Below are 40,917 nucleotides of genomic sequence, written 5' to 3'. Positions count from 1 at the left end.
AATGAATCTTATCGATTTAAACATCGTAATTAAGAAATAATAAAAGTGGAACACTTTTAAAGGATCTTTGTGGTTCAATTTTGGAAGATCATTGACAATTGATAAAAAAGACGAGAAATTTATAGAAATCTCTCGTTTTTTCGGCACGTTTTTAGCGGTTCGAGCCTTTTGGTTGCTCACTTTTGCTAATTTTGCAAAATTATTTGAACGCAACAAAGATGAGTTTACCTCATCAATGACGGCACCGGCGCAGAGATTGTCAAAGTCTCGGCATTTGGCAATGATGTGAAAATTGAAAGAGGGAAAGACGGCACAACAGCCAAAACCTTTCCTACAGGTGCGTGCGTGAAATGGGAGTTTACAGAGGGGGCATTCAAAGACATCGGCTGCCCGACAGAAGATAATAGCGAGAAATGTTGTTGTCAGAAAGATAATTAATCTATTTCCGATTGGTAAGAGGATGTGAAAAGATGGGTAGTGTGTCAGTTTTGTGCCAGTGATACGCTATAATTTATTGCATTACCCTGCTATAGACTTTACATAAGTATTGAACAAGAGATGTAAGACATTGTTTAATAAAGGTTTTATTGTTTGTTTACAAATATGGCATTCAAGAGGTCGTCAGTTCGATCCTGATTATCTCCACCAAATTCATAAATCAGTGTGATTTAACTTAACGCTGAAAGCTTTTAGAAGCCTTGTACTGCAAGGCTTTTTTCATATCTGATAACTCTACTTGCGTTCGCTTGCGTCATATTGAGCGTGAAAAATAGTACCCAAGTGGCAAAGTACCCAAAATTTTGGGTACTTTTGAGGATTTTATCGCGAGAACGCAGAACAGGCTTACCAATACACGAGTAGAGCGTTTGAAGTATGTTAAGGACGGAAAGAATGAACACCCTGACGGCAACGGGTTATTTTTTGAAATATACCCGACGGGCGTAAAGTCGTGGCGTTTTCGTTATAACGTACCGTACACGGGAAAAAGAACCAAATTCACTATCGGCAACTATCCAGCCGTCAGTATTGCTCAAGCAAGGGCAACACTGTATAACGAAGTTGTGCAGTCTGCCCTATTGGTTAAAAGCGAGTGAGGTAAGTTTTGTGAAAAAAGTGAGATAATTTGCTTTTTGACTTGCCACATATTGCAAAAGCTTTACATTTTTATAATGCCGATGTTTGATAAATTCGGCATTTTTATCCCCAGCCCACAATATCGCCTACCACTTCTATTCGCCCTATATAAGACTTGCGATCCTGTTTCACGAGAGTAACTATCAACTCGACAGCGTCAGCCCTGACTTTTTGCCCTAGGCGACGGTGATTCCCTCGCCAGAGAATTTGTCGCCTTTTATATTGAATGGCTCAAATAAGCAAGCGGTGGATTTGCAAAAATTTCCTGCAAACTCGCCGCTTGTCAAACCGAAACCAATGTTATGCCTTCGCTGCACAAACTAACTATCTGCACACAATGTAGGGACGCAATGCTTGCGTCCGTTTCATAAAATATTAATATTGTGCGATTGTATAATGGACGCCAGCGTGGCGTCCCTACAATTATATTGATCTATTTTACGTTATTAGCTTGCAAAGATCTCCTTCAAACCTACTGCTTGTTATAAATGTAGAAAAAGGCTACTGTTTAGCTCCAAAAGCACCACCCCAAGAATGGGTTGCTTTCTCTTCAAATAAACCGCCGAGCTCTTGCGCTTTAGGGCCGTAGAATTTACCTTCTAACTGCGCATTTTTCGCCGAGAAATCAGGTGAGGTTGCCGTACCGTTAAACCTATTTCCCTCAATTTTGGCCTTAACGGTAATCGGAGCTAATCCCTCTACATTAAAGTTACCGGTGAGCTGTTTGGCATCAAAATCGGCATTAAACGTTGATTTACCTTTTTTCCAATCATCATCTTCAAATACAGGGTGCTCTGCGCTAATTGCGACATCGCCCTCGTAACTTGCCTTACCCTTTGGCATATCCTTTGTCGGCGAACCGTTATAGAAGAAATAAGAATCTAACCCTTGATAATTTACCGTACCACCTTCCATCATACCAAAACGCACATACTGGTATTTACCGCAACATACCTCAAATTGCCCCTCATTCAAGGTTGCCCAATTGGAAGTATTGATATTCGGCAATACGGTTGGGATTTTTTTGCCTTCTACCTCAATTTCAGCCATTGAACCGTTTGTTTGTGGGGCATAATCCACCTTAACATCTTCATCTTGTAATTTACGCACTATCACATTACCTGTCGTATTAGATAATTGTGTTTCCTCGCTTTTTTCCGGTTGTGATTTCTCGGTTTTACCGTCAAGGGAGCTTAGCGTTTTATTTGTTTTCGGATCTTTTGCCGTGATTTCAGTATCATTGCTGCCACCGCCACTGCTTCCGCAGGCTGCCAACATTAAACAGGCAAGTGCCGTTAAACCGAATTTTGTTACATTTTTCATATTGCGTTCTCCATTAGGAATCACATTGATAAAACTTACTCCGCAACGCCCTGATCCCAACTTGGCGCTTCATCAGGTGTTTTACGTTGTAAGCGGAATCGGCGGTTAGGTTCGGCTTGCGGCTGAACCACTCTGCCGGACGGTGTAGAGAAAGTAATGCCTCCGTTCAACAGTTGCGACATTGTGCCGGAGTTAATACTCGCCCCACTCAAACTGATGTCCATAGTATAGCCGGACGATGCCCAAAATTCACTATTTTTACGCACCAAATGCTTATATTGATTCGCAATCCGCAGGTGAATAAGCACCCGATCGCCTAGCTCGCTCAAGCTTAAACGCTGCACACTGCCCACCTGCATTCCGCGGTACATTACCGGCGCTTGCGGGGTAATGCCGTTGGCATCGCTGGTTTCTATGATAATCGGAAAACCGTTGCCATATAAGGTTTTTGCCGTATCTGTGTCGGCAATTTGAAACTGGGTTTTACGCTCACCGCCGCCCACCTCAACGTTCAGGTAATTTTGTACAACCGCATCGAGATTTTTCACGCCGGTTGTGTCAATTTCAGGGGAAACCGCATTGAATCGGCTGCCCGATTTAGCAATCAGCGGGTAGTACTGTCCTTCAATGTAAGCGGTCGCTTTAATCTGTTTTTTTGCATTGTCCAGTTGTAACCTTTCGATCGTGCCGACCGTCAGCCCCATATATTTAATCGGCATACCTTTGCTTAATTTCGAGCCGTCTTTGGCAAACAGGGTCAAATAGGTATTGCCGGAAGTCGCTTTCGCATAACTGGCGTAAAGGGTTTTATTGCCTTTACTGCCGTGATTATCGACGCTAATCGCCCCTTTTAAACTGCGCATTAACGGCGAGGCTTGCACTGTTAAACCGTTGCCGGAGAGATCGACCTGCACCGCCGGCTCAATCCAAAATCGGCTGGTATCGCCCACCAAATGTCGATGTTTCGGATCAATATAGAGATCAACACTAAATTGATTTTTGTGCGGGCGGATATTTAATACTTCACCGATTTGGAACTGGCGGAACAGCACCAGTGAGCCTTTATCAATCCCAGATAACTCTGTGGCAGTTAGCGTAAGCGTCGGGCGTTTATCATCGTTTACAATGCCGGCTTCGGCATTCTCGGCATTTTTATAAAGCGGATAACGGGTTTTCGGCTCGCCGCTCGGCTTATGCGGCAGAATACGGATACCGCCCTTGAGCCATTCACTCGGTGAACCGGAATGGACACGCAAACCGTCTAACCCAACGGATACATCTACATTGGAGATGGCGATAAATTGGGTATTCCCTGCGATTAAATGTCGGTAATTCGGGAAGATAATCGCCTCAAAGGTAACATTTTCAAGACTTAATCGACGTTTTAAAATCTCCCCGACCTGCACATCATTGTAGTAAATGCCCTGCCCTTTCTCCACGCCATAGGCTTTCGGCGCAGTCAAGGTCAGTGCCAGCACATTCGGCAGGTTAAGCAAATAATCCGATTCGCGTTCTACGGTAAAATGGCGTTGCGGCTCACCTTTGCCTGCTTTAATATCAAAATAAATGCCACGGAACAACTCGCCGATTTTGCTGATTTGCTCTTTGTTTAAATCGAAGCGGGGTTCACGCAACAAAATATGCGAGCCGCTACGCAGCAGATCGAGATGATTCGGGTCGATCAACAATGTCCCCTGTAACATTCCTTTCGGCGTACTTTCAACTTCAGGGTTTTCTGTGGCACTCGCCGTTGGCATTTCAAGTTGCGACAGCACCCCGATTTGCAAATTTTGATAATAGACGGGCGTTTCGTTCACTTTTAAATTAGGGGCAATCGGAATATTCACTTTCACTTCCGTGCCACGCAACGCTGCCTTTAAATTTTCAAATAAGGCAAATTTTTGCCCTTGTGCCGCCGCCGGTGAATCGTCCGGTGAGTCAAAGGCAACTGCCCCTTGCACCACAGAAGCCAAGCTATCGACCTCAACATTCAGCCCTGCCAAGCCGGCATTGATATTCACCCCGCTGATGTTCCAGAAATGGCTCGCTTTTTTGACTAAGTTGGCATATTTTTTGTCGATCACAACGTCAATTTCAACTTTCTTTTGATCGTGGGTGAAGCGGTAATCGGCAATGTTGCCGACCGGCACTTTGCGGAAGTAAACACTTGCCCCAACCGTAATCGAGCCGAGATCGTCCGATACAAGTCTCACCAGCAAATCGCCGTCCGTTACCGTAATCGCCGGCGGTTCTTCCTCTGCAATGAAATCATAGCGGTTCTTTGCCTCACTCTCGTCAGTCGGGAGCAAGGTGATGTAATTCCCCGATACTAACGCATCTAACCCCGACACCCCTGCTAACGAAGCGCTGGGTTTAACCAGCCAGAATTTCGTGCCTTCTTTCAAGACCGATTTCGCTTCAGGGTTGATCTCCGCCTCAATCTGCACTTCTTTCAGATCGTTAACAAAATAGACTTTCTTCACCTGCCCGATCTGCAAGCCTTGATAGCGGATCATCGTTTTTCCGGCGGTAATCCCGTCTCCCTCTTTAAAACGAATGGTGATTTTCTCGCCCTGCTCTTTGAGAATTTGGAAAAACAGTAAAGCGCCGATCGCAAAAGCGACGATCGGCAGCAGCCAAAACGGTGAAATTTTTCTCGGTTGGCGGACTCTTGCCGCAACAGGTTGTGAAGTGGTTTCTGTCATTGTATTTCAATCTGTTTAATAGACGTAAGCGGTGAGATTTTACACAAAATTGGCAAAATCTCACCGCTTGTTAGAAAGAAAAACGAAAAGAGGTTAAGCTATTTTTTCTCTTTTTCATCACATTTTTGAATATTGCTACATTTGCCGTACAAATACAAACTGTGATTTGCCAGTTCAATACCGTGCTGTTGGCTAATTTCACGCTGGCGGCGTTCGATTTCGGAATCTTTAAACTCAAACACTTTACCGCAGTCCATACAGATAATATGGTCGTGTTGGTGATTGTAGTTTAATTCATAGACCGCTTTGTTCGCATCAAAATTGTGGCGGGTCAAAATACCCACTTCCTCAAATTGATTTAACACACGGTAAACAGTTGCCAAGCCAATTTCGGATTTTTGCTCTAACAGTAATTTATAAATATCCTCAGCCGCAAAATGTTGAAGGGTTTCTCGGGTGTTTTGCATCAATTCAAGAATAGTCAAGCGTGGTTCGGTTACCTTCAGCCCGACGCTTTTTAATAATTTTGTATTTTCTTCAGACATTTTTGCCTCCTGCTGGTTTACGCTAATTCGGCTAAATACATTTCATCAAAAATTTGTTTACACCAACGACTTACACGCTCTTCGGTTAATTCCGGTTGGCGATCTTCGTCAATACAGAGACCGACAAAGGTATTTTCATCAACTAAGGCTTGCGAGACTTCAAAGGTGTAGCCTTCTGTCGGCCATAATCCGACCAAAGTTGCACCGTTTGGTTCGACAATATCTCGGATTGTCCCCATTGCATCGCAAAAATATTCGGCGTAATCTTCTTGGTCGCCGCAACCGAAAATACCGACAATTTTGCCGGTAAAATCAATTTCTTTCAGGGTTGGCATAAAATCGTCCCAATCCGCTTGAGATTCACCATAATACCAAGTCGGAATACCGAAAAGCAGAAAATCATAGGCTTCAATATCTTCTTGGGTGCTTTTTGCAATATCACGAACATCGACTAAATTTTCGCCCAATTTCTTTTGGATCATTTTTGCGATATTTTCTGTGTTTCCGGTATCGCTACCGTAAAATAAACCGACAACAGCCATTTAAGTTACCTATTTATATTAAAAATCAATGGGTTAATCATTGATGTAATTCGTTAAAATCATTTCGATCAATTGTCCACGAGACAGCCCTTTTAAACGAGCCTCCTGTGCCAATGCATTCACCAAATCCGAGTGTAGTTTAAGCTCAACACGCCTTAATCCCGAAGAACGATCTCGTTTTAGTTGATTACGTTTGTTGATGCGGACTTGTTGCTCTCGACTAAGGGGATTGGTGCGTGGTCGCCCAACTTTTGGCATTGATGCGAACAGATCAAGCGTAATACAATCTGAATCTTGTTTTGCCATTTTGATTTATGGGCTAAGCGCCCCTCAACAAATGAGAATGAGAAGCCAATTACTAAAGTGCGAACTATACCATAATCTCAAATGATTGAAAATGGGCTTTCTTTGCCCTTTGGCTATCCTTTAAATTGCTTAATCTACTCACTAATCTCCGCAAAAATAGCGTCCGTCAGTACGGCTAAATCTTGGGCATTCAGCTCTATATCCAGCCCCCGCTTACCGCCGGAAACAAACACGCTTGCAAACTGCTGCGCCGATTGGTCGATCACTGTCGTCAAACGCTTTTTTTGCCCAAGCGGGCTGATGCCGCCTAGCAAATAGCCGGTGATTTTCTGAGCAATCGTTTTCTCCGCCATTTCCACCTTTTTCACGCCTAACACTTGGGCTGCCCGTTTCAGATTTAACATTTTTGACACCGGAACAACCATCACCGCTAATTTTTTCTGATCGCCGTTTTCTGCAACCAACAAGGTCTTAAACACTTGATCGGCATTTAAGCCGAGCTTCTCGACCACCTCTTGCCCGAAATTCGTATTGTTCGGGTCGTGATCGTAGGGGTGAAGTTGAAATGCAATTTTTTGTTTTTTAAGTAAATTAATCGCAGGTGTCACGGTTTTTCCTTTCGCAATCATTGTTAAAACAGAGTAAAATCCGTTTTTATTTTGACAAGAGATCGAAAAAATGGCAAATCTCCATTTAGCAATCGCAGCCGATTTTTTATTGGCTGAAAAACTCCTCGAAGCCTTAGAAAACAGCACGCTCAATATTGCGCAAATTTCCGCCGTTGAACTGGAACATTTTGGGGAAGAACACTCCCTGCGTTTCGGTGCAAAAGCCGTTGCCCAAATTCCGTTGGACGATGTGGATTGGTCGCAATTCAGCCACGTTCTATTTGCCGGCAAAATGGCGCAAGCGGAAGTGCTGGCAAATGCCGTGAAAGCCGGCTGCATTATTTTAGATTTATACGGTATCAGTGCCTTAATCGGCGATGTGCCGGTCATTGTGCCAAGTGTGAATAACGAAGCGATCGAGAATATGCGGGAACGCAATATCGTAGCCCTTGCCAATCCGCAAGTCAGCCAACTTGCCTTAGCGTTAAAGCCGTTACTGGATCAGCCGTTGGCACATATTTTTGTCAGCTCGTTATTGCCGTCCGCCTATTTTGGTGATGAAAAAGTGCGTGAGCTGGCAGGACAAACCGCTCAACTCTTAAACGGTATTCCCCTTGATGCAGACACCGCCCGTGTTGCATTCGATACTGTGCCAGCAAATGTGCAAGGTGAAGAAGCGAAGCTGCCGTTTTCCCGTGAGTTTGAATTGCAATTTGCAAAAGTCTTGCCGCAACTGACCGCTTGTCTGACCTTTCATTCGGTACAAGTGCCGGTCTTTTACGGCATATCGCAAATGGTAACGGTACAATCAAACTACCCGATAGACAGCCATACATTGAGCGAGCAGTGGCAGCAACAGGCGTGGTTAAACGTTAACCTTGAGCAAATTATCACGCCGGTTAAAAACGGTGAAAATGACGATGACTGCCAAAATGCGTTACAAATCAGCCAGTTACTTGAGAAAAACGATGCCACCGTGCAATTTTGGACGGTAGCGGACGAGCAACGTTTCAGCTTGGCGTTCCTTGCCGTAGAGCTTTTAAAAATCGTGTTAGATAACTAAAGGAAAAAGAATGTTAGACAAACTCTTTCAACTCAAACAAAAGCAAACCAGTGTGAAAACCGAAGTGGTTGCCGGTATTACCACCTTTTTCACAATGGTGTATATCGTGTTCGTCAATCCGTCTATTTTAGGCGTGGCGGGAATGGACAGCCAAGTGGTGTTTGTTACCACCTGTCTTATCGCCGCATTCGGTACAATCGCAATGGGACTCTTCAGCAATTTGCCGATTGCCCTTGCGCCAGCAATGGGGTTAAACGCCTTTTTCGCCTTTGTGGTGGTGCAAAAACTCGGTTACTCTTGGCAGATCGGAATGGGCGCGATTTTTTGGGGCTCAGTAGGGCTTTTTCTACTCACCTTACTGCAAGTGCGTTACTGGTTTATGTCCGCCATTCCTCTCGGCTTGCGTGTGGGAATCGGGGCAGGTATCGGCTTGTTTATCGCCTTGATCGGCTTTAAAAATATGGGCTTGGTAGTCGCTAATCCGGCAACGTTGGTCGCCTTGGGCGAGTTGCACGATCCGAAAGTGCTAATGGGGATTTTAGGCTTCTTTATCATTGTGGTTTTAAGCGCCAAAGGCATTCATTCTGGTGTGTTAGTGTCTATTGTCGTCATCACCGGCTTGGCGTTAATCTTTGACCCGAGCGTAACCTTTAACGGTGTTCTTTCAACGCCGCCAAGTCTGGAAGCGGTTGTCGGGCAAGTCGATATTGCCGGCGCATTGGATACCGCCTTACTCGGCATTATCTTCTCCTTTATGTTGGTGAACCTATTCGACTCCTCCGGCACACTGATTGCCGTGACCAACAAAGCAGGCATCGCCGATAAAACGGGTCGTTTCCCGAAAATGAAACAAGCCTTGTATGTGGATAGCGTCAGTGCAATGGCAGGGTCGTATATGGGCACATCGGCAATCAGTACCTACATAGAAAGCGGCTCCGGTGTTTCGGTCGGCGGACGTACCGGCTTAACCGCCATCGTAGTCGGTCTCCTCTTTTTACTCACCATTTTCTTCTCGCCGCTTGCTGCGGTTGTACCGCCTTATGCCACCGCCGGTGCGTTGGTGTTTGTTGGCATTTTAATGGCGTCCAGTTTAATTGAAGTCAAATGGGACGATCTCACCGAAGCTACACCGGCATTTATTACCACCGCAATGATGCCGTTTACCTATTCGATTACCGAAGGGATCGCATTCGGCTTTATCAGCTACTGTGTAATGAAACTCTGTACCGGCAGACTAAAGGAGATCAACGCACCTGTGGCGGTGGTATCGCTACTGTTTATCGCTAAATTTATCTGGGTCGGCTGATTTTGCTAAAAAAGCATACCATCTAACCGCTTGTTATTTGCCACAAAGCAACATAACCCATAGACTAGGAGAAACTATGAGCACAAAATTAACGCCCGATGAAGCTATCGACATCGCTTACGACACTTTTTTGGAAATGGCGGGCGAACATCTCGACCCTGCTGATATTCTGCTGTTCAACTTACAGTTTGAGGCGCGTGGCGCAGTCGAAATGGTCGAAACCAGAGATAACTGGGACGAAGAAATCGGCGTGTTGATCGACCCCGATGCCTTTGCAGAGGTGTGGGTCGGCTTAGTGAATGAGAACGACGAAATGGACGATATTTTCGCCCGCTTCCTGATTTCTCACGACGCCGAAGACCGCCAATGCCACGTCATTTGGAAACTATAAGGATAAATTATGGCTGACATTTCCCCCTTTTCCCATCAATTCCGCGAGGCAATGGCACATCTGTGCGCTGCCGTCAGTATTGTTACCAGCAACGGCAGCGCCGGTAAAGTCGGCATCACCATATCGTCCGTCTGTTCGGTAACCGATACACCGCCTACGCTATTGTTTTGCGTCAATCAAAGCAGTACCCTGCACGACATTATCAAGCAAAACGGCAAAGTATGTATCAACGTACTGAACCCGCAACACGAAGCGTTAGCAAAACATTTCGCCGGAATGTTAGACAGCACAATGGACGAGCGGTTTGAATGGGATATTTGGCAAGAGAGCGACAGCCGCCAACCTATCCTCAAAGATGCCGTGTCCGCATTGCAAGGCTATATTATTGACAGCCATAGCGTCGGCACGCATTCGGTCTTTTTTGTCAAACTGACCGATATTCAAGTGAAAACGGACGATGCGTTAGTCTATTTCGCCCGCCAATTTAAAACGCTTTCCCTTTGATATATATCAAAGCAAATAAAAAGACCGACTATTTTAGTCGGTTTTTTATTGTGAGCCGATCAGAAAAGGGTAAAATCGCCCTATGCTTTCCCCTTATCACAGGATAATACAATGCAGGATTTAATTTGCTATAAGCAGTTGCCGGTTTGGCACGCCTATACGTTACCCCAAATGTTTCAAGAAAAGCACAATACGAAAGTCGGTACTTGGGCAAAATTAACCGTCCTAAAAGGTGCATTGAAGTATGACGAACTCAATGAATCCGGCGAGATCATCAGCGAAACGGTGTTTGATGCCAACCATCAGCCCCCCTTTGTCGCCCCGCAAGGGTGGCATAAAATAACGGCGCTTACTGATGATCTGCAATGCCAGTTAGCCTTTTATTGCCGCGCGGAAGATTACTTTGCGAAAAAATATCACCTCACGTCCGCCCACTCGGAAGTGCTGAACGCAATGCCGTATCTTCAGCAGGGGCACGCCCTCGATCTCGGCTGCGGGCGGGGACGCAACGCACTCTATTTAAACCTAAAAGGCTTTGAGGTAACGGCACTCGATCACAACCTAGACAGCATTCAATTTTTAAATTGCATTATTGAACAAGAGCAGGCGCAGCGGCTTCACACCGGCATTTATGACATCAACCAAGCTGCTCTGACAGGTGAATTTGATCTGATTATCTCTACCGTTGTAATGATGTTTCTTCAACGTGAGCGTATTCCGCACATTATTGCCGATATGCAACAACATACCAAAAGTGGCGGCTATAATTTGATTGTGTGTGCAATGGACACGGCGGAATACCCCTGCCCAATGCCGTTTTCGTTTACCTTTAAAAGCGGTGAATTAAAACAGTATTATCAGGGCTGGGAACTGATTAAATATAACGAAAATGTCGGTGAATTACACAAAACCGATGCACAGGGCAATCGGATCAAACTGCAATTTGCCACGATGTTGGCAAGAAAGCCTTAAACTTAAACAAGCGGTCGGTTTGCAAACAACATCTGCAAATTGACCGCTTGTACTCTTATCGTGCAGCTAAATATGCCTTGAGTAGAAACAGCGCCGCTAAGTTGCGGGACTCGGCAAAATCGGGATCGGCTAGTAATCGGTCAATCTCCGACAGGGGAAAACGCACCACTTCCAACGGTTCGGGCTCATCGCCCGATGCCAGCGGTGAAGGGTACAAATCTTCTGCCACAAACACGTGCATCAACCCAAACATATGGCTGGGGCTGGAATAGAGGGAGCGTAGTAATGTCAGTTTACCCGCAGCAAACCCAACTTCCTCGCGTAACTCTCGGTTTGCACTTTGCTCGGGGCTTTCTCCTTCATCAACCTTGCCTTTAGGAAAAGTAAGTTCGTAGCGTTCCGGCCCGACTGCATATTCTTTAATCATCACCAATTCATTTTGATGAATCGGGACAATCATCACGGAAGGCAATTTGCCGGGCTTGAGGCGTTCGTAAGTGCGTTGTTCACCATTAGAAAAACGCAAATCAACGGATTGAATATGAAAAACATTGCCCTTCGCTAAGGTGGAAACAGAAAGAATTTTTGGAAGCGATTTTGACATTGCAGCTCCTTTATGAAGTCAAACGGCTAATCAGCCTGATAAAATAGGGATAAGCGTACTTCCAAAAAATAATGATCATCACCCCGCTTGTCATCACCACTGCCCCAAAACTGATACTTTTCACCGACTGGTAGTAATGGATCACCGCAAGCACTAACGCCACATAGGCAAGTTGATGCACTCTCCCCCAATGTTTACCCAGTTTTTGTTTTAAACGAGGTAACGATGTGAGTGCCATTATACTTAAAATTACAAACGCGAGAAATCCCATTAGTAAATAAGGGCGGCGAGTAATTTCGTGGCTAAAAAGAGCAATATCCAACCCCAAATCCAACCAAAGATAACAGCCGATATGCAGCCCTGCCCACGCAAACGCCCACAAACCTAGCGGACGGCGTAAAATTTGATAGTGGTTTTTCCCAAGCAGTTGCAGCAAAATCCCCAGCCCAAACATCACAAAAAAGATAATCAATGCCGTATAGCCTAGAAAATGTTCGATCTCTTTCACCGGATCGCTGCCAAAAATATAGGCATTTTCAGTGAGAATGCCATACCCCAACCAACCGAACGGCATTGCACAGCCAAGATGAATCAACAGTCGCCAATACGCTAACATTAGAAATGTACCCTTAAATCCAAACCTTTATAAAGATGCGCTACCTCTTTTTCATAGCCGTTGAACATTAAGGTCGGTTGGCGTTTCACCGACAGTAATCCGCCGCTGCCGATAATACGTTCCGAAGCCTGCGACCAACGGGGGTGATCCACATTCGGATTAACATTGGCGTAAAAACCATACTCCTGCGGTGCTAATTTTTCCCAAGTTGTATGCGGGCGGGTATCGGTCAAACTGATTTTGACAATCGACTTAATGCTTTTAAAGCCGTATTTCCACGGCACAGCTAACCGAATCGGCGCACCGTTTTGCGGCGGCAACGGCTTGCCGTATAAACCGACTGTAAGTAAAGTTAAAGGGTGCAATGCTTCATCTAAGCGTAATGCCTCGACATAAGGATAATCAATGCCACCACCGAAAAAGTAATTTTTCTGCCCCGGCATCTGCTCAGGATCAAACAGCGTGTGAAACACCACATATTTCGCTTTGCTTGTCGGCTTCGCTCGTTCAATTAAGCGGGCAAGCTCAAAGCCGACCCAAGGGATTACCATTGACCACGCCTCTACACAGCGAAAACGGTAGATCCGTTCTTCAAGGGGAAAGGTAGTAGTGAGCTGGCGATAATCCAAGCTGAACGGATTTTCGACTTCACCCTCAATCGTTAATTGCCACGGATCCGTTTTGAAATTTTTGGCATATTGTGCCGGCGAGCCTTTATCCACACCAAATTCGTAGAAATTATTGTAGCCCGTTACCTTATTTTCAGGGGTTAATACCAAGCCGTTTTCACTCGCTGTTTGAAAGGCAAGCGGGGAGTTCTCCGCCATTTCTGCCAAACTTATTTTCGGCAACATTGATCCGGCAATCCCTAAACCGAGAGCTTGGATAATTTTACGGCGTTGGTTGAAAATATGTTCAGGGGTAATGTCATTTGCAGGCAATCTTAGCATTTTATCCTCAAGGGTTTAGTAAAAAATATTTTCCTTTTGACAGGAATAATTTAGAATCCTTACAAAATTTAAGGAGAAAATAATGCATACATTATCCAATTCAGAAATCACTGACATTCGATTGCAAATGATAAAATTTGCGACCTTACAACTTTCCGATCCTGATCTTGCGGAAGATATTGTACAAGAAGCTCTAGCGTCCGCCTATAAACACGCCGGCACATTTCGTGGGCAATCAGCACTGAAAACGTGGATCTTCGCCATTCTCAAAAATAAAATTATTGATGCGTTGAAAATCCGCAAACGTACGGTTGTGCTATCGGATATCACCGAAAGCGACAATACCGAGCAATTTTTTGACCAACACGGGCATTGGGGTGAAAAAGATTTAGTTTCGGAATGGCGTAACATTCAATCTGCTGTCTATCAAAAAGAATTTTGGGCGATTTTCAATATCTGTTTGGATCACCTGCCCGCACGGCAAGCAAAGATTTTTATGATGCGAACGCATTTGGAACTGACGAGTGAGGAAATTTGTCAGGAATGTAACATTTCTGTTAATAATTTAAACGTGATACTATATAGAGCAAGAGTCCAACTCCAACGCTGCTTATCTAAAAATTGGTTCGATGAGGAAACCTAAATGCAATGTAAACAAGCCACTGAGCTGATCTCCCTTGCCTATGAGCAATCGCTTTCGGCTCAACAACAATTTCGTCTCAAACTTCATTTGGTTATCTGCCCTTATTGCCGAGCATTCCGTCGCAATAACCACAAACTCCACCAACTGATTAAGCAGTATTGTCGGCAGGATCACCCATAATCACGGGATAACAAGCGGTCGCTTAGGCGACCTTTTTTGCAAAATCGCTGCAACAACCGCCCGCTTGCTATGCCGTTTTCAAACGTTGTAGGAAACGCTTCGTCCGCTCGTGTTGTGGGTTGGAAAAAAGGGCTTGCGGCGATCCCTGCTCCACAATTTCCCCGCCGTCCATCACCACCACAATATCGGCAACATCAAGGGCAAATTTAATTTCGTGCGTAACGACCACCATTGTCCAGCCTTCATTTGCCAACGATTTCATTGTATTTAGCACATCTTGTACCAATTCCGGATCGAGGGCTGAAGTCGGCTCGTCAAACAACATCAATTCCGGCTGAATGGCTAAGGCTCTGGCAATCCCTACCCGCTGTTGCTGACCGCCCGATAACTGAAAGGGGTAATGATCACGTTTATCCGCCAGCCCGACTTTCTCTAACAGCGTCAAGGCTTCCGTTTTTACCTGTTCAAGCGGTCTGTTCTGCACAAAAACCGGCCCTTCCATCACATTTTCCAACGCCGTTTTGTGCGGAAACAGATTGTAATTTTGGAATACCATTCCGGAACGGCGTCTCAACGCTAAAATGGCTTTTTTGCTTGGGCGGGCGGCAAAATCTACCGACAAAGGTTCTGCATTTTCAAACTGAATCGTGCCTTGCTCCGGCATTTCCAACGCATTCAGGCAACGTAAAAAAGTGGTTTTACCCGAACCGGACGGGCCTAAAATCACCACCACTTGCCCTTTTTGAATATCAAGGTCAATCCCCCGCAAAATGGGGTTCTGACCAAAGGTTTTATGAATATTTCGGATTTTAATCATCGTTATTTCGCTACATAGCGGTCAAAGCGTTTTTCGAGCCGCGCTTGAATAATAAATAATACCCAACAATAGCCCCAATAAATCAAGCCGGCTTCGATATACACCGGCAAAAAATCGTAGGACATATTCGCCACCTGCTGCGCGACTCGAAACATTTCCGTAACCGTTACCACTGAAGCAAGGGAGGTATCTTTAAATAAGCCGATAAAGGTATTGCTGAGCGGCGGTACGGCAACCCGAAAGGCTTGCGGCGCAATAATGCGGCGAAACGTCTGCATATAGGTCATACCGATGGTATAACCGGCTTCCCACTGCCCTTTTGGTACAGATAAAATCGCCGCGCGAATGGTTTCCGAGCCATAGGCGCCGATATTCAACGAAAAGCCGATAATCGCCGCCGGAATCGGATCGATAAACACGCCGATCGCCGGCAAACCGTAAAACACAATGCAGATTTGCACCAACATCGGCGTGCCACGGATAATTGAAATATAGACTTTCACCCAAAACAGCAACAGGCGGTGCAAAATATGTTGTGAAGGACTCACCCGCACTAATGCGACCGCCACGGCAATCACCATTCCGATCACAAAAGAGGCGATCGCTAACGGAATAGAAACTAAAATCGCCGCTTTTACCATCGGCCAAAAACCGTTTATGACCAATTCCGCTCGGGCATCGGTCATAAACGGGAGGGCGGCTAACAGATCATTTAACACTGATATCTTTTCCAAAGAATTGCTCGCCCAATGCTTTCAGCGTGCCGTCTTGCTGTAATTCAACTACCGCCGCACTGATTTTAGCTAAGGCTTCATCATTGCCTTTATTGGCAATAAAGCCTGCCCCGACTTTATCCGCCGACTCCCACACGCTTTTCAAACCGGCATTTGGGTTTTTCTTTAAATAATCCAACAATGCGAGGGAATCGTTAAAGGTAACGTCTGCCCGTTTTTGTTGAATTAACAATAAGCCCTGCGCCATACCGTCAATCGGCACAATCTCCGCCTGATATTTGCGGGCTAATTCACCGTAGTTTGAGCTGAGGGTTTGCGCGGCTTTCAGCCCTTTTACATCTTCCGGTTGTTTAATCCGGCTTTCATCTTGGCGGGCGACCAACGTCGCCCCCGACCAACTGTATGGTTCGGATTTATCAAATGTCGCTTGACGCTCCGGCGTGGTGAGTGCCACTTGGTTTGCCACCAAATCAAAACGCTCGCCTTTTAGCCCCGCCAACATTGCGTCCCATTGGGTTTCCTTAAACTCAACCGTTACCCCTAATTTTTCCGCTACCGCACGGGTAACTTCCACATCGTAACCGGTCAATTTACCGCTGGCATCGTGGTAAGTAAACGGGGCGTAAGTCCCTTCTGTGCCGACCGTGATCGTGCCTTTATCATTGATACGTTCCAATAAACTCTGCTTGGCAAAAGCCGTGGTCGAGCTTGCCAAAACAGCCACAGATAACACCATTGTTGATAATTTTTTAAACATAAAATGCCCCTTTTAATAGGTAATCTCAATTTTTGCCAATTTAAGCGAAAATCCGACCGCTTGCCAAATAACTAAATCGCATATTATCAAACGAAAGGTTTGATCTGCTTTTTGCCTAACAAGCGGTCATTTCACACAAAAAATTTGCAAAAACGGCGATTTTGCGTTATTCTTCGCCACCTCAATTCAAGTAACTCAATTCTGAATTAATCTTTACATCCAATCTTATTAACAAAATACATATCTATTATGCATCTTACAGAATTAAAAAATACGCCCGTGTCGGAGCTTGTCCGCATCGGTGAAACACAGATGGGTTTGGAAAATTTAGCCCGTTTACGCAAACAAGACATTATCTTTGCCATTCTAAAACAACACGCCAAAAGCGGTGAAGATATTTTCGGTCAAGGCGTGTTGGAAATTTTACCGGACGGTTTCGGCTTTTTACGCTCTGCCGACAGTTCTTACTTAGCGGGGCCGGACGATATTTACGTTTCGCCGAGCCAAATCCGCCGTTTCAACCTACAAACCGGCGATTCGATTGAAGGCAAAATCCGCCCGCCGAAAGAGGGAGAACGCTACTTCGCTTTGTTAAAGGTCGATCGTGTCAATGACGACAAACCCGAAGTGTCCCGCAGCAAAATCCTGTTTGAAAACTTAACCCCTCTCCACGCCAATTCCCGTTTAAGAATGGAACGTGGCAACGGTTCAACCGAAGATTTGACCGCCCGTATTTTAGATTTAGCCTCGCCAATCGGGAAAGGGCAGCGTGGCTTGATTGTTGCGCCGCCAAAAGCGGGTAAAACAGTGCTACTACAAAACATTGCTCAAAGTATTACCCATAATTATCCGGAATGTGAGCTGATCGTCCTCTTGATTGACGAACGCCCGGAAGAAGTTACGGAAATGCAGCGTTCGGTAAAAGGGGAAGTGATTGCCTCCACCTTTGACGAACCGGCAGCCCGCCACGTTCAAGTAGCGGAAATGGTGATTGAAAAAGCCAAACGCTTGGTCGAACATAAAAAAGACGTGGTTATTCTACTCGACTCCATCACCCGCTTAGCGCGTGCCTACAATACCGTAACACCGGCTTCGGGGAAAATTCTATCCGGTGGGGTCGATGCTAACGCCCTACACCGCCCGAAACGTTTCTTTGGTGCAGCCCGTAACGTGGAAGAAGGCGGTAGCCTAACCATTATTGCCACGGCGTTAGTTGATACCGGCTCAAAAATGGACGAGGTGATTTTTGAAGAGTTTAAAGGGACGGGGAATATGGAATTACATCTCTCCCGTAAAATTGCGGAAAAACGGGTCTTCCCGGCAATTGACTTTAACCGCTCCGGTACGCGTAAAGAAGATCTGCTCACAACGCCGGACGAGCTACAAAAAATGTGGATCTTGCGTAAAATTCTTAACCCAATGGGCGAAGTGGAAGCAATGGAGTTCCTCATTGATAAATTAGTGGTGGCAAAAACTAACGATGAATTTTTTGAAATAATGAAACGTTCGTAGTCCAATGAAAAAAGAAAACGCCTCAACCGAGGCGTTTTTTATCGCTAAAGCAGCATTTTGACAATTTTATCCAATTTCACCCGCCCGAATTTTTTCAGTAATTTTTGCACTTTATCCGGATAATCCTTCAATTTTTCCAAATCACTGTAATGGGTAAGCACATTGGTGTGGGTGCGAATCTGCGCCAATTCTTGATCGGCTTTGGTCGTTAATTGTGCCAGCGGGTCGGAAATCAGCACGGCATTTTCCGCATCTAGTCCCCACGCGCGCGGATTGAGATTATTTCCGGTCAATAAAATATAACGGCTGTCAATCCAAACGCCTTTGAGGTGGTAGCTGTTATTCTCGTGCCGCCACAAGCGGATAGTTAATTGCCCGTTCTGAATAAAAGCATCGAAGCGTTTGGCAAATGCCCGCAGATTTTTTTCGTACAGATAAGGCAGTGCGGACGCCATTGTAAAAGGCTCGTCCGGCGGTGTGTAGAAATCGTTGGCTGTTTTATCGCCGACCACAATTTCAATCTGTTTGCCCGTCTCCAACAACCACGCAATGCGGTTACGCAATGAACGGGGGAAATTAAAATAAGGGGTGCAGATCGTCAGCTTTTCACTGACTTGATAAAACAGCGCCTCAATCGTTTTATTCAGTCGGTTTTTACGTCCTAAGCCGATCAATAACGCCAGCATTAGCTGTTGATCGTCAAGCGTTTGCCCCTGATATTGATACTGCTGTTGGCTCAACTGCTTGCGGAAGGCTCTTACAAGCGGGCGGATCGCCGCCGTTTTTTGCCGTTCGCTCACATCCAAACGGCTGACCGCCGGATTGTCTAAAATCTGCTGTTGAATAAAAGCGACTATTGCATCGGCAAGCTGTGGATTTTCGATCTGGTGATAGCGGTCGTAGCGGTAACGTTCGAATTGTTGCAAATAGACATTGTTGATGCTTGCCCCGCTGTACAGTAAGGTATCATCAAACACAAAGCCCTTTAGGTGCAACACACCGAAAATTTCACGGCTGTTGATCGGCACGCCGAAAAACGCAATGTCGTTCTCTTGCGGCAAAGCGTATTTTTCACGCATTTTGAGATACCAATCGGCATTGCTGCTTTGGTCTTCCGCTCCAATCAAGCCCCGCTGCGCCCGATGCCAATCGACCAGCACTTTAATTTCCAACGCCGGATTGGCGATTTTCGCTTGATAAAGCGCCTCTAAAATCTCTTGCCCGGCTTCATCTTTCTGCCAATACAGTGCCGTGATATAAATGCGGTTTTTGGCTTGGCTGATCAGCTGTAAAATGCGTGTTTTGAACGCACGGCTATCAGTCAAAAAATCAATCTGTTCTGCCTGCTGAGGCATAAACGGCAGATTGTCGATCCATTTTTTCGCCCGATTTTGTTTGTTTAAAATTAGCATTTTGCCCTCTTAAAACTCATTGCAAGCGGTCGGATTTTGCCTTTTTCTTCAATATTATATAGCAGTTGCACAAAGTCATTTTTTGTTCGCTTGTAGGGACACACTGCGTGTGTCCGGATTTGAACCTATTGAAATAATTTGATTTTTATAAAGACACACGCAGTGTGTCCCTACATTCTGTTAAAATTTCTACTTTTGTGTATTTGCTACGTAATACCGTTTTTCTTGCCATAACCCACCGCTTGCGACCGATAATTGCAATCGGCGTTATGCGAATTGACGCACTTCGCCGTTGCCTGCCACATTTTCAACACAACGTGGGCAGAGTGTCGGGTGTTGCGGATTTACGCCGATTTTGTCGGAATAGTGCCAGCAACGTGGGCATTTCTCGCCCGCCGCCCGCTCGACTTTTACCGCTAAACCGGCAAGCTCACCTTCTGCGACATCGGCATCCGCCAATGGTTTCACTTCCGCTTGCGAGGTAATTAACACAAAGCGCAGTTCATTGCCTAATTGTGCTAAAAGCGGACGAATATCCTCATCGGCATATACGGTAACTTTCGCTTCCAGTGCCGCACCAATCAATTTATCATTACGGGCTTGCTCTAATACACGATTGACTTCCGCCCGCACTTTCAACAGTTTTTGCCAGTAGCTGTCGTCCAAGGTTTCATTTTCACCTAAGCCGAACAAGCCTTGATAAAATTCCTCGGTAAACACAAATTCCGCCCGATTATCCACTTTCGGCAGATAACCCCAAATTTCATCGGCGGTGAACGATAAGATCGGCGCAATCCAACGGACCAGTGCTTCGCTGATGTGCCACAATGCCGTTTGGCAGCTACGGCGGGCAAGACTGTCCGCTTTGGTGGTATATTGGCGATCTTTGATGATGTCTAAATAGAACGACCCCATTTCAATGGAGCAGAAACGCATTAAACGCTGCACAACAGTGTGGAATTGGTAGTTATCGTACGCCTCTTTGATGTCGTTTTGCGCCTCTAATGCACAACTTACCGCCCAGCGATCAAGGCTGATCATCGCTTCCGGTTCGACTAAATCCCGTTTCGGATCAAAGCCGTTCAAGTTTGCCAGTAAGAAACGTGCTGTGTTACGAATCCGGCGATACGAATCTGCCGCACGATTTAAAATGTTGTGCGACACAGAAATTTCACCGGTGTAATCCGTTGATGCCACCCATAACCGTAAAATATCCGCTCCGTTTTTGTTCCATACTTCGCTTGGTACGATGACATTACCAAGGGATTTGGACATCTTGCGTCCTTTTTCGTCCACCGTGAAGCCGTGGGTTAATACTTGGCGGTACGGCGCTTTGCCGCTGGTGGCAGTGGAAAGCATTAACGAAGACATAAACCAACCACGGTGCTGATCCGAGCCTTCCAAATACATATCCGCCGATTTGCCGTTAAATTCAGGGCGTTGTTCAACCACCGAGGCATAGGTCGATCCGGAATCGAACCACACATCTAAGGTATCCGGTACTTTACGGTAAAGCTCCGCTTCTGTGCCTAATAACTCGGCAGGGTCAAGATCCCACCACGCTTGAATACCCTGTTGTTCGACCCGTTTTGCCACCTCTTCCAGTAATTCTAACGTGCGTGGGTGAAGTTCTTCCGTCTCTTTGTGGACGAACATTGCCATTGGCACGCCCCAAGTACGTTGGCGGGAGATACACCAATCCGGACGGTTCGCCACCATTGTATCAATACGGGCTTCGCCCCAGCTCGGAATCCAACGCACGCCTTTAATTTCGCCTAGGGCTTGGCGGCGTAAGCCTTGGGTTTCCATTCCGATAAACCATTGCGGTGTGGCACGGAAAATAATCGGCGTTTTGTGCCGCCAGCAGTGCGGGTAGCTGTGTTTGATGCGGGTTAATTTCAGCAAGGTGCCGGTTTCTTTTAATTTTTCGATGACTAAATCGTTGGACTCAAACACGCCCTTGCCGCCAAAAAACGGCACGTCCGCTTTAAATAAGCCGTCATTTGCGATTAGCCCTGCCATTTCCAATTGGTATTTTTGAGAGACGATAAAGTCGTCCTGACCGTGATCCGGTGCAGTGTGAACTAAGCCTGTACCGCCGTCGGTGGTAACGTGATCGCCCAAAATAAACGGCACGCTAAACGCATAGAACGGGTGATTAAAGCGTAACAACTCCAGATCCTGCCCTTTCGCTTCGCCTAAAACGGTTACCTGTTCAACGCCGACCGCCTTCGCCACGTCTTCGACCAGTGCCGCCGCTAAAATAAAGCGTTCATCGCCAAATTGCACTAACTGATAATCTAATGCGGCATTGAGGGAAATTGCACGGTTAGACGGCAATGTCCACGGAGTTGTCGTCCAAATCACCGCCGAAATCTGCCCGTGGCCTTTGCCTTCACTGCCAAATTTCGCCTCGATCTCACCGCTTACAACCGCCGGAAAACGTACATAAATAGACGGCGAGACTTTATCTTCGTATTCCACTTCCGCTTCCGCCAAAGAAGAACCGCAATCCAAGCACCAATGCACCGGTTTCGAGCCTTTATAGAGATGCCCGTTGGCAATCACTTTGCCGAGGGTACGGATAATATTGGCTTCGGTATTGAAATTCATTGTGAGATACGGGTTATCCCAATCGCCCAAAATCCCCATTCGGATAAAATCGGCTTTCTGCCCCTCTACCTGCTCTTTCGCATAATCACGGCAGGCTTGGCGGAACTCGGCAGCGGAAATGTTTTGATTCGGTTTCCCCACCAACCCTTCTACTTTCAGTTCAATCGGCAAGCCGTGGCAATCCCAACCCGGTACATAAGGGGTGTCAAAGCCAAGGGCGGTTTTGGACTTCATAATAATATCTTTCAAAATTTTATTCACTGCGTGCCCTAAGTGAATATTTCCGTTTGCATAGGGCGGACCGTCGTGCAGAATAAAGGTTTTCTTGCCCTTTGAAGCCGCACGAATTTTTTGGTAGAGCTGCTTTTCGTACCAATTTTTCAACATATCGGGTTCACGCTTGGCGAGATCCCCACGCATAGGAAAGCCTGTTTCAGGCAAATTCAGAGTGTTTTTGTAGTCTGTCATATTATGATGTCCCAATAAATAGAAATGACTCAAACGCCGCAAGCGGTCGGACGAGGCGGATTATTTGCAAAAAATATCGGATATTAGACCGCTTGATCGGCAAAAAATGTCTCAACCGTTTTTACATCTTGCTCAATTTGATGCTTTAACGCTTCAAAATCGGCAAATTTAATTTCTGCTCTCACTTTCTTCAAAAAACGCACCGCAATGGTTTGCCCGTAAAGATTGCCGGCAAAACGGAAAATATGCACTTCCAACAGAGGCTTTGTACCGTTAATGGTCGGGCGGTTGCCGACATTGGCAATCCCTTGAAATACACCTTGTGCGGTCTCTACTTCCACCGCATACACCCCTTGGATTGGCGTTACCAAACGGTGCAGAAAAAGATTAGCGGTCGGAAAACCGATAGTGCGCCCCAATTTATTGCCGTGTGCCACCCGTCCCCGAATAGTATAAGGTTTACCGAGCAGTTGCGCAGCCAACGTTAAATCGTCCGCTTGCAAAGCCTCCCGAATACGAGAGCTGCTGATACGTGTCTGTTCAAAACAATGGCTGTGGCTGTTTTCCACCTCAAATCCAAACTGCCTGCCGGCATTCAATAAGGTCGTAAAATTACCCTGTCGGTTTGCACCGAACTGAAAATCGTCCCCCACGCTTAAATAGCGCACCTTTAGCGTCTCCACTAAAAATTGCCGAATAAAGCCATCGGCGGATTGTGCGGCAAAACGGGCATCAAAACGCACGCATAGCACATAATCCACCCCTGCCTGTGTTAAATAATGCCATTTATCCCGTAGCCGCATTAGGCGGGCGGGGGCAGTGTGAGGTTGGTACTGTTGTGCGAAAAATTCCCGTGGCTGAGGTTCAAAAATCATCACCACCGAAGGCAAGCCAAGTTCAGCCGCTTTTTGTAATAGACGTTGCAAAATCTGCTGATGCCCTAAATGCACCCCGTCAAAATTACCGATGGTCAGTACACAACCGTTGGCTAACTCGGCGTGGCGGGTGAAATGGTGAATACCTCGAATTAACTGCATTGAATGATGATCGGCTTTTTAAGCAAAAATAAAGGTCGATTATACAGACAAGCCGACAAAAAATACAGTTAAACCCAATAATGCCGCTTTTTGTCGGTTCTCAACCTAGAAGGACAAAAAAGGCGTATCCGATGATACGCCTTTTTATTGAGAAAAAACGAAAGGTAAAAGAAGATTATTGTGCCAAGCACTGACTAAATTGGTCGGCAAGCGATTGCAAAAATTCAGGATACGCAGTTTTGCTTAACGTAATCTGTGCGCCGAGGGGGTCAAGCTGCCCGATTTTTGCGTCAGTGTGTTGGGCTAAACTGGCGATCACTTTCGGGGTAAATTGCGGTTCGGCAAACAGACACTTCGCTTGGTTTTTCGCAATATGCTGCTTAATTTTGGTGAGCGTTTTCGCACCGGGGGCGACTGCCGGGTTGATCGTAAACGCTCCGAGCGAATTTAAGCCGTAAGCACGCTCAAAATAGCCGTAGGCATCGTGAAAAGTGTAATATCCCTTAGCTTTAAGCGGCGAAAGTTGAGCCTCAATCTGTTGGTGTTTTTCCGTGAGGGCTTGCTTGAATTGTGCTAAATTTTGGGCAATTTTAGCCGCTTGCTCCGGCATTTTTTGACTTAATCGATCGGCAATTTGTTCGGCAATCTGTTGGCTGATTTGCGGTGAAAGCCAGATGTGCCAATCTTTATCGTGATCGTGGTGATGATCGTGATGCGAATGTGCGTGCGTTTCGTGGTCGTGGTCGGAAGATACCACTAATTTTTCAATTTCAGCGATTTTTTCCAACGTCAAAACCTTCTCTTGCGGTAATTTTGCTACGCTTTTCGCCAAAAAGCCTTCCATTTCGTCCCCAATCCATACCACCAGTTGCGCAGACTGTAACGCCGCCATATCGGACGGTTTCAAGCTGTAATCGTGAGGCGAAGCCGTTACCGGCAATAATACGGTGGTGTCTGTTACGCCGTCTGTAATCGCATTGGCAATAAAACCGAGAGGCTTAATGCTGGTTAGCACGTCGGCGTGCGCGACTGTTCCCTCTAATAATAAGGCAAGGCTAAGTGCTGTTTTCTTAAACATTATTTGTCTCCTATTCTGTCGTGGGCGAGCATAGTAGCAGAATTGTAAAATAAATCCATAATTTTTTTATTGTTATTTAATTTGCAAGATTTTCCCAGCAACCGACCGCTTGCAAGCGGTCAGATCCCGTCAAATTTTTGCTATACTGCACTAAATGAGTGATAGGACAACATCAGATGAAATACAAAAATTTACGGGATTTTTTAGCCCTGCTTGAACAGCAAGGCGAGCTAAAACGGATCAGCCAAGAGATCGATCCCTATTTAGAGATGACTGAAATTGCCGACCGCACCTTACGCAAAGGCGGGCCGGCACTGCTTTTTGAAAATCCGAAAGGGCATAGCGTACCTGTGTTGTGTAACTTATTCGGCACACCGAAACGGGTGGCAATGGGAATGGGACAGCCCGATGTGTCGGCATTGCGGGAACTGGGCAAATTATTAGCTTTTCTGAAAGAACCCGAACCGCCAAAGGGGATCAAAGCCTTGTTCGGTCAGCTCCCTCAATGGAAACAAGTGCTCAATATGCCAACCAAAACGGTGAGTAAGCCAGATTGCCAGCAGGTTGTGTTAAGCAGCAATGAGGTCGATCTCTATCGGCTACCGATTATGCACTGTTGGCCGGGCGATGTTGCTCCCTTAGTAACTTGGGGGCTGACCATCACGCAAGGGCCGCACAAAAAACGGCTCAATCTCGGCATTTACCGCCAGCAGCTCATCGCTAAAAATAAGCTGATTATGCGTTGGCTCTCCCACCGTGGCGGTGCGTTGGATTTTCAAGAGTGGAAAGCTGCCAATCCGGACAAACCTTTTCCGGTGTCCGTGGCATTGGGCGCTGATCCCGCGACGATCTTAGCCGCAGTAACGCCGATCCCCGACAGCCTTTCCGAATATGCCTTTGCCGGTTTACTGCGCGGACATAAAACAGAGGTGGCAAAATCAATCAGCAATGAGTTGGACATTCCTGCCAGTGCCGAAATTGTGCTGGAAGGCTACATCGACCCAAACGAAACGGCGTTGGAAGGCCCTTACGGCGATCATACCGGCTACTATAACGAGCAGGAATATTTTCCGGTGTTTACCGTTACTCACATTACAATGCGCAAAGATCCGATTTACCACTCCACTTATACGGGGCGACCGCCCGATGAACCGGCGGTGTTGGGTGAGGCATTAAATGAAGTGTTTATCCCGATTTTACAAAAGCAATTTCCCGAAATTGTGGATTTCTACTTGCCACCGGAGGGGTGTTCCTATCGATTGGCAGTCGTAACCATTAAGAAGCAATACGCCGGACACGCCAAGCGGGTGATGATGGGGGTGTGGTCGTTTCTGCGTCAGTTTATGTACACCAAGTTTGTGATTGTGTGCGATGACGATGTGAATGCACGGGATTGGAAAGATGTGATCTGGGCAATCACCACTCGCTGCGATCCCGCCCGTGATACGACAATGATTGAACACACTCCGATCGATTATTTGGATTTTGCCTCACCGGTAGCGGGGCTTGGCTCAAAAATGGGGATTGACGCCACAAATAAGTGGGCGGGCGAAACACAACGGGAATGGGGAACGCCGATCCAAAAATCGGCGGAGGTCGTCAATAAAATCGATCAAATTTGGGCTTCACTGGGGATCGATTAGATAACTTTCTTCTATCAAATTTAGGGCAATTTGCCCTAAATTTTTCCAAACCTTTTACCTATTTTAGTAATTCTATTTTCTCTCTTGAAAAATTTGATTTAGTTCAAACAACTTCCACAATTTCCTAGTAAAGCATAAGGTTTTTGATTACTCTCACTGTTGTCATACTCTGTATCTTGTTGTTTTTAAATAAGAAACATTCTCATTTATTTTGATATCTTGTGGGAGGCACTCGTGAAACGGGTCAGCAAAACAATTCAAAGCAGCCTAGCGATTGGCTTAATGGCGTTATTCGGCTTTGCGCAATCTTCTTTTGCCGGCGAAGCAAAAGAGTTTGAAGGGCCGAAGCCGGATTTAAAAATTGAATCTGCAAACCATACCTTTGCGGAAAAATACCCTTTGCAATACAACTCTTGGAAAGCCACGTCTGAATCGACCGAGGTGATTTCAGCCTTAGAGGAAGATCCACGTTTAGTCGTACTTTGGGGCGGCTATTCTTTCTCCAAAGATTACAATAAACCTCGTGGGCATTTTTATGCGGTTACCGATGTGCGTGAAATTTTGCGTACTGGTGCGCCGACAGATGAAAACAGCGGCCCTCAGCCGATGGCGTGCTGGACTTGTAAAGGCCCTGATGTCGCCCGTTTAATCGCTGAAAAGGGTGAAGTCGGCTACTTTGATGCCAAATGGGCGAAATACGGCTCGGAAATTGCCAATTCTATCGGTTGTGCCGACTGCCACGATACCACCTCACAAGAGTTTAAAGACGGCAAAGCTGCATTGCGTGTTGCCCGTCCACACGTTCAACGTGCTTTAGAAGCGATCGGTTGGAAATTCGATACATTGGACAAACACGGCAAACGTGCCGCCATTTGTGCCAACTGCCACGTTGAATACTATTTTGCGAAAAATAAAAATGCAGTAACTTTCCCGTGGGATAAAGGCGTTGATGTGGATAGCATTGAAAAATACTATGATGAAATTCAGTTTACCGACTGGGTTCACTCGCTCTCCAAAGCACCAATGCTGAAAGCACAGCACCCGGATTTTGAAACTTGGTCGCTAGGCACTCACGGCAAAAACGGGGTAACTTGTGTGGACTGCCATATGCCGAAAGTGGAAACCAAAGACGGTAAAGTCTATACGGATCACAAAATCGGTAATCCGTTCGATAACTTTGAACATACTTGTAAAACCTGCCACGAGCAAAGCAAAGAAACCTTGCAAGCCCGTGTGAAAGATCACAAGAAAAAAATCAAAGACGTAATGGTACGTTTAGAAGATCAAATCGTGAAAGCACACTTTGAAGCCAAAGCCGCTTGGGATGCCGGTGCAACCGAAGAGGAAATGAAAGAGGTGCTACAAGCTATCCGCCACGCACAATGGCGTTGGGATTACTCAGCGGCAGGACACGGCGGTCATATGCACGCGCCTGATGTGATTCTACACGTTATCGGTACCGGTTTAGATCGTGCCGCAGATGCCCGCGCAAGATTAGCGGCTATCTTAACCAAACACGGCGTACCAACCCCAATTCAATTCCCGGATATTTCAACAAAAGAGAAAGCGCAAAAAGTAATGGGGATTGACTTCGACAAAGAGAAAAAAGCCAAAGAAGAGTTTTTGCGGACTATCGTCCCTGAATGGGAAAAACACGCAAGAGAGAAGGGCTTATTACCGGCAGATGAAAAATAATCTGTAAGTCGAGGTCATTATGAAACATTTTTTCTCCAAAATAAGACGGATAGCGCTATTACAAGCGGTCGCGTTGGGCGGATTCTTTGCAATATCCACAACTGTACAGGCAGAAATGCCTGTTCAGCCCAAGCCGATTTGGGCAGATCCGTATGCCCATATTGACGGCGAAACCTTAGCCAAAGATGCCCGCCGTGATCCGAATAAATATTGTGTGGATTGCCACGGTCATCTCTCCAAGTTTGAGCATAAAGGCAAACACTTCCAAAAAGAGACGGTTAGCCCGAATAACGGTCAGCCGTTAAATTGTGTGAGCTGCCACGGCAATATTTCGGAAAATCACCGCAAAGGTGTGAAAGATGTGATGCGGTTTAATGCACACGGCAAAGCCAAAAATCCAGCGTTGGAGCGTTCCGTTGCCGAGCAAAATCAAGTCTGCTTCGCTTGCCATAGCCCTGAAAAACTGCGGGAAACATTTTGGGCGCACGATACCCACGCTGCCAAAATTTCCTGTACCAACTGCCACATGATTCACCCTGAAAAAGAGGCAATGAAAGGCATTGAGCCGAAACAGCGGATTAAATTATGTGTGGATTGCCATACCGAAGTGCATAAAGGTGCGTTCAAAAAAACGGACGCTAAGGATACCAAATGAGTTGTTCCCGCCGAGATTTCGTATCTGGGGCGGGAGCGTTAGCGGTTGTGGCAGGCACAGGGCTTGCCGCCAGCCGACTTTCTCTCGCCAATGAGAACGAAGCAAAACCGATTCGATATGCAATGCTCCACGACGAGCAGGCCTGTATCGGCTGTACCGCCTGTATGGATGCGTGTCGAGACACCAATAAAGTGCCGGAAGGCGTTTCACGTTTAGAAATTATCCGCAGCGAACCTTACGGTGAATTTCCGAATGTAAAATATGAGTTTTTCCGCCAATCTTGCCAGCATTGCAGTAATGCGCCTTGTGTGAGCGTTTGCCCGACGGGTGCGTCTTTTATTGATAAAAGCACCGGCATTGTTGATGTTAATCCGGATTTATGCGTAGGTTGTCAATACTGCATCGCCGTTTGTCCTTATCGGGTACGTTTTATTCACCCCGAAAAGAAAACGGCGGATAAATGCAACTTCTGCCGTGATACCAACCTCGCCGCCGGCAAACAGCCTGCCTGTGTGGAAAGCTGCCCGACCAAAGCACTCACCTTCGGCGATTTAAACGATCCGAACAGTGAGATTGCAAAATTGATTAAAGAGAAACCGGTTTACCGTACCAAAGTGGAACTGGGTACGCAGCCGAACCTCTATCACGTCCCATTTGAACACGGAGAGCCTAGACGATGAACGACTATGTGCCATTCCAAACGCCCAATCTCGTCTGGGATTCTACGATCGCCATTTACCTGTTTTTACTCGGTATTTCCGCCGGTTCGACATTATTGGCAGTGCTGTATAAACGCAGCCGTCAATTAGCTAAGCCGAGTGAAAGTTGGATTATCCGCAGCACTGCCATTATGGCGCCAGGGGCAATCATCATCGGCTTAACCTTGCTGATTTTCCACCTTGCACGCCCGTGGACATTTTGGTTTTTGATGTTCAATTACCAATTTGGCTCGGTAATGTCGATGGGGGTAATGCTGTTCCAAGTCTTTATGGCGGTACTATTCCTATGGCTTGCGATTATTTTCAAAGATCTGATTGCCACGCTGATCGTCCGCTTCCTGCCAAAACTGAAATTTGTGCTTGGCTTAATTGATATTGCGGCAAAGTTCACTAATCTGATTGAACTGCTGTTAGCGCTATTAGCCGTCGCATTGGGGGCTTATACCGGCTTTTTACTCTCTGCGCTCATCAGCTATCCAATGCTGAATAACCCTGTGTTGCCGATCTTATTTCTTGCTTCCGGCACATCATCGGGCATTGCGGCACTGCTGATTGCGGTTTTAGTTATCGGCAAAGTCTCTACTCACAGTGATGAGGTAAGCTTTTTACACAAATTTGAAACGCCAACGGTATTGTGTGAAATATTGCTGCTCTTTGCCTTTTTTGTCGGCTTATATTTCGGTGGCGGGCAGAAAACCCTCGCCGCTGTGAATGCTTTATCAGGCTTTTGGGGCAGCGTCTTTTGGATTGGCGTGGTGCTGATCGGTTTACTATTCCCGCTCATTACCGGTCAAATCGTGAGCGAGAAAACCAAGCACAACAAAGGGTTTATCGTGTTATTAGCCACTGCGGGCGTAATCGGTGTGCTTTGCCTGCGTTACTTTATTCTTTACGCCGGTCAGCTTACGATTGCTTAATTTAGAGAATGTAAGCGGTGAGATTACCACTTAAATTTGCAAAGCCACAGAAAACGGACGCATCGCGTCCGTTTTCTGTTAGAGAGGATATAAATGTTTTTGGTTAGGTTTGAACGGTAAAATCGAAATCTCTCCATTATGGTTCACTAACCGATAAAATTGCGGGAAATTAAAACTGCCAAGCTCGTCTGTATTATCGCTAAAACTGTCGGCATATAGGCGGCTGATTTTGGCTATTTTGGCGCTTTTCGACCCCGTACAATAGTAGTAGCACTCGGCTTGGTTGGTTTTATCCAGCACATAAACATTAAAGCTCTCGTCTGTATTGTCTTCAAAAAAGAATTGTAAAAAACCCTCGCTCGCAAAATTGGCAATCGCCTTAGGAATGTTAGCATTTGCCACATAGGTTTTCTGGCGGCTAATCGGGCTATTATCTGCCCCGTTTTCCTGCACAATTTCCGTCAAGCCTTTGTTTTTACTGAAGATAAGCTGCCATTTTCTGTCAGCAATTCTCACCGTTTGGATTTGCTCTTTTTGGAAAATCAGCCCAATTTGCACCGTAATACAACGTTCCACCAAATCCTTGACGGATTTCTGCAATGTATTGCGCAAATAATCACTGTAACAAAATACATTCACCGCTTGCGGCGGTGCGGAATTACGGTAAATTTTATTGGAAATAAATTTCAGCCCCTTCAAAATCGCATCGTTACCTTCAAAATGCTGGGTGAGAATTTCATTCCACATATTGCGGTAGATAATACTGATACTGCCTATCAGCCCCTGCTCCGAAGAGCCGAGATTAAACAGATCGAGCTGGGCGTTTTCCAACTTATGCTTCGGCAACGATTGGGTCGGATCTTTAACCAAATTGACCGCCACCACTAGATGACGAATTTCATTTGGGTGATACATTTCCTCCCGCTGTACTTTTGGCGCTTTTGCCGGAAAGGAAAGGCGTAAATCGGTAATAAAGCGGCGTAATTTATCCAATCGCAAAGTGCGACTGGCGAGGTGCAAGTGTGTGCCAACATTCAGCACCCCGTTAAAATAGGCCCAAGCCACCGATTTAATAATATTTTTATGGTATTGCACGTGGCGTAGGCGGGCATCATACAAGCTAAGTGGTGCGTGGTTAATCATATACCAGCCGGGCTTGGTTGAAACACCTTCACTCACTTCCACAAAGGTAATATGCTCTTCGCTAAGTTGAGTCGCGATTTTCTCGTTAATCAGCGGAATTTTGCCCGGTACGACTTCAAATACCGAGTACAGTTTACGCATTAAAATATCGGTATCTTGCGGCATTATGCTCGGATCAATCTGAAATTTGCGGGCAAAATGAATTAAGTTTCGATAACTTTGTAATAATTGTTCCACCAACATCTGTTGCTGCAACATTGCCTGCTTGATTTTCCACTCGCTACGGTTATTCAGGCACTGCACATCCTGCTCACGCCAGCCCCACTCTTTCACCAGCATTTGTAATGCTTGCTTGCGTAGCGGATCGTGCTGCCCGTCATTCGCTTTAATATAAAAACAACTGCGCAAGCGGTTCAATCTTAGCCATTCTTTACGATTTACCAAATACGCCGTAACCTGTTCCAACATCGCTAAATAGGGATCAAAATGATAGCTGACCGACTGCTCCCAAAGTAGTAACTTCTTGAAATGTTTGGAGATAAGATCGGTTTTCGGATAGGTTTCCGCATAGCTTTCCAACAATAAAATTTTAATTGCCGATTTATACGGGCTATCAATCCCTTTGTACAGCTGCCATAAACTTGCACCAAAATATTCGCCGATCGACAATTCCGAAAAATCGCCAAAATCGATCCATTCATCTAAATTTAGCACACCTTGCTCGGCATACTGGCGGATAACGTCATTGTATTTCTGATTTCCCTTATCCAAATGCAGCCATAAAATACGTTTACCGGCAAGCCGCACTGCCGAACGGTAAAATTCATCAAGCAAAAAGAAATGCTGTGCCGAACCGTTATGTTCTTCGGTTACTTCGCTATGGTATTTTTTCGCCTTAAATTCAGTCGGGTTCATCAAATAAAAATTGAGTTCCACCCCCAGCTCGTTCGCCCACTGCTTAATTAAGTGTAATTTTTGATGAATCAGAAAACGGGCATTTTCACTTAATGCACTGGAATGACAAAGCCATAAATCCAGATCGGAATACACCGTTTGCGTAATAGAACCAATGCTCCCCATTGCATAAAGCCCGTCAAACACGGGAGGGGAAGACGTTTGGGGCGAATCAAAAAGATGAATACCGCAGGGGGCGTTATCTACATAGCCCACCATATCCGGACGGTTAAAATGAATTAAGGCAGGTAGCAAATCGACAATATGCTGAAAAGCAGGAGAGCTGCCTGCAATCGCATTTTGCAGCCGAAACCGATCTAAACAATCAATGCGATCTCTCGCCCGTGCCAGTCTTTCAGCAAATGAAAGCGGCATATCTTGATGGTTTAGGGGTAAAGTTAGCTCTCGCACACAAAAACGTCCAAGGATAAAAGTAGATAATGTAGCACTTCCTTCAAAAAAGTAAAGTAAGTCAATATCATTATAGGCGGTTTAAACGGAGTATTATAGCGTTCAAAAGTATAAAAATTATACAACATAAGTTCTATTTTAGTTCAGGAATGTAGGACAAGAAGTTAGTAATGATTATTTTTAGTGATTTTTACCGACTCTTTTTATTTAAAAATTTTTGATAAACAATATCTTATGCTTTCTTCTTAAGTCGCTATGTGGAGAGTGGCGTAATTTGTCTTTGAGTGCTTTGAATAATTCTTCTATCCTCTTTGTTTGTTATTTAATTTGGGAGATTTCTCATATGTAAAAATATAATCCGTATAACGTTTTATATTTGTATGGGCACTTCTAATATGACGATGTTTATAGGGAAAATAACTGCTGTCATTCGGTTTCTCCGATCGTTCATTTAAAAATGATTGATGTTTTATTTTCCAATAATGAATGCGTAAATAAAATTCACTTTTTGAACTTGCCCTTAGTGTTTGTATCATCATTTCAATTCTCTCCGATGTGAGATTAATGATTATTTCTTAATGCTCCCATTATGAGTGAGACTAAATAAAATTGGCACATTTGCGTTAGTGGGGTTATCAAGCTTCAAGTCTGAGATCACAGTCATTAATTGAATATATTACAATGAAAGCGTTTATAGAGCTGAAGATTATTTTAAGCACACATACTTTGTGTTAGTGAATATCGGCAAAAAGGACGCCTAATGCGTCCTTTTGCGATGAAATCATTGTGAATTTAGTGTGTGCCTTTTTCCTTTGGCAAAATCAGGTTTAGTAACATTGCCACGATCGCACATAAACTGATCCCTTTTAGGGAAAACTCGCCGACATTGATTAGCATACCGCCGATACCGAAGGTCATCACCACCGACACAATGCAGAGGTTGCGGGCTTCGCTCATATCCACTTTAGCACGGATTAAGGTACTCATTCCTACCGCCGCAATAGAGCCGAACACCAGCATCATAATCCCGCCCATTACAACGCTTGGGATCGTTTGTAAAAATGCGCCCACTTTACCGCAGAATGAAATAGCAATTGCCCAACAGGCTGCCCACGTCATCACACGAGGATTGAAATTTTTGGTCAGCATTACTGCGCCGGTAACTTCCGCATAGGTGGTGTTTGGCGGGCCGCCGAGCATTGCGGCTGCGGAAGTCGCTACGCCATCGCCGAGTAACGTGCGGTGCAAGCCCGGTTTACTCAGAAAGTTTTTGCCGGCAACCGAGCTGATCGCCATAATGCCACCAACGTGTTCAACGGCGGGGGCGAGGGCAATTGGCAGCAAATAAAGAATGGCTTCCAGTTTAAATTCCGGTGCGGTTAAATTGGGTAAACTGAACCACGGTGCATCATAAACGGGTTGGAAATTCACCAGCCCGAAGCCGAGCGAAACGAGATAACCGACCACAATCGCCAACATAATCGGCACTAATTTCAGCATTCCTTTGGCAAACACTGCCACAATCAGCGTGGTAACAAGGGTAATCATCGAGACGGTGATCGCCGTGCTATAAGGAATATCCGATCCTTTGCCGATCGCCATATCCACGCCGACAGGGGCAAGCCCTAAACCGATAATAATGATGATAGGCCCAACTACGACCGGCGGAAACAGTTTATCTAACACGGTGATGCCTTTAAATTTCACCAATGCCGAGAGAGCAAAATAGATTAAACCGGTAAATACCAAACCGCCCATTGTTACCGGAATCCCCCAAGTTTGCACCCCGTATTGAATCGGGGCGATGAACGCAAAAGATGAAGCAAGGAAAATCGGCACTTGCCCTTTGGTACAAAGTTGAAAAATCAATGTACCGATACCGGCGGTGAGTAGGGCGGTATTGGGATCAAGTCCTGTAATCAGTGGCATTAGTACTAATGCGCCAAAGGCAACAAAGAGCATTTGTAAGCCGACAAACGCCTGTTTTGGTGTACTGATTTGTTGAGTAGTCATTTTTTAACGCTCTCCAGTTAGCAATTTTTCATTAGACGGCTGATTCTGCCGCTGGTGATCTCTTCTTCTCGAATGGTCAGCACCTCGCAGCCCTCAGCGGTTACCACGATTTGATGCTCATACTGGGCGGAATGGCTGCGGTCTTTGGTTTTGACTGTCCAGCCGTCCCCCATCAGCCGAATTTCTTTCTTGCCGGCGTTGATCATCGGCTCAATGGTGAACACCATTCCCTCTTGTAGCACAACACCGCTGTCATCGCTGAAATAATGCAGCACTTGCGGATCACAGTGGAACTGGTCGCCGATGCCGTGCCCGCAGTACTCACGCACAACAGAAAATCCTGCTTTTTCGGCATATTGCTGAATGGCACGTCCGATTTCTTGTAAGCGAATGCCCGGTTTGACGGTGCGTAGCCCGATATATAACGCTTCTTGGGTAACTTCGATTAAGCGTTTATCTTTTACGCTCGCTTCGCCGACCACATACATTTTGGAGTTATCGCCGTAGTAGCCGTCTTTGATCACGGTTACATCAATATTGAGAATGTCGCCTTTTTTCAGCTTTTTATCTTCGCTCGGGATACCGTGGCACACCACCTCGTTTAAGGAGATACAAGTCGCCTTTGGAAAGCTGTGATAACCCAAACAGGCGGGAATGCCCTGCTGAACATTTTCAATATAGTCGTGCATAATGCGATCGAGTTCGCCGGTGGTTATTCCCTCTTTCACATAGGGTTCAATCATCACCAACACATCGCTGGCAAGTCGGCAGGCAAGGCGAAGTTTTTCAATTTCGTCTGCGGTTCTAATCGGAATATTTTTCATCGTTACTCTCTTTTACAATTCAAAGTGAGCGGATTATACGTTATTTGGCAGAAAAATTCATCGCACAACAGGCGGTCGGTTGTCGGCGATGTTTTGCAAAAATGTAACAGATAAAAAAGTGATTTTAAGCAGTGATGAACGAACTTCGCGTTGCGTTCCCGCAAAATTTAACGATGTATGACTTTGCATAGCATTTTGCAAAAAAATGCGCCGAACAGACCGCGTGTTATAGCGTTTGAACATAAGTAAACTGATGTAGATCAAATTTTTACATTTGAATAACAAATTTTTGTGCGGTACTTCACATTTTTATACATTAGTGTTTGCGAAAAATGTCCGTTTCTCTATATTAACGCCGAAAAATTTTCGTTTTCAAACATTTTGAACATATTCCATTTCCGTGGAGGCTATATGGAAAGATCATTAAAAACAGCGTGTATCGGTGAATTTATCGGCACGGGATTGATTATTTTATTTGGTGCGGGCTGCGTAGCGGCGGCACAGGTTGCCGGTGCAACTTTCGGCTTGTGGGAAATTTCGATCGTGTGGGGGTTAGCGGTGGCAATGGCGGTGTATGCGTCTGCCGGTTTATCCGGTGCGCACCTTAACCCTGCTGTAACGATTGCCCTGTGGCGATTTGCCTGTTTTGACGGCAAAAAGGTCGTGCCTTACATCATCGCACAAATGCTTGGGGCGTTTACGGCGGCAGCCGTGGTCTATTTTCTCTATCGGGATCTCTTTATTGCGAGCGAAGCGGCACAGAATATTGTGCGGGGCGAAGACATCGGCTTTGCTGGCGTGTTCTCCACCTACCCGAACCCGCATATCAGCGTGCTGCAAGCCTTTTTTGTCGAAGTGGTTATCACTGGGGTGCTGATGGCGTTAATTCTTGCGCTGACCGATGACGGTAACGGCGTGCCGAGAGGGGCGATGGCACCGTTGTTAATCGGTTTGTTGATTGCAGTAATCGGCGGATCGTTCGGGCCGTTGACCGGCTTTGCAATGAACCCTGCCCGTGATTTTGCGCCGAAAGTTTTTGCGTTCCTTGCCGGCTGGGGAGAAGTGGCTTTCACCGGTGGGCGTGATATTCCTTACTTCCTCGTGCCGATTTTCGGGCCGATTGTGGGCGCTCTATTAGGCGGCTTCTTCTACAACCGTTTTATCGGCAAAAATCTGCCGTGCAAATTACAGAAATAACTAATTGATTTTAAAGGTGAATACTATGGAAAAAGAATACATTATCGCTCTTGACCAAGGCACAACCAGCTCCCGTGCGGTGTTATTGGATAAAAATGCGAATATTGTCGAAGTCGCACAACGTGAATTTACCCAAATTTATCCGCAAGCCGGCTGGGTCGAACATAATCCGATGGAGATTTGGTCGAGCCAAAGCTCAACCCTAAATGAAGTGGTGGCAAAAGCAGGGATTAGTGCAGATAAAATTGCGGCAATTGGGATCACCAACCAACGTGAAACCACGATTGTGTGGGAAAAAGAGACCGGCAAACCGATCTACAATGCGATTGTGTGGCAATGCCGCCGTACCGCCGATTTCTGCGAAACCCTTAAAGCGAACGGGCACGAAGCCTATATCCGCCAAACCACAGGGCTGGTGGTCGATCCTTACTTCTCCGGCACGAAAGTGAAGTGGATTTTGGATAATGTCGAAGGGGCAAGAGAGCGGGCGAAAAGAGGCGAATTGCTGTTCGGCACGGTTGATACTTGGTTGGTATGGAAGCTCACGCAAGGGCGTTCGCACGTTACCGATTACACCAATGCGTCCCGCACAATGCTGTTCAATATCCACACGAAACAGTGGGACGACAAGATGCTCGAATTATTGGACGTGCCGAGAGAAATGCTGCCGGAAGTGCGTAACTCTTCCGAAATCTACGGGCAAACCAATATAGGCGGTATGGGCGGTGTGCGTATTCCGGTTGCAGGGATTGCCGGCGACCAACAAGCCGCACTCTACGGACATTTATGCGTGGAACAGGGGCAGGCGAAAAATACCTACGGTACGGGCTGTTTTATGTTGATGAATACCGGCGACAAAGCGGTACAATCACAAAACGGCTTGCTGACAACCATCGCTTGTAATGCCAAAGGCGAACCGTGCTATGCGTTGGAAGGCTCGATTTTTATGGGGGGCGCTTCTATCCAGTGGCTGCGTGATGAACTGAAAATTATTCACGATGCCCGTGATTCCGAATATTTTGCCACTAAAGTCGAAACGACCAATGGCGTATATGTTGTGCCGGCATTTACCGGCTTGGGCGCGCCTTATTGGGATCCGTACGCACGAGGGGCTATTGTCGGGCTTTCCCGTGGCTCGAACCGCAATCATATTGTGAGAGCTACCCTTGAGTCGATTGCTTATCAAACCCGAGAAGTGTTAGATGCAATGCAAGCGGATAGTGGTGCGACCCTTGAAACCTTGCGTGTGGACGGCGGCGCAGTTGCTAACAATTTCTTAATGCAGTTCCAAGCGGATATTCTCAATGCCAACGTTGAGCGTCCGGTGGTGCGGGAAGTTACGGCACTGGGGGCGGCTTACCTTGCGGGCTTGGCGACAGGCTTCTGGAGGAGCTTAGACGAGTTGCGCAATAAAGCGGCGATTGATACGGTCTTCACACCGGATAATGACGAAGCGAAACGCACCCGCCGTTATAAAGGCTGGAAAAAAGCGGTGAAACGGGCGTTGGAATGGGCGAAAGAAGACGCTGAGTAATCGCAGGGAAGAGGCAAGCGGTCGGTTGAGAGGGATATTTTGCAAAAATCCTGCCCCAACCGATCGCTTGTTATGATTAGAGAATATAAAAACCGCTTAGAATCCCTTACGGTTTGTGTGTGATGAACACATCGCAACTTGGCACATTTTTTAGGGTGAGGCACGCGTTGCGTAGGGAAATAAAACGGGTTAATTCAATAGCCATATCCGATTGGAAAACATTAGCACCGGACGCTAAATAGCTTTTCCACAGGCTGTAATCAAAACGCTCTGCTGCACCGTCCGCATCATTGAGGGTGTTAATCCAAAGGCGGACTTTATGTTTATCCGCCAAAGCGACTAATTCGGGGGTAATATCCGACATATAGGTATGCATAATTTTAAAATTATGCCCCCACATTTTTTGGAATTTATGAAAATCCTCAATCGGATTACCGCCTTTTGCAATTGCAAGGTTAATCGGCAACGGCATAATGCCTGTTTTATCCGTTACCTCTTTCAATTTTTTGGCATTGCTGTTATATGCCATCAAATTATCCTTACCAAACTCTTTGACTAATGCGGTCAGTTTATCGACATCGATTTCTTTCAAATCCAAATCTAAGAAAACCCGATCTTTGGCGATTTCAAGGGCTTCTCTTAATGTGGCGACACGGTGGGTTTGCCCATCAAAACCGTCTGTGAGAGTCAGTTGCTTGATTTGGTCTAAGGTCAGTTTAGAGACCGGCACTTTGCCTTTAAATTTTCCGTCTTTTTCACTGAGCTCGGGAAACAGTGATTGAACGTTAGTGGTGCGATCTAAGGTTTCATCGTGTACCAACACATAGTGTCCATCGGCAGTTAAACGGGGGTCAACCTCAATGATGCTGACGCCACGGTTAATCGCTAAATGGATTGCGGCAAGGGAATTTTCAGGAAAAATCCGGCTTTCAATCCCCGCTTGCGCCCGATGAGCCACGGTCATTTGAGCAAAAGGATAGCTTTCAAAATTTGCCAAAATTTTTTGTGTTGCCGTATTCGCAAAAGCGATGGATGAAAAGAGCAAAAGCAGTGCTGCTGTGATGAAGTTTTTTCGCATTTGCATAAAGAACCCCGACATTTAGTGTATCAATGTTGCAGTGTTTTCAATTTTGAACGTGCATAGCGTTAAGCCGTTTATTTAGCTGATCGGATAAACGCCGTGCCCGTATCGGGAAAATCGGTAAACACGCCCGTCGCACCTGCTTTATTGAGGAGCGCGTCATACATTTGATTGACGTTGCTAAAAAACGGCGGTAATGCATCTTGACGAACGGTGTAAGGGTGAAGTTCCAGCTTTAATTTTGCCAGCTCTTGCACTAACGGGGTGTATTGAGCATTGTCGGCGGTTGATTTTTCTTTATCAATCAACATATACCAGCCCGGCCCGACACCGTCTGCGTATTTTGCCACTTCTTGCATTGCATTCGGTTTAAACATCCAATCGTAACTATAATTGACCCAGTTGCCTGCCTGATCTTTTTCTTCCGTTTCGTGCCAATCGGTGTAAGCAATCAGTTGGATTAATTTAATATCCATAGCCAACTGTGGCAGCAATTCGGTTTTGATCCGTTTTAATTCATTAAAATCAAAGGTTTGGAGATAGACCCGATCGGCTTTTTGCGTGTAACCGTATTTTTTCAGCACCTTTAACGTCGCAAGAGCAATATCTTTGCCCTCTTTATGATGTAGCCACGGTGCTTTGATTTCCGGATAAATACCGATTTTCCGCCCTGTTGATTTTTCTAATCCTTGAATAAATTCAATCTCTTCTTCAAAGGTGTGAATGTTGAATTTGGATTGCCACATCGGGAAGCGGTTCGGATAGACCTGTACCTGTTTGCCGTTTTCCAATTTGAAATTTTCGGTCATCTCAAGGGTGCGGATTTCATCAAGGGTAAAATCAATCACATAGTAACGCCCGTCCGCTCTAGCTCGGTGAGGGAATTTTTTAGCGACATCGGTTAAGCCGTCTAAAAAATGGTCGTGAATGACTATCAACTTATCGTCTTTGGTCATTGCAAGATCTTGCTCTAAATAGTCCGCTTGCTGCCCAACGGCAAGAGCTTTTGCCTCCAACGTATGCTCCGGCAGATAACCGCTTGCACCACGGTGGGCGATGATCAGCTTGTTATTGAGATCTGTGGCAAAGGCAGTGGTATGGCTGAATGCGGTTGCGGCAACGAGTGCGGCGAGTAAGGTATTGAATTTCATAGTAGCTCCTTTTTGATCAATAAATAATGGTTATTTTGATTGATTTGTATGACGGTTTGATGACATAAAAACGGTATTATGTAGCAAATGCACAAAAATAGACATTTTAACAGAATGTAGGGACACACTGCGTGTGTCCTTTATAAAAATCAAATTATTT

At 45.8% G+C, this 40,917-nt stretch carries 39 protein-coding genes; 18 read left to right on the top strand and 21 right to left on the bottom strand.

Annotation, left to right across the window (positions count from 1 at the left end; translation table 11 throughout):
• Positions 1-91: 91 nt before the first annotated feature.
• The 3 genes from RO21_RS06445 to RO21_RS12475 all read left to right on the top strand — a co-directional run bounded on the left by RO21_RS06445 (position 92) and on the right by RO21_RS12475 (position 1,094).
• Positions 92-289 carry a hypothetical protein gene (locus RO21_RS06445; protein ID WP_047976977.1) on the top strand — a complete coding sequence of 66 codons (198 nt, stop codon included), beginning with the start codon at positions 92-94 and terminating at the stop codon, positions 287-289.
• Positions 286-438: a hypothetical protein gene (locus tag RO21_RS12825; RefSeq protein ID WP_157019662.1), complete on the top strand. Its 153-nt coding sequence runs from the start codon at positions 286-288 to the stop codon at positions 436-438. Before RO21_RS06445 ends, RO21_RS12825 begins: the two co-directional genes overlap by 4 nt.
• A 362-nt stretch (positions 439-800) precedes the next feature.
• On the top strand, positions 801-1,094 hold the full coding sequence (locus RO21_RS12475; protein ID WP_277619733.1) for an Arm DNA-binding domain-containing protein: 294 nt from the start codon (positions 801-803) through the stop codon (positions 1,092-1,094).
• Positions 1,095-1,635: 541 nt separating this feature from the next.
• Here the strand turns inward: RO21_RS12475 and RO21_RS12150 are convergent.
• The 6 genes from RO21_RS12150 to ybaK all read right to left on the bottom strand — a co-directional run bounded on the left by RO21_RS12150 (position 1,636) and on the right by ybaK (position 7,163).
• Positions 1,636-2,457 carry a Slam-dependent surface lipoprotein gene (locus RO21_RS12150; protein WP_053067731.1) on the bottom strand — a complete coding sequence of 274 codons (822 nt, stop codon included), beginning with the start codon at positions 2,455-2,457 and terminating at the stop codon, positions 1,636-1,638.
• A 35-nt stretch (positions 2,458-2,492) separates the two neighbouring features.
• Positions 2,493-5,162 (bottom strand): MlaD family protein, encoded by a 2,670-nt coding sequence (locus RO21_RS06435; protein WP_047976976.1) that lies wholly within the window; start codon positions 5,160-5,162, stop codon positions 2,493-2,495.
• Positions 5,163-5,260: 98 nt separating this feature from the next.
• A complete protein-coding gene (gene fur / locus RO21_RS06430) occupies positions 5,261-5,707 on the bottom strand; it encodes a ferric iron uptake transcriptional regulator (RefSeq protein WP_047976975.1) in 447 nt (148 codons plus the stop codon).
• Between the two features lie 17 nt (positions 5,708-5,724).
• Positions 5,725-6,249 carry a flavodoxin FldA gene (fldA, locus tag RO21_RS06425; protein WP_047976974.1) on the bottom strand — a complete coding sequence of 175 codons (525 nt, stop codon included), beginning with the start codon at positions 6,247-6,249 and terminating at the stop codon, positions 5,725-5,727.
• A 33-nt stretch (positions 6,250-6,282) separates the two neighbouring features.
• On the bottom strand, positions 6,283-6,555 hold the full coding sequence (ybfE, locus tag RO21_RS06420) for a LexA regulated protein (protein WP_047976973.1): 273 nt from the start codon (positions 6,553-6,555) through the stop codon (positions 6,283-6,285).
• Positions 6,556-6,689: 134 nt separating this feature from the next.
• Positions 6,690-7,163 carry a Cys-tRNA(Pro)/Cys-tRNA(Cys) deacylase YbaK gene (gene ybaK, locus RO21_RS06415; protein ID WP_047976979.1) on the bottom strand — a complete coding sequence of 158 codons (474 nt, stop codon included), beginning with the start codon at positions 7,161-7,163 and terminating at the stop codon, positions 6,690-6,692.
• Positions 7,164-7,233: 70 nt separating this feature from the next.
• Here ybaK and RO21_RS06410 point away from each other — a divergent pair, with 70 nt between their 5' ends.
• From RO21_RS06410 to tehB, 5 genes are all read left to right on the top strand, one after another.
• Positions 7,234-8,226 (top strand): oxidoreductase, encoded by a 993-nt coding sequence (locus RO21_RS06410; RefSeq protein WP_047976972.1) that lies wholly within the window; start codon positions 7,234-7,236, stop codon positions 8,224-8,226.
• Between the two features lie 10 nt (positions 8,227-8,236).
• Entirely contained in the window at positions 8,237-9,532 is a 1,296-nt protein-coding gene (locus RO21_RS06405; protein WP_047976971.1) for an NCS2 family permease, read from the top strand.
• Between the two features lie 76 nt (positions 9,533-9,608).
• Entirely contained in the window at positions 9,609-9,923 is a 315-nt protein-coding gene (locus RO21_RS06400) for an HI1450 family dsDNA-mimic protein (RefSeq protein WP_047976970.1), read from the top strand.
• Between the two features lie 9 nt (positions 9,924-9,932).
• Entirely contained in the window at positions 9,933-10,427 is a 495-nt protein-coding gene (gene hpaC, locus RO21_RS06395) for a 4-hydroxyphenylacetate 3-monooxygenase, reductase component (RefSeq protein ID WP_047976969.1), read from the top strand.
• Positions 10,428-10,538: 111 nt separating this feature from the next.
• Entirely contained in the window at positions 10,539-11,399 is an 861-nt protein-coding gene (gene tehB / locus RO21_RS06390; RefSeq protein ID WP_047976968.1) for an SAM-dependent methyltransferase TehB, read from the top strand.
• A 55-nt stretch (positions 11,400-11,454) separates the two neighbouring features.
• Here the strand turns inward: tehB and nudE are convergent, their stop codons facing one another.
• The 3 genes from nudE to msrP are packed head-to-tail and all read right to left on the bottom strand — an operon-like array spanning position 11,455 to position 13,569.
• Positions 11,455-12,003: an ADP compounds hydrolase NudE gene (nudE, locus tag RO21_RS06385; RefSeq protein WP_047976967.1), complete on the bottom strand. Its 549-nt coding sequence runs from the start codon at positions 12,001-12,003 to the stop codon at positions 11,455-11,457.
• Positions 12,004-12,013: 10 nt separating this feature from the next.
• Complete coding sequence (locus RO21_RS06380) at positions 12,014-12,619, bottom strand: protein-methionine-sulfoxide reductase heme-binding subunit MsrQ (RefSeq protein WP_047976966.1); 606 nt, start codon at positions 12,617-12,619, stop codon at positions 12,014-12,016.
• Positions 12,619-13,569 carry a protein-methionine-sulfoxide reductase catalytic subunit MsrP gene (gene msrP, locus RO21_RS06375; RefSeq protein ID WP_047976965.1) on the bottom strand — a complete coding sequence of 317 codons (951 nt, stop codon included), beginning with the start codon at positions 13,567-13,569 and terminating at the stop codon, positions 12,619-12,621. Before msrP ends, RO21_RS06380 begins: the two co-directional genes overlap by 1 nt.
• Before the next feature lie 82 nt (positions 13,570-13,651).
• On the opposite strand from msrP, the gene RO21_RS06370 reads away from it, so the two are divergent.
• Both RO21_RS06370 and RO21_RS06365 read left to right on the top strand, forming a co-directional pair.
• Positions 13,652-14,212: a sigma-70 family RNA polymerase sigma factor gene (locus RO21_RS06370; RefSeq protein WP_047976964.1), complete on the top strand. Its 561-nt coding sequence runs from the start codon at positions 13,652-13,654 to the stop codon at positions 14,210-14,212.
• Complete coding sequence (locus RO21_RS06365; protein ID WP_047976963.1) at positions 14,213-14,392, top strand: anti-sigma factor family protein; 180 nt, start codon at positions 14,213-14,215, stop codon at positions 14,390-14,392. It begins immediately after the preceding gene.
• A 67-nt stretch (positions 14,393-14,459) separates the two neighbouring features.
• Here RO21_RS06365 and RO21_RS06360 read toward each other — a convergent pair whose 3' ends face one another.
• The 3 genes from RO21_RS06360 to RO21_RS06350 are packed head-to-tail and all read right to left on the bottom strand — an operon-like array spanning position 14,460 to position 16,700.
• Positions 14,460-15,209 carry an amino acid ABC transporter ATP-binding protein gene (locus tag RO21_RS06360; protein WP_047976962.1) on the bottom strand — a complete coding sequence of 250 codons (750 nt, stop codon included), beginning with the start codon at positions 15,207-15,209 and terminating at the stop codon, positions 14,460-14,462.
• Positions 15,210-15,211: 2 nt separating this feature from the next.
• A complete protein-coding gene (locus RO21_RS06355; protein ID WP_420911989.1) occupies positions 15,212-15,895 on the bottom strand; it encodes an amino acid ABC transporter permease in 684 nt (227 codons plus the stop codon).
• A 22-nt stretch (positions 15,896-15,917) separates the two neighbouring features.
• Positions 15,918-16,700 carry an amino acid ABC transporter substrate-binding protein gene (locus tag RO21_RS06350; protein ID WP_047976960.1) on the bottom strand — a complete coding sequence of 261 codons (783 nt, stop codon included), beginning with the start codon at positions 16,698-16,700 and terminating at the stop codon, positions 15,918-15,920.
• Between the two features lie 249 nt (positions 16,701-16,949).
• Between RO21_RS06350 and rho the strand changes: the two genes are divergently transcribed.
• Positions 16,950-18,212: a transcription termination factor Rho gene (gene rho / locus RO21_RS06345; RefSeq protein ID WP_047976959.1), complete on the top strand. Its 1,263-nt coding sequence runs from the start codon at positions 16,950-16,952 to the stop codon at positions 18,210-18,212.
• Positions 18,213-18,256: 44 nt separating this feature from the next.
• On the opposite strand, the gene pssA is transcribed toward rho, so the two are convergent.
• The 4 genes from pssA to znuA all read right to left on the bottom strand — a co-directional run bounded on the left by pssA (position 18,257) and on the right by znuA (position 24,820).
• Positions 18,257-19,624, bottom strand: a complete 1,368-nt coding sequence (pssA, locus tag RO21_RS06340; protein WP_047976958.1) for a CDP-diacylglycerol--serine O-phosphatidyltransferase — start codon at positions 19,622-19,624, stop codon at positions 18,257-18,259.
• 267 nt (positions 19,625-19,891) lie between these two features.
• The gene (gene ileS / locus RO21_RS06335; RefSeq protein ID WP_047976957.1) at positions 19,892-22,705 is read right to left on the bottom strand and encodes an isoleucine--tRNA ligase; all 2,814 of its coding nucleotides are present in this window, start codon (positions 22,703-22,705) and stop codon (positions 19,892-19,894) included.
• Between the two features lie 83 nt (positions 22,706-22,788).
• Entirely contained in the window at positions 22,789-23,742 is a 954-nt protein-coding gene (gene ribF, locus RO21_RS06330; protein WP_047976956.1) for a bifunctional riboflavin kinase/FAD synthetase, read from the bottom strand.
• A gap of 175 nt (positions 23,743-23,917) precedes the next feature.
• Positions 23,918-24,820, bottom strand: coding sequence for a zinc ABC transporter substrate-binding protein ZnuA (gene znuA, locus RO21_RS06325; RefSeq protein WP_047976955.1), 903 nt, complete (start codon positions 24,818-24,820; stop codon positions 23,918-23,920).
• Positions 24,821-24,996: 176 nt separating this feature from the next.
• Here znuA and ubiD point away from each other — a divergent pair, with 176 nt between their 5' ends.
• The 5 genes from ubiD (at position 24,997) to nrfD (ending at position 30,449) form a co-directional block, all read left to right on the top strand.
• On the top strand, positions 24,997-26,463 hold the full coding sequence (ubiD, locus tag RO21_RS06320; RefSeq protein WP_047976954.1) for a 4-hydroxy-3-polyprenylbenzoate decarboxylase: 1,467 nt from the start codon (positions 24,997-24,999) through the stop codon (positions 26,461-26,463).
• 234 nt (positions 26,464-26,697) lie between these two features.
• Positions 26,698-28,158 (top strand): ammonia-forming nitrite reductase cytochrome c552 subunit, encoded by a 1,461-nt coding sequence (gene nrfA, locus RO21_RS06315; RefSeq protein ID WP_084724259.1) that lies wholly within the window; start codon positions 26,698-26,700, stop codon positions 28,156-28,158.
• 19 nt (positions 28,159-28,177) lie between these two features.
• Positions 28,178-28,813, top strand: a complete 636-nt coding sequence (gene nrfB, locus RO21_RS06310; RefSeq protein ID WP_047976953.1) for a cytochrome c nitrite reductase pentaheme subunit — start codon at positions 28,178-28,180, stop codon at positions 28,811-28,813.
• Complete coding sequence (gene nrfC, locus RO21_RS06305) at positions 28,810-29,493, top strand: cytochrome c nitrite reductase Fe-S protein (RefSeq protein ID WP_047976952.1); 684 nt, start codon at positions 28,810-28,812, stop codon at positions 29,491-29,493. The genes nrfB and nrfC overlap by 4 nt, the downstream gene beginning before the upstream one ends.
• The gene (nrfD, locus tag RO21_RS06300; RefSeq protein WP_047976951.1) at positions 29,490-30,449 is read left to right on the top strand and encodes a cytochrome c nitrite reductase subunit NrfD; all 960 of its coding nucleotides are present in this window, start codon (positions 29,490-29,492) and stop codon (positions 30,447-30,449) included. The genes nrfC and nrfD overlap by 4 nt, the downstream gene beginning before the upstream one ends.
• 78 nt (positions 30,450-30,527) lie before the next feature.
• Here nrfD and RO21_RS06295 read toward each other — a convergent pair whose 3' ends face one another.
• From RO21_RS06295 to map, 3 genes are all read right to left on the bottom strand, one after another.
• Positions 30,528-32,921, bottom strand: a complete 2,394-nt coding sequence (locus tag RO21_RS06295; RefSeq protein WP_047976950.1) for a class I adenylate cyclase — start codon at positions 32,919-32,921, stop codon at positions 30,528-30,530.
• 828 nt (positions 32,922-33,749) lie between these two features.
• Positions 33,750-34,970 carry a uracil-xanthine permease family protein gene (locus RO21_RS06290; protein ID WP_047976949.1) on the bottom strand — a complete coding sequence of 407 codons (1,221 nt, stop codon included), beginning with the start codon at positions 34,968-34,970 and terminating at the stop codon, positions 33,750-33,752.
• A 17-nt stretch (positions 34,971-34,987) separates the two neighbouring features.
• Complete coding sequence (gene map / locus RO21_RS06285) at positions 34,988-35,794, bottom strand: type I methionyl aminopeptidase (RefSeq protein ID WP_047976948.1); 807 nt, start codon at positions 35,792-35,794, stop codon at positions 34,988-34,990.
• A gap of 411 nt (positions 35,795-36,205) precedes the next feature.
• Here map and RO21_RS06280 point away from each other — a divergent pair, with 411 nt between their 5' ends.
• Complete coding sequence (locus tag RO21_RS06280) at positions 36,206-36,991, top strand: MIP/aquaporin family protein (RefSeq protein ID WP_047976947.1); 786 nt, start codon at positions 36,206-36,208, stop codon at positions 36,989-36,991.
• Positions 36,992-37,016: 25 nt separating this feature from the next.
• Positions 37,017-38,525, top strand: a complete 1,509-nt coding sequence (glpK, locus tag RO21_RS06275) for a glycerol kinase GlpK (RefSeq protein ID WP_047976946.1) — start codon at positions 37,017-37,019, stop codon at positions 38,523-38,525.
• Between the two features lie 106 nt (positions 38,526-38,631).
• Here the strand turns inward: glpK and RO21_RS06270 are convergent, their stop codons facing one another.
• Entirely contained in the window at positions 38,632-39,609 is a 978-nt protein-coding gene (locus RO21_RS06270) for a glycerophosphodiester phosphodiesterase family protein (protein ID WP_047976945.1), read from the bottom strand.
• A 71-nt stretch (positions 39,610-39,680) separates the two neighbouring features.
• Positions 39,681-40,757: a glycerophosphodiester phosphodiesterase gene (glpQ, locus tag RO21_RS06265; RefSeq protein ID WP_047976944.1), complete on the bottom strand. Its 1,077-nt coding sequence runs from the start codon at positions 40,755-40,757 to the stop codon at positions 39,681-39,683.
• Positions 40,758-40,917 lie beyond the last annotated feature (160 nt).

Origin of the sequence: Muribacter muris (genome assembly GCF_001038205.1) — a bacterium.
Lineage (GTDB): Bacteria > Pseudomonadota > Gammaproteobacteria > Enterobacterales > Pasteurellaceae > Muribacter > Muribacter muris.
This window is presented reverse-complemented; position numbering and strand designations above follow the sequence as displayed.

What these genes read in the sequence shown, in the direction of transcription:
- RO21_RS06435 (WP_047976976.1), bottom strand. Translation starts at nt 5,162, where the DNA reads ATGACAGAAACCACTTCACAACCTGTTGCGGCAAGAGTCCGCCAACCG.
- nrfC (WP_047976952.1), top strand. Translation starts at nt 28,810, where the DNA reads ATGAGTTGTTCCCGCCGAGATTTCGTATCTGGGGCGGGAGCGTTAGCG.
- pssA (WP_047976958.1), bottom strand. Translation starts at nt 19,624, where the DNA reads ATGCTAATTTTAAACAAACAAAATCGGGCGAAAAAATGGATCGACAAT.
- RO21_RS06295 (WP_047976950.1), bottom strand. Translation starts at nt 32,921, where the DNA reads ATGCCGCTTTCATTTGCTGAAAGACTGGCACGGGCGAGAGATCGCATT.
- nrfD (WP_047976951.1), top strand. Translation starts at nt 29,490, where the DNA reads ATGAACGACTATGTGCCATTCCAAACGCCCAATCTCGTCTGGGATTCT.
- ybfE (WP_047976973.1), bottom strand. Translation starts at nt 6,555, where the DNA reads ATGGCAAAACAAGATTCAGATTGTATTACGCTTGATCTGTTCGCATCA.
- RO21_RS06370 (WP_047976964.1), top strand. Translation starts at nt 13,652, where the DNA reads ATGCATACATTATCCAATTCAGAAATCACTGACATTCGATTGCAAATG.
- map (WP_047976948.1), bottom strand. Translation starts at nt 35,794, where the DNA reads ATGAAAAATATTCCGATTAGAACCGCAGACGAAATTGAAAAACTTCGC.
- fldA (WP_047976974.1), bottom strand. Translation starts at nt 6,249, where the DNA reads ATGGCTGTTGTCGGTTTATTTTACGGTAGCGATACCGGAAACACAGAA.
- RO21_RS06405 (WP_047976971.1), top strand. Translation starts at nt 8,237, where the DNA reads ATGTTAGACAAACTCTTTCAACTCAAACAAAAGCAAACCAGTGTGAAA.
- RO21_RS06365 (WP_047976963.1), top strand. Translation starts at nt 14,213, where the DNA reads ATGCAATGTAAACAAGCCACTGAGCTGATCTCCCTTGCCTATGAGCAA.
- RO21_RS06380 (WP_047976966.1), bottom strand. Translation starts at nt 12,619, where the DNA reads ATGTTAGCGTATTGGCGACTGTTGATTCATCTTGGCTGTGCAATGCCG.
- RO21_RS06360 (WP_047976962.1), bottom strand. Translation starts at nt 15,209, where the DNA reads ATGATTAAAATCCGAAATATTCATAAAACCTTTGGTCAGAACCCCATT.
- fur (WP_047976975.1), bottom strand. Translation starts at nt 5,707, where the DNA reads ATGTCTGAAGAAAATACAAAATTATTAAAAAGCGTCGGGCTGAAGGTA.
- RO21_RS06355 (WP_420911989.1), bottom strand. Translation starts at nt 15,895, where the DNA reads ATGACCGATGCCCGAGCGGAATTGGTCATAAACGGTTTTTGGCCGATG.
- ribF (WP_047976956.1), bottom strand. Translation starts at nt 23,742, where the DNA reads ATGCAGTTAATTCGAGGTATTCACCATTTCACCCGCCACGCCGAGTTA.
- tehB (WP_047976968.1), top strand. Translation starts at nt 10,539, where the DNA reads ATGCAGGATTTAATTTGCTATAAGCAGTTGCCGGTTTGGCACGCCTAT.
- RO21_RS06280 (WP_047976947.1), top strand. Translation starts at nt 36,206, where the DNA reads ATGGAAAGATCATTAAAAACAGCGTGTATCGGTGAATTTATCGGCACG.
- RO21_RS12150 (WP_053067731.1), bottom strand. Translation starts at nt 2,457, where the DNA reads ATGAAAAATGTAACAAAATTCGGTTTAACGGCACTTGCCTGTTTAATG.
- msrP (WP_047976965.1), bottom strand. Translation starts at nt 13,569, where the DNA reads ATGCTAAGATTGCCTGCAAATGACATTACCCCTGAACATATTTTCAAC.
- RO21_RS06350 (WP_047976960.1), bottom strand. Translation starts at nt 16,700, where the DNA reads ATGTTTAAAAAATTATCAACAATGGTGTTATCTGTGGCTGTTTTGGCA.
- RO21_RS06290 (WP_047976949.1), bottom strand. Translation starts at nt 34,970, where the DNA reads ATGACTACTCAACAAATCAGTACACCAAAACAGGCGTTTGTCGGCTTA.
- hpaC (WP_047976969.1), top strand. Translation starts at nt 9,933, where the DNA reads ATGGCTGACATTTCCCCCTTTTCCCATCAATTCCGCGAGGCAATGGCA.
- rho (WP_047976959.1), top strand. Translation starts at nt 16,950, where the DNA reads ATGCATCTTACAGAATTAAAAAATACGCCCGTGTCGGAGCTTGTCCGC.
- ileS (WP_047976957.1), bottom strand. Translation starts at nt 22,705, where the DNA reads ATGACAGACTACAAAAACACTCTGAATTTGCCTGAAACAGGCTTTCCT.
- nrfB (WP_047976953.1), top strand. Translation starts at nt 28,178, where the DNA reads ATGAAACATTTTTTCTCCAAAATAAGACGGATAGCGCTATTACAAGCG.
- glpK (WP_047976946.1), top strand. Translation starts at nt 37,017, where the DNA reads ATGGAAAAAGAATACATTATCGCTCTTGACCAAGGCACAACCAGCTCC.
- RO21_RS06270 (WP_047976945.1), bottom strand. Translation starts at nt 39,609, where the DNA reads ATGCAAATGCGAAAAAACTTCATCACAGCAGCACTGCTTTTGCTCTTT.
- RO21_RS06410 (WP_047976972.1), top strand. Translation starts at nt 7,234, where the DNA reads ATGGCAAATCTCCATTTAGCAATCGCAGCCGATTTTTTATTGGCTGAA.
- nudE (WP_047976967.1), bottom strand. Translation starts at nt 12,003, where the DNA reads ATGTCAAAATCGCTTCCAAAAATTCTTTCTGTTTCCACCTTAGCGAAG.
- glpQ (WP_047976944.1), bottom strand. Translation starts at nt 40,757, where the DNA reads ATGAAATTCAATACCTTACTCGCCGCACTCGTTGCCGCAACCGCATTC.
- znuA (WP_047976955.1), bottom strand. Translation starts at nt 24,820, where the DNA reads ATGTTTAAGAAAACAGCACTTAGCCTTGCCTTATTATTAGAGGGAACA.
- RO21_RS06400 (WP_047976970.1), top strand. Translation starts at nt 9,609, where the DNA reads ATGAGCACAAAATTAACGCCCGATGAAGCTATCGACATCGCTTACGAC.
- ubiD (WP_047976954.1), top strand. Translation starts at nt 24,997, where the DNA reads ATGAAATACAAAAATTTACGGGATTTTTTAGCCCTGCTTGAACAGCAA.